Source organism: Clostridium acetireducens DSM 10703 (assembly GCF_001758365.1).
Taxonomy (GTDB): Bacteria; Bacillota; Clostridia; order Clostridiales; family Clostridiaceae; genus Clostridium_C; species Clostridium_C acetireducens.
Genome location: NZ_LZFO01000018.1, coordinates 1 through 42,182 on the forward strand (window position 1 = coordinate 1; position 42,182 = coordinate 42,182).

Here is a 42,182-nt window from a genome sequence, read left to right on the forward strand (position 1 = left end):
CAGGTGATTTTTTTATTAGCTTTGTTCATTGTTTCCTCTCTCCTTTCTGGGAGGTAATATTTTTATGGTAAATCTATTATATTTCATAGGTTGAGGGGAAGCAATGTTCATATAACTTAACAGAACTACTTAAGTATTAAGGAGGTCTATTATGAAAGCAAAACTTATATTAGAAAACGGAACAACATTTCAAGGAAATGCATTTGGCTACCTAAAGGATAGTGTTGGAGAGGTTGTTTTTAACACTGGAATGACAGGTTATCAAGAAGTACTTACAGATCCATCTTATTATGGTCAAATCGTTACAATGACATATCCTCTTGTAGGTAATTATGGTATAAACTTAGAGGATATGGAATCAAAATCATCCTACGTTAAAGGATTTATAGTTAGAGAAAAATGTAATTATTCAAGTAATTTTAGATCTGAATTAGAATTAGAAGATTATCTTAAACAAAATAAAGTTATAGGTTTAGAAGGAATAGATACTAGAGCTTTAACTAAAATTTTAAGAGATAATGGAACTATGAAGGGAATAATTACTTTAGAGGATTTTTCCTATGAGCAAGTAGAAGGAAAAATAAAAGAGTTTACAAATAATGATGCTGTTAAAAATGTTACTGTAAAAGAAAAGTACACAATAGAAGGAAAAGGAAAACATATTGCTATTATGGATTTTGGTATAAAACAAAACATAGTAAGATGTTTTACAAAAAGAAATTGTAAAGTAACAGTTTTCCCAGCAGACGCAAAAGCAGAAGAAGTTTTGGCTGCAAATCCAGATTTAATATTCTTATCAAATGGTCCAGGGAATCCAGAGGATTTAAAAGAATCTATAGAAAATATTAAAAAGTTCATAGGAAAGAAACCAATTGTGGGAATATGCTTAGGACATCAACTTTTAGCTTTAAGCTTAGGAGGAAAAACTTCTAGACTTAAATTTGGTCATAGAGGATGCAACCACCCTGTTAAAGATTTAAAAGAAAATAAAGTTCATATAACTTCACAAAATCATGGATACTATGTAAGTGATTTACCAAAGGAAATAGAAATAACTCATGTAAGTGTAAATGATGGAACAATAGAAGGAATGAAACATAAAAATTTACCTATATTTTCAGTACAATTTCATCCAGAGGCATGTCCAGGTCCAAAAGATACAGAGTATATATTTGATGAATTTATAAAGTATGCACTATAGATTTAATATTAATTTTTTAGCAAATTTATAAAATGTAATTTAGGAGGTAGTCATATGCCATTAAATAAAAATATAAAAAAAGTTTTAGTTATAGGTTCAGGTCCAATAGTTATAGGTCAAGCAGCAGAATTTGATTATTCTGGTACGCAAGCTTGCCAAGCTTTAAAAGAAGAAGGAGTAGAAGTTGTTCTTATAAATAGCAATCCAGCAACTATAATGACAGATAAAGAAGTAGCAGATAAAGTTTATTTAGAACCATTAACACTAGAATTTGTAGAAAAAGTTATAGCTAAAGAAACACCAGATAGTCTTCTTGCAGGAATGGGAGGACAAACAGGACTAAATTTAGCTGTAGAACTTTATGATAAAGGAATATTAGAAAAATATAATATTAATGTAATAGGTACTTCTATAGAATCTATAAAAGAGGGAGAAGATAGAGAGCTATTTAGAAGTATGATGAATAGAATAAATCAACCAAGTATAGAAAGTGAAATAGTAACAGATGTTGAAAGCGGTAAGGCATTTGCAAGTAAAATAGGATATCCTGTTATAGTTAGACCAGCTTATACTCTAGGAGGAACTGGTGGAGGAATAGCAGAAAATGAAGAGGAATTAGAAAGCATATTAGAATCAGGAATTCAATTAAGCTCTATAGGACAAGTACTTCTTGAAAAAAGTGTTAAGGGATGGAAGGAAATAGAGTATGAAGTAATGAGAGATAGCTTTGGAAACTGTATTACAGTGTGCAATATGGAAAACATAGATCCTGTAGGAATACATACAGGGGATAGTATAGTAGTAGCACCAGTTCAAACTTTAGCAGATAAGGAACATCAAATGTTAAGAAGTGCTGCAATAGATATAATAAATGCAGTAGGTATAGAAGGTGGATGTAACGTACAGTTTGCACTAAATCCTAATTCTTTTGAGTATGCTGTTATAGAAATAAATCCAAGAGTTAGTCGTTCATCTGCATTAGCATCAAAAGCAACAGGATATCCAATAGCAAAAGTAGCGGCAAAAATAGCTTTAGGATATGGATTAGATGAAATAAAAAATGCAGTAACTGAAAAAACTTATGCTTGTTTTGAACCAACTTTAGATTATGTAGTAGTTAAAATTCCAAAGTGGCCTTTTGATAAATTCCAAGGAGCTAATAGAGCATTAGGAACAAAAATGATGGCTACAGGAGAAATAATGGCTATAGGAAGTAACTTTGAAGCAGCATTTTTAAAGGGAATTAGATCTTTAGAAATAGGAAAGTATTCTTTAGAATATAAAAAATTTAGAGATTTAAGTATGGAAGAGTTAAAAGAAAGAGTTGTGTCTCCAGATGACGAAAGAATATTTGCCTTAGCTGAAATGATAAGAAGAGATTATAGATTAGATAAAGTATCTCAAATAACAGGTATAGATAAATTCTTTATACACAAATTAAAATGGATAGTAGATGAGGAACAAAGATTAAGACTTAGTAAGGTAGATGATTTAGATAAGGAATGGCTTTATAAATTAAAGAGAAAAGGTTTCTCAGATAAAGGTATAGCAGATATGCTTAAAATATGTCCTGAAGATGTATATAGACTTAGAACTATATGGAGTATAAAGCCTGTATATAAAATGGTAGATACTTGTGGCGGAGAATTTGAGGCATTTTCACCATACTATTATTCAACTTATGAAACTTATGATGAAGTAGAAGTTTCAAACAATAAAAAAGTTATGGTTATAGGTTCAGGACCAATAAGAATAGGACAAGGTATAGAGTTTGATTATGCTTCAGTACACTGTGTAAAAGCGCTTAGAAGACTAGGTATAGAAACAATAATAGTTAATAATAATCCAGAAACAGTTAGTACAGACTTTAATATATCTGATAAATTGTATTTTGAACCTCTTACAGAAGAAGACGTACTAAACATAATAGAAAAAGAAAAACCAAATGGTGTAATACTTCAATTTGGAGGACAAACAGCTATAAAACTTGCTAAATTCTTAAAAGAAAAGAACATAGCAACTTTAGGTACTACTGCAGATCAAATAGATGAAGCGGAAGATAGAGAAAAATTTGATGAGCTATTAGAAAAACTTGAAATAGCAAGACCTAAGGGAAAAGGAATATGGACTATAGAAGAAGGATTAGAAGAAGCTAAAAAGTTAGGTTTCCCTGTACTTGTAAGACCTTCCTATGTACTTGGGGGACAGGGAATGGAAATAACTTATGACGAAAAAGAGTTAGTATACTATTTAACAAATGCATTTAATAAAGATAGTAAAAATCCAATATTAATAGATAAGTATTTAATGGGAAGAGAAATAGAAGTAGATGCTATATCTGATGGAGAAGATATACTAATACCAGGAATAATGGAACATTTAGAAAGAGCAGGAGTTCACTCAGGGGACAGTATAACTATGTATCCAAGCCCAAATGTAAATTCTGATATTAAAGAAAAAATATTAGAATACACTAAAAAGTTTGCTTTAGCAATAGGAATAAAGGGAATGATAAACATTCAGTTTATAGAGTTTGAAGGTAAACTATATGTTATAGAAGTTAATCCAAGAGCTTCAAGAACAGTTCCATATATAAGTAAAGTAAGTAAAGTTCCTATAGTAGATATAGCGACTAGAGTTATGTTAGGTGAAAAACTAAAAGATTTAGGTTATGGTGTAGATATTTATAAAGAACCAGATTTAGTATCAGTAAAAGTACCAGTATTCTCTACACAAAAACTTCCAAGAGTTGAGGTTTCACTAGGACCTGAAATGAGATCTACAGGAGAAGTTTTAGGTGTCGGAAGAACTTTAGAAGAAGCTTTATATAAAGGATTTGTAGCAGCAAATATGTTTACTAAAAAAGATAAAGGAACAATACTTGCTACTATAAATGATCACGATAAAAAAGAATTTTTACCTATAGCTAAGAAGTTAACACAAATAGGATTTGAATTTGTAGCAACTTCAAAAACAGCAGAGCTTTTAGAGAATGCTGGCATGAAAGTTAAAAAAGTTAGAAAGCTTAAAGAAGAACATCCTAATATAATAGATATAATTAAGAATAAAGAAGTAGACTTAGTTGTGAATACTCCAACTAAGGGAAATGATTCAAAAAGAGATGGATTCCATATAAGAAGAGCTGCAGTAGAGAGAAACATAGGAGTAATAACAGCATTAGACACATTAAAGGCTATGGTAGATGTAAAAATTAAGGGAATAAATGAAGAAAATTTAGAAGTTTATGATTTAGTGAAATAATGACTATATATTAAATAGTTCGGAATAATTCGCCAAAATTAAACAAATTCTAAATATTCAGTATTTGAGTTATGGATTTTTTAATGTTAGCATATAATTAAAGAATAATTATCAACATCAAACAGATATAGACTATGCTGCAGCATTTTATATGTTGCAGCCATAGTTTAAAAACTTCAAACATCAAAATAATAAAATTAATCAAAGGAAGGGAGAATGTATATGAAAGACAAAAACATCAAAATTTCAATTATAGGAGCAGGACATGTAGGCTCAACTACTGCATATTCAATTGTAGTACAAAAACTTGCTTCAAAAGTGGTATTACTAGACATTGATAAAGATAAGGCAAAATCTGAAGCTATGGAAATTGGACAAAGTACAGTTTTTAGAAGTTCTATAGACGTTGAAGCTGGTGATTATTCCTGTACAAAAGATTCTGACATAGTTATAATTGCAGCAGGAGTTAAACCTGAAAAAGGTCAATCAAGGTTAGATATCATAGAAGAAGGTTTAGAAATAAACAAAGATGTAATTCCTCAAGTAATTAAGTACAATCCTAATGCTATAATAATCCAAGTGGCAAATCCTTTAGATGTTTTAACATATCAAACTCATAAAATTTCTGGTTTCCCAAAGAATAGAATTATAGGTTCAGGTACAGTTATTGACAGTGCTAGATTAAGACATTTTATATCTAAAAAATATGGTGTAGGTCCACAAGAAGTAAACGCTTGGATATTAGGCGAACATGGAGATTCACAAGTAGTAATGTGGAGTATAGCAACTATAGGTGGAATACCTATTGATAAAACAGGCTTAGAAATAAATGATGACATAAAAGCAGAATTAGCAAATAAGGCTAAAACTGTAGGATACGATGTAGTTAATAAAAAGGGATATACTTCTTATGCAATAGCTTCTTCTGTAACTAGAATAGTAAGAGCTATAGTAAAAGATGAAAAAGCATTCTTAACAGTTTCAGCATTATATTCTGGAGAATACGGAATAGATGATGTTTGCATTGCTGCACCTTGCATAATAGGGGCAAATGGAATAGAAAAAATAGTTAATGCAGAAATTTCAGAAGACGAAAGAAAAGGTTTACACAATTCGGCAAAAATATTAAAGGAATTAAATAAAAAATATATATAAGTATTTCAAAGGGGAAAATGTGCATTGAATAGGGCTTATGTATATATTGTACAATGCAAAGATGGTACACTTTATACAGGATATACCACAGATTTACAAAGAAGAATTAAAGAACACAATGAAGGAAAAGGTGCAAAATACACCCGTTGCAGATGTCCAGTGGAGCTAAAATACTTTGAAGAATTCAAAACAAAAAATGAAGCAATGAAAAGGGAATATGAAATAAAGCAATTATCTAGAAAGGATAAATTAAAATTATTTCAAGTAAAATATTAATATCAATCATCATTTTACTTGCTAAAAGAGATTTATAAAAGTTTTTTCAACTTAAGTTTAATCACCCACAATAATTAGAAAGAACACATAAATTTTATATATTTCTAATTATTGTGGGTAATTTTTAAATATAAATCATTTTTACTGAAATTATATTATCACCACTGTCCTATCTCAAATGTCAACTATCAACTGAACTGCTCTTGTCTAAAACTATATTACTTTAAAAATATGTTCTAGTTCATTGGTTTTATAAATTGTTGTGTCCAGTAGTATACTCCTGAGGAAGATTTATAAACACCTACTCCTATTTCAGTAAAGGAGCTATTTAATATGTTTGCTCTGTGACCTGGTGAGTTCATCCATCCATTCATAACTTCTTGTGCTGTACGTTGACCATAAGCTATGTTTTCACCAGCTGCAGAAAATCTTATTCCGAATTTCTTCATCATATCAAAAGGTGAACCATATGTAGGTGAAGTATGAGAAAAATATTTGTTATCTGCCATGTCTTGAGATTTATATCTTGCTACTCTAGAAAGTTCTGAATTAGCTTTTAATGCTGGAAGACCTGCCTTTTGTCTTTCTACATTTACAAGTCTTATTACTTCGCTTTCAATAGAGCTTATGTCACTATTAGTAGAATTTGCATTAGTAGAGTTTGTATTGTTATTAGGTTTAACATTGTTAGAGCTTGTACTAGTATTAGCAGTGGTATTAGAATTTACGCTAGTATTACAAGTTGTTTTCTTTGCAGTAGGAATATTTATTTTTTGCCCAGGAAATATAATACTAGGATTTTTTATTTGAGGATTAGCTTTGATAAGCTCATTTAGACTTACATGATTTTTAACTGAAATTTTCCACATAGTGTCCCCAAAGGCTACTTTATAATTACCAGATGTAGCTGAAACAACAAATACGCTTGATGCACAAATAAATGTAGTAAACACAGAACCAATTAACAATTTTTTAATAGATTTTTTCATATTAATACCCACTTTCATTTAAATTTAGAATTATTTAGCAATAATGCTTGTACATTGAAACAAAACTATAGTTGAATCGGGTTACAAAGAATAATTGTATCAAGTTACAAGGAAGATAAATATTAGATGAAGATGAGGCTTGCTTTTTATTATATAAAAAAAACTGTTATAAATACAGTAAAAAAGCCATAAAAATATAAATATATAGCCTAGTAATTTTTGTTATAGATACAGTTTACAAAAGTGTTCTATTTTTCAAAGTTATAGTTTATATAAAATAGTTAATAGTGGTATTTTAAAAGGAGTTTAAAGTATAATATGGAAAATAACAAGTATAATTTCAAAAACATGTTAAAGTCAAATTTTTATAAATATTCTAAATTTATAAATAAATATCCTTTAGCTAATGGAACTTTTATTCAAGCAGATATGGTTAAAAAATGGAATGATTCAAAATGGCAAAGTGAGTTTCATTATTTAAAGGAAGCGAAAATGCATTATGTGGTTATGGGAACTTCTATCACAGAAGGCAATGTAACAAAAACTATTTATCCTACAAAAATTCCAGCAGGGAAAATGGAATATCCTAATGTAGATATTGTAGATATGTGCCTTAGAAATGCTGAAAAATCAGGTATTAAAGTTTTTTTAGGCATTAACTTCAATGCTGATTGGTGGAAAAAGGCAGCAAGAGAACCTAATTGGCTTTATGCTCAAATGGAAAGAGGAAATTTAATAGCAGATGAATTGTATACTAAATACCATTTTAAATACCCAAATTCTTTTTATGGATGGTATTGGGTATATGAAGTGGATAATTTAAATTTTAGAACTAAGGAACAGTTTTCAATATTATCTAATGCTATAAATATAAATTTAAAACATTTAAAAGAAAAAAATCATAGATTGCCTTTTATGTTATCACCTTTTATGAATTCTAAATATGGAACACCTAAAGAATATGCAAAAAATTGGGCTTATTTATTTCAAAATACTGATTTAGGTAATGGAGATATATTTTGTCCTCAAGATTCTGTTGGGGGAGGTGGTTTAAATATAAATGAAGTAGCAGATTGGTTTTGTGAACTTAGATCTGCAGTAAATACTAAACCAGGTATTTTATTTTGGGCAAATACAGAAACTTTTAACCATTTTGATTGGTCTAGTGCTACTTTAGATAGATTTATTAAGCAAATGAAAATTGAAAGCAAATATGTAGACGATTTTATAACTTTTGCTTATAGTCATTATTATAGTCCAAATAATATTCACAAAGGTTTTCATAAAACATATTTAGATTACGTAAAAAAGGGTTATTTGGAAAAACAAGCACCTACTAAACCTGCTAAAGTTACAGTTAAAAAAATAGGATTAAATAAATTTTTAATAAATTGGGAAGCTTCAAAAGATAATATGGGAGTATATGAATATATTGTATATAGAAATAAAAAAGTCATTTTTAACACCAAAGTTCAGAGAATATATGGAGGAGTTAATAAGGGAATTACAATGACATTTACGGATAATCCACCATTAAAAGAGAGATTTAAAAAACTAATTTATGGAGTAAGAGCAGTAGATTTTGCTGGAAATGTTTCTTTAGTTAAGAGGGAAGAGAGAAAAGTTAAGAGTTTTGGAGAATTTTTCTCCATTTCATTACGAAAAATTTTTAATTTTGTTAATTTGGATTTATAGAGGTCTGATAAGACCGCATACCGGTAGTTTGGGGAAGAGGATAGTTTTTTTATTCAACAAGCTACTAAAATATGGGCAATTTATTTTTAAAAAATATTGACAAATTGGAATAAAAAGATTAATATACTCATATACTCATATACTCATATGAGTATATGAGTATATTAATCTTTTGAAAGAGGTGAAAAATGTTGTATAAGTTAACGAATTTTTTTAAACTACTTTCTGATGAAACAAGACTAAGAATAATGGTTTTACTTTTTCATGAAAAACTATGTGTATGTGAATTGTGCGGAATTATGGATATATCTCAACCTAAAGTATCAAAACATTTAGCTAAACTTAGGAATATGGCAATAGTAAAGGATGAAAGAAGAGAACAATTTATTTTTTATTATTTAAATATTGAAGATGAAGTTTTAAAAAAATTACTTAAAGATATAGTAGATAACATAGAAGAATATTCAGTGTTAAAAAGCGATGTAGAAAAAATTAAATATGCAGAAAAGTATATTGAAATGAAAAAATGTAATAAATGTAGGAGGTGATTTTTATGAATATATTTAGTTTTTTAAATAACCAATTACTTAAAATGAAATGGCTTTCAGACTTAGTAAAACTTTTAGTAGAAAAGTTATTTGGATTATCTATAGAAGAAAGATTAGGAGGAAGCATACACTTTTTCATATATGATACTATAAAAATATTTATACTTTTATCAGTACTTATATTTGCAATATCTTATATTCAAAGTTATTTTCCGCCAGAGAGAACAAAAAAAATACTTAGAAATTTTAAAGGTATAAAAGGCAATATATTTGGTGCACTTTTAGGAACAATAACACCATTTTGCAGTTGTTCAAGTATTCCTATTTTTATAGGTTTTACATCAGCAGGGTTACCTTTAGGAGTTACATTTTCTTTTTTAATATCTTCTCCTCTAGTAGATTTAGCATCATTTTTAATGCTAACATCTTTCTTTGGAGGAAAGATAGCAACAGCTTATGTAATAGTAGGGCTAGTTCTTGCAGTTGTAGGAGGAACTATAATTGATAAATTAAACATGCAAGAGTACGTTGAAGGATATGTTTTTGGAATAGAAAATGTTGATGTTGATTCATATGAAATGACTAGAAAAGAAAGAATATCTTATTCAAAGAGTCAAGTAAAAGAAATAATACACAAAGTTTGGCTATATGTATTAATAGGAGTAGGCATTGGAGCTGCAATTCACAATTGGATTCCTCAATCCATTATAGAAAAAGTAATAGGAGAAAATAATCCTTTTGCAGTGCTTTTAGCTACTGCTGTAGGAATACCAATGTATGCAGATATATTTGGAACACTTCCAATAGCCGAAGCTTTGTTTGGAAAGGGAGTAGGTGTAGGAACAATATTATCTTTTATGATGGCTGTAACTGCTCTTTCACTTCCGTCTATGATTATGCTTAGCAAGGTTGTAAAACCAAAACTTTTAGGAATATTTATAGCTATAGTGTCTTTGGGAATAATTATAATAGGATACACATTTAATGGATTTTCATATATATTTATGTGATGTTATTTCATTGTTTTTCTATTTTTATGATAATAGGTAGAGAAAATCAATGTTCATATAACTTAACAGAACTATATTACAAAAAAGGAGGATAAACATGAGAATTAAAATTTTAGGTTCAGGTTGTGCAAATTGCAAAAAATTAGAGGAAAACACAAAAAAAGCTATAGAGGAATTAAATATCGATGCTGAAGTTGAGAAGGTAACAGATTTTAAAGATATAGTATCCTATGGAGTAATGAAAACACCAGCTCTTGTAGTAGATGAAAATGTAAAAATAATGGGAAGAGTACCTTCAGTAGAAGAGATAAAGAAATATTTATAGAACACAGTTTAAAGAAATTGCCATGCAATTTCTTTAAAACTTTATAATTACAAAATAGGTGATAAAAGTCTTGTTATGGATTCTAGTATTTTATTTATTTTTGGTCTATTTTTAAATTCTTTTAAGTTAATTTCTCTTGAATTTTTCATATCTATGATAAATTGGTTCTTTAATATGCTTGTAATTTCAGTATTATATATAAAGGCATTTGTTTCAAAGTTTAATTTAAAACTTCTTATATCCATATTGGCAGTGCCAATACTACAAACAGAGTTATCAGACATTATTACTTTGCAGTGAATAAAGCCTTTTTTATATAAAAATACTTTTATTCCTGCATTTAGAAGTTCACTAATATAGGATTGTCCTGCCCAAAATACTATTTTATGATCGGGGTTTCCTGGTATCATAATTCTTACATCCACCCCAGATAAAGAAGACATTTTCAGTGCATCTAACAAAGTTTCATCAGGAACAAAATAAGGACTTTGAATATATAGATAATTTTTAGCATTGTTTATAATTTTTGCATAACCATTTTTTATATACTGTTCTCTGTGGTCAGGACCGCTAGATACTATTTGCATACCAACATTTTTTGTTTTAAAATTTTTAGGTAAAAAGTATTTATAATAATCTTCTATATTTTCTTTAGCTGCATAAATCCAATCTAAAAGAAATCTAGTTTCTAAGTCGTTAACAGCTTCACCAGATATTTTCATATGAGTATCTCTCCAGTGACCTCTTTTTTTACTTTTTCCTAAGTATTCATCTCCTACATTAAAGCCACCTAAAAAAGCAATTTCACTATCTATAACAACTATTTTTCTATGATTTCTATAGTTAATTCTTTTATTTATAAAAGCAAATAAGCTTGGAAAAAATACAGCATAGTTACCACCAGCATCTATTAGAGATTTTAAGGCTTTTTTCCTACGAAAATTTAATCTACGAGAACCCATGGCGTCAAATAGAAGCTTTACTTCTACACCTTCTTTAGCTTTTTCTGTTAGTAAATTTATAAGCTTATTGCCTAAATCATCCCATTGAATTATATAGTATTCCATGTGTATAAATTTTTTAGCTTTTTTTATTTCTTCAAAAAGAGCATTAAATTTCTCTTCACCATTAAAATACAAATTTACTTCGTTGTTTTGAGTATATAAAGCTTTAGCATTTCTATAGTGCATTTTAATAATATCTTTATTTTCTAAAAGGCTTAAGTCACATTTATAGCAGTTTACTACATTTTTTATGCACTCATTTTGCTTTATATCATTAATTATTTTTTTATCGAACATTTTTTGACGGCTTAGGTTTTGTCCTAAAAATAAATAAACTAAGAAACCTAGTATGGGAAATAATGTTAAAATTAATAACCATGCCCAAGTAACAGATGGATTTCTTCTTTCAAAAAATATTAGAAATATAATTAGAACTATGTTTATTATTATTATTAAAGTTGATAAGTTCATTTTAATATTCCTTTCTTATAATTATTTGTAAATACTTTCTTTTGCAATATATACATATATTATTTTCAATTCACTTTCTAAATATAGTATATCATGCTTTTATTGAAAATATATACTAGTAAAACAATAATTAAGCTATATATTATAGTATTACATTCCCCACTTATGTTACTTTAAGAAGTGGGAATATTACGGCTATATGATAAAAGGAAATAAAAAACATTTAGTATATTAATTTTTAAATTATAATAGGCGGTAAATTGGGGTAAGGTTTAGCTAGTAGGAATATATAAAAATTGATGTTTATAAAATACAGGTTTATAATACTGATATAGATATAGTGTAACTAATCCTATGGATTTAATCTAGAGGAGGATGATTATGTTAATAAATGCCAAAAAGGCTTTAAAAAAATACTTTGGATATAGTGAATTTAGGAAAGCACAAGAAGAAGTAATTGAAAGCATTTTAAATAAAAAAGATACTGTGGCAATTATGCCTACAGGAGCAGGAAAATCTATTTGCTATCAAATACCTGCATTGCTTATGGAAGGTGTAACTATTGTAATATCTCCTCTTATTTCACTTATGAAGGATCAAGTGGATTCTTTAATAAGTCAAGGAATAGAAGCTACTTACATAAATAGTTCTTTAACTGGATTAGAAATGAATGAAAGATTATTTAATGCTAGATTAGGATTATATAAGTTGATTTATGTAGCTCCAGAAAGATTAGAAGCAGAAAGTTTTTGTGATAGTTTAAATGATTTAAATATTTCATTAGTAGCAGTAGATGAGGCTCACTGTGTATCTCAGTGGGGACATGATTTTAGAACTAGTTATACCAAAATAAGTGATTTTATTGATAGATTACATAAAAGACCAATAGTAGCAGCTTTCACAGCTACAGCAACAGAATTTGTAAAAAAGGATATTTTAAATCTTTTAGCTCTTAAAAATCCTAATGTATTTGCTACAGGACTTAATAGAGAAAATTTAAGATTTACTGTTATAAAAGGAGAATATAAAGAAAAATTTGTATGCGATTATTTGGAAAATAATAAAGGTAAAATAGGTATAATATATACAGCTACAAGAAAAGAAGCAGAAGGTTTATATGAAAAACTTAGTAATAAAGGATATAGTGTAGGGGTGTATCATGCTGGTTTAAGTGATAAAGAAAGAGAAAAAGTTCAAGAAGATTTTTCTTTTGATAATATAGAAATAATAGTGGCAACCAATGCTTTTGGTATGGGAATAGATAAATCTAATGTAAGATTTGTTATACATTATAATATGCCTAAAAATATAGAAGCCTATTACCAAGAGGCAGGACGTGCAGGAAGAGATGGAGAAGAAAGTGAGTGTGTACTTTTATTTGCCCCTAAAGATATACAAATTCAAAAGTATTTTATAGATGAAAGCTTACTATCTCCTTATAGAAAAAATTATGAGTATGGAAAATTAAGAGCTATGGTAGATTATTGCTATACTTCAAAGTGCTTAAGGTCATATATATTAGAGTATTTTGGAGAAAAAAATTTAGAAGAAAACTGTGGTAATTGTAGTAGTTGTAATGATGATAGAGAAGAAAAGGATATTACAATAGAAGCTCAAAAGATATTTTCCTGTGTTTATAGAATGAGAGAAAGATTTGGAGCCAATATGGTAGCGGATGTACTTAAAGGTTCTAAAAATAAAAGAGTTTTAAGTTTAGGCTTAGATAAGCTTTCAACTCATGGCATAATGAATGATTTTTCTAAAAAGAAAATAGTGGCAGTAATAAACAAATTAATAGCAGATGATTATTTAGTAACCACAGAAGATAAGTATCCAGTGGTAAGGCTAAAACCTAAGGCATATAGCGTTTTAAAAGGCAAAAAATCTGTAGTTATGAAAGTTACTAAAATTAAGAAGTCAGCTAAAGCAGATAATGGATTGTTTGAAATATTAAAGAATTTAAGAAAAGAAATATCTCAAAGAGAAGGTATACCACCTTTTATGGTTTTTCACGATGCTACTTTAAAAGAACTTAGCAAATATATGCCTATAAATAAAGAATCACTGCTTTTAATTAAAGGTGTAGGAGAAAGGAAAGCAGAAGTATATGGAGATAAATTTATAGATGCTATTAATAATTATATTAAAGAAAATAATATAGAAATTAAAAATAAAATAGAAGATTTAAAAAGTGAAACTAAAAATGAAAGTAAAAAAGAAACTAAATTAAAAACCCATGAAATAACTTATAAAATGTATAAGGAAGGAAAAAGTATAAAGGAAATTTCAAAAGATAGGGAATTGACTATTATTACAATACAAAATCATTTATTTAAGTGCTTAGAAGAAAATATGGATATAGATGTAAATGATTTTATTCAAAAGGATTATGAAGAAACCATATTAAATGCAATTAGAAAAATAGGAGGTTCTAAATTAAAACCAATAAAAGAGGTTTTACCAGAAGAAGTGGATTATATGTCTATAAAATCTGTTTGGTATAAGTATAAAAATTCTGTGTAATTCAACTAAAGTAATACATATATTAATTTCTAAGTAAATATATGTATTATTTTGTTAAAATTGCTTTATTTATAATTTTAATATATGTATAATTAAATTGTAGATTAGAATAATTTAATATGATTTTGTGAAAGGTGATAGTGAATGGGTAATAATAAAAAAGTTAAAATTAACGTAAACGATTTAAAGACAGGTATGATTGCTGCAGAAGATATAGTAGTAGATGGTTCCACTTTAGTGATTAAAGGTCTGGAAATAAATGAAAATATAATAAAAAAATTAAAAGAGTTTTATTTTCAAAGGTATCTTCTAGTATACCATGAATTTGAGAATGAATATTATGGAAATAAATCTCATAAAAAAGAAATGGAAGATGTAGAAATTAGTGTAGAAAAATTTACTAAAAGTGTAAAGTGTATATTTGATGCAATCAATAGTAATGGAAAAACAGATATTGAAGAAGTAAGAAATTTTTCTAAGAAAATAATGGATGAAATAAATTCACCAAGTTTAGTAGTAAAAAATATAGTTTTACATGGAAGTGGCAAAGATTCAATATTTAAACATTCTATAAATGTAGCTACTTTAAGTTTTTTATTAGGAAAATGGATTGGATTGGACAAAAGTAATTTGAATTTACTAGTTTATGCTGCAGTTTTACATGACTTTGGAAAATCAAAGATAGATTCTAAAATATTACACAAATCAACTAAACTTACAGAAGAAGAAATTGAAGAAATAAAAAGACATCCAATAATTGGGTATAATATTGTAAAAGATATACCTTATTTAAGTACATCAGTATCCTATGGAATATTAATGCATCATGAAAGATTAGATGGTTCTGGATATCCCTTAGGACTTAAAGATAAAAACATACATGATTTTGCAAAAATAATAGCTATAGCAGATACTTTTGATGCAGTAAATTCAAGTAGAGTTCATAAAAAAAGCATAGATCCTTTTGGTGCATTGGAAATTATACAAAAAAGTAGTTTAGGAAAGTTACATTATATTTATTCTAAAATATTTATTGAACATATAATAAATTATTATATTGGAGAATATGTTATGCTTAATGATAATAGAGTTTGCAAGATAATCCAAGTGGATATTAATAATTTGTCCAAACCCCTTCTTTTATATGATGGAGACTTTATAGATTTAAAAAATAGAAATGATTTATATGTAAAAAAATTAGTTTTAAATAAATAAAACAAAATATATTATTAGTTTGTTAAATAAAAAATCATTGAGATATTTGCAAGTAGAAAATAATTAAAAATAATCTGCATAAAAATAATAATACCAGTAGGTATAAAGAGAGTTTGTAAATAAGTAATTTCATTAAGACACTCTAAGAATAAAAAATAAAAAAATTCCTACCCAATTTATGCCCCGTCCTTGGGGCGGAAATTGGCTCATCACGTCCTGTGATGAATTACGGAGTTTTTTATTTTTTCTTCCAAGAGTGTCTAAAATTCATTCAAATTATTTACAAACTCTCTTTATATCTACTGGTATTATTATTTTTATACAGATTATTTTTAATTATTTTAGAATATATTGTAGATTTAAAATTACTTTGATATTAGAATATAGGTGGATATAAAATATATTTATAATTAAGGAGAGAAAATTATTATGTTTAAGGAATTTATAGCAAGGGATTCTACAAAAAAACTTATTTACTTTAGTGTTTTAGTATTACTTTTATATTCTTTAAGATCTATATTTGATTTAGTTTTATTAACATTTTTATTTTCTTATTTTATAGATAATGTTAAGGAGTTTATTGTAGTTAAACTTAATAAATTTATAAAAATAAGTCCCCAATTAATTACTTTTATTATATACATATTAATAACTTTACTTTTGGTTTTTGTAAGTGTAAAATATATACCTATTGCAATAAATCAAAGTATAACCCTTGTAGAACATGTATCCAATATACAAATTGAAAACTCTAAATACATAGCTCAAATACTAGAACAAATAGATATTGAAAAGTATATACAAATGTCAGTAAATAATATAGTTACTTTAGCAACTCACTTTGGAAAAGGAATATTTAATTTGTTTTTAGCATTAATATTAAGCTTATTTTTTGTGCTTCAAAAAGATCAAATTAAATGTTTTATGAAAAAATTTAGTAAAAGTAAAATATCTCCTTTTTATGAGTATTTATCTTACTTTGGAAAAAGCTTTTTAAATTCCTTTGGAAAAGTAATACAGGCTCAAATAATTATAGCATTAGTAAATACTTTTATTTCACTTATAGGACTTTATTTTATAGGGTTTAAAAGTTTAATTGCATTAGGATTTATGATATTTATATTAAGCTTAATCCCAGTAGCAGGGGTAATAATATCTCTTGTACCCCTTTGTTTAATGGCATTTGAAATGGGAGGTATAGTAAAGGTAATTTATGTACTTGTAATGATAGCTATAATACATTCCTTTGAAAGCTATGTATTAAACCCTAAACTTATGTCAAATAAAACAAATCTTCCAGTATTTTTTACCTTTGTAATACTTATTATTTCAGAACACTTTATGGGAGCTTGGGGACTTTTATTAGGAATCCCAATAGTCATATTCATATTAGATATGTTTGGAGTGGATTTATCTAACAATTCTAAAAGTGTAGGATATTTACATAAAAAAATGAATTAAAAATAATCTATATAAAAATAACAATACAGCCACATAAAGAGAGTTTGTAAATAATTTGAATGAATTTTAAACACTCTTAGAAGAAAAAATAAAAAAAACTCCGTAATTCATCACAGGACGTGATGAGCCAATTTCCGCCCCAAGGACGGGGCATAAATTGGGTAGGAGTTTTTTTATTTTTTATTCTTAGAGTGTCTTAATGAAATGACTTATTTACAAACTCTCTTTATGTGGCTGTATTGTTATTTTTATATAGATTATTTTTAATTCATTTTTTTATGTAAATATCCTACATTTTTAGAATATCATAATATATTGTATTAAGGATAAAACTATAAAGTTAAATTTAAAAAAGTAACATTACATAATTTATCAAATAGTATATAGTAAGGGGATTTATTTAATCACTTGCAAGAAGGTGAAATATTATTAGTAAAAAGTATTTAGGTGTTAATATAAATGAATGTAGGTTTCTAGGAGAAGGACATGAAGGGAAAGTTTATTTAACCCCAGAGGGATATGTATTAAAAGTATTTAAAAATAAAAAAAAGTGCAAATCTGAATACATTATATTAAAAGCTGTAGAAGGAAGTCCAGTTTTTCCTAAAGTTATAAAATACAATAAAAAATATATGTTAAGAGAATATGTATCCGGTGAAAAGATTAAAGACTATATAAAAAGAAAAGGATTATCTAAAAAATTAGCACTAAATTTAATAGAATTAATAGAAGAATTTAAGAGGCTAAAATTCAAAAAATTAGATATGAGGGGAGAACATATATTTATACAAAAGGATGAATCTGTTAAAGTTATAGATCCTAGAAAAAGCTTTAGCAAAAAAGTCCCTATACCTTATAGTCTTATAAAAGCCATAGATAAAGCTGGTGCTTTAGAGGATTTTATTAGAATATTAATTAATTACAGACCAGATTTATTAATAAAATGGAAAAGAGCTTTAACAAGGTGAATCGAGGATTATAATCCTCGATTATTTTTTATGAAATAAATAAATATATTGATAAAAATTAGTTTTAAACAATTCTAAAATAATAAAAAAATGCATTAAAATTTTACATTTTTTTAAATTATTTATCAAATATTGACTTTGTTTTAACAATCCAATAGAATATAATTACAATAAAATACAATATATTTTATTGTAATTTAAATTAAGGAGGAGATATATTATGTCATCAGGGAATGTAAGCAATGAAGTTAAAAATATAAAAATCACAAATTCAGATCCATCAGCTATAGGACTTTTTGGACTAGCTATGGTTACACTTGTAGCCTCATCTCAAAAGCTTGGATTAACAGAAGGAGTAGCTTTTGTAATACCTTGGGCAATATTTTTAGGAGCATTTGCTCAATTGTTTGCTTCTATTGAAGATTCAAAAAGAGGAAATACATTTGGCACTACAGCTTTTGGAGGATATGCTTTCTTTTGGTTTGGAATGGCAATGTCTTGGCTTATCAAATTAGGAACTTTTGGAGAAAAATTAGCTTCAAATGTAGATGGAAAACAATTAGGATTTGCTTTTTTAGGATACTTAATATTTACAATTTTCATGACAATTGGTGCAGCAGAAACTCATAAAGTGTTATTTACTATATTTGTATTAATAGATTTATTGTTTTTAGGATTAACTTTAAATTCTTTTGGAATAATATCAGAATTTTCTCATAAATTAGCTGCTTATTCTGAACTTTTAATATCCTTTTTTTCCTTCTATGGTTCAGCAGCATCTGTATTAAACAATCATTTTGAAAAAGTATTTTTACCTGTAGGAAAACCTTTAGGGATATTTAAAAAGTAATTTTTTTAGTTAAGAGTCAATGAGAATTTCTTTCCTGTATTAAGAAATCTATGATTAATGTTATAAAAAAGTGTTGCATATTACTTATAGCTATGATAAAATAAATAAGTATTATTTGTTTATAATAAGGTTTAATTAGATGACAACATATCCTCTTTTTAGATCTTAATTTTTGAAAAAGGAGGAATGTTGAAATGGCAGATAAGAATATTGTTTGTAAAGATTGTGGTAAAGAATTCGTATTCACTGAAGGCGAGCAAGCTTTCTACAAAGAAAAAGGATTTGAAAATGAACCTCAAAGATGTCCAGCTTGCAGAAAAGCAAGAAAACAACAAAATAACAGAGGATTCAGAAGATAGTAATTGATTACTATAGCCCTATAGATTTTAATCTATAGGGATTTTGTTTTTTGCTTAATATAGAATTATTGCGATGTTAGAGGTAGGATATTATTAGACAAAAATGAATTTCCAATCCATTTTCATCTAATAATATCTCAATTTAAATTATAATAATAAGGACTTATAAAAAAATTTCGTAAGAAAATTTATGCGTTAGCATTTGGGGTTATTGATTTTTTAAAATTTAATAGTAGAAATTTATATTTAAGAAAATACGACATAACTAAAGCTAAAATTATGTTATTTCAACTTTATAAATTGGAATTTGCCAGTTTCTCATTATGTTCATTAAATATATTTCTCTATTTTACATTGCTCATATATATTTTTTCCTAACAGAGTAATTGCTTGTTTAGGGCAATTGCTTATACAACGATAACACATAGTGCATCTTCCATTTTGTACTGCATTACCATTTACAATAGATAAGTTTTTCATCGGGCATAGCTGCGCACACATACCACAGCCGATACATTTTTCAGTATTGATTTTCAGCTTATCTAAATAATTTTTTGTTTTGCCATAGAACCAAAGTCTTTGACCGAAAAGACCTGCAATATGATAGAGAAGACCAATACCCTCTTGTGTTGCATGTCCGTTTTTTAGATTATTTGCAGCCTTTTTTATCTTTACATATGCTTGCTTTACAATAACTTTATTTTGCTCTATTGTTTTCTTTAATGCCTTTACATCACCTATACAATCAGGCATTTTTAAATGAAGCCCGCCAACAATCTCAGCACCACACTTAGCAAGTAACCTTGCACTACAACCTGTGCCATCCCCGCTGAACAAACCCATAGTTGCAATGATAAAAACTTTTTTACCCATGAATTTGGTTTTATTTTGGAAAATAAAATCTCTCACTATTTTAGGTGAATTGCTAAAATATACGGGATACGCTAAAATGATAAAATCATTTTTATGTATTTCATCTAAGACCTTCAAATCTTCAATAGAAATACACTTTGATGCTACATCAAGTTCTTTTACGAACAATTCAATACAATGTTTGGTGTTACCTGTTCCGCTAAAATATATACCTAACATATCTCTACCTCGTTTCTTTCAGCTATTGTAAAACTAATATAAATAATCTCCCAGATAAATTATAGTTTATGTATGCACTAATTATAATTTAAATAATAACAGTTTACAACTAAATGACTATCGTCGTAAATAATTTTAAAATATAAAGTACTGTTATTAATTTTGCTCCTCTAATATCCTACCTCTAACGTCGCAATAATGCTATATTAAGACAAAAAATCAACTTTCCACATTCAATAGTGTGTATATATCTTTTCTTCTATAAATACTCATTATAAAACCTATTATTGCTAGGTTAAAGAATATATTACTGCCACCATAGCTTATAAAAGGTAATCCTATTCCTGTTATTGGACACATATTTAAATTCATCAAAATATTAAAAACAAATTGAGCTGCAAGTAGAGTAGTAAATGCTCTTATTAAAACTTTACCGTAAAGATCTTTAATTTTGTAACTTAATTTATATAATTTTATAATAAATAATGCTATACATAAAGTTAAAATTACAGCGCCAATCCAACCAAAAGTATTAGTTATATATGCAAATATAAAATCTGATTCCCTAGAGGGAAGATATATAATGGTTTCATAGTTTGTTTTACCTTGTCCAAAAAATCCAGCAGAATGAATTGTTTTTTGAAGAACACAATGAATATATCCTATTCCTTCTGGATCACCTTTGTAATTCAGAAAGGAGGTTAATTTTGCTACAAAATATTTACTATCTAAAATAAGTGTAATAAATAGAATTATATTTATTGAAATTACAGGTAGTATATGCCTTAGTTTATAATTACAGTTAAATAATATTACAGCAAAAACTATAGTATAAACTAGCATACCGCCCATGTCAGGAATTAGCATAATAAGTAATGAAGGTAATACAAATAAAATAAAAGAGTAAATAATTTTTTTTCTTTTTGTTAAGTTTTCTTTAGTTAGTATTCCACAAATAGAAAGTATTAATATTGAAATTAGATTAAATGAACTAAAATTATGTCCCATTATATATAAATAGGAACTTCCGTTTACTCTTGAACCAAATATACAAATAAAAACCATAATAAAAATTAAGGCTAAAAAAATTTTAAATGAGTGTTTTTTTAATTTTTTATAGTTAAACATATATAGTACAATTGATACTAGTATTCCAAGAATAAGACTTACAAGTAATTTTTTCAAATCCATGCCTTGTATTTCAGTATATCCGTTGTAACAAATTAAGTAGGATGAGAATATACCAGTAAAGGTTAAGAATAAACTTAATAATATTATTCCTAAGTCAAAACCACCTTTGTGAGCTATATTTAATCTTTTTCCTATAGTTTCTATATCGCCCATGTCTTCAATGGCTTTTTTTATTGCATCATCTTCTTTTAAACCTTTTTCTATGTAATCTAGAGTTTTATCTTCTATATGAGTTTGCAGTTCTAATTTTACTTCTTCATGACATTCTTTAAATTTAATGAAAGCACATATATTATTTAAAAATGTTTCTACATGAGTATTATTTTTTATATCCAAGAAAATCCCTCCCAAATAATAGAATCTACAGAGTTTTTAAATACTTTCCATTCTTCTTTTTTACTTTGTAAGTATTTTTTACCTGTTTCTGTTATTTTGTAGTATTTTCTTTTTCTGCCTTCATTGCTTTTATACCAATAAGATTCAATGATTTTTTATACTTATTTTTCTTTGAAAATACTCATAATGTATTCTACTAAAATAGAAAATGTTTTATAAGGAGAATGCATAACTAATTTTTCATTTAAATAAATTAGATGTAGTTTAAATGTAACATAAAAAAAGTTCATTTCATATAATATGTTTAGAACAATATATAGGAGAAGTTTTATTGTGTGGAGAGAAATTTGTTTAAATAATTTTGTAAAAATGTATTTGCCCTTTACGGCAGAGATTATAGTATTAGAAGAACCTTATAAAAAATTAGCAATATTTTATTGTGATTTAGATAAAGATGGAATAAAAGAAATAGTTGCAGCTTATACATGGCAAGGAGAAAATTATATTATAGTACTTAAAAATCAGTATAATTCTTGGTATATGGTAGAAAATAAAAAAACAAATAATTATAGAGAAATATTATCAAATATAATAAATAAAGAAAATAACTTATATGCTGCATCTATTAAAACTGTAAAAGGAGTGAAATGGGGATATATAAATGATAAAGGAAATTTAGTTATTAAGCCTGAATATGATTTTGCTTTGGATTTCCAAGAAAATGGTCTTGCTATTATTGAAATAGGAGGATTTTATGGAATTATTAATAAAGAAGGCAAATATATAGTAGAACCAAAATACTATTCTATTAGTGAATTTTCTGAAGGAAGAGCATCAGTAATAGATGAAGAAGGATTTAAAGTAATAGATGAAAAGGGTAAAGTAATAACTTCAAAACCCTATAATTATATAGCAATGTATAGAGAAGGAAGAGCTTTATTTGGCAATCCGGATAAAGAAGGAAATTATCTTTATGGATATTTAGATAGACAAGGGAAAGAGGTAATTCCAGCTAAATATGAATTTGCAAATAACTTTAATAAAGGTAAGGCAGTAGTTAAAGTAAAAGAAAAAGAATATGCTCTTATAGGAATTAATGGAGAAGTATTAAATACTTATGCATATTATTATGTAGGAGATTTAAGGGATGGACTTTTACCTTTTCAAGCAAATCCAGAATATAAATATGGATATATTGATGAAAGTGGAAATGTAGTTATAAAGCCTCAATATGTATTAGCTTTGCCTTTTAGTGAAGGAAGAGCAGTAATTAATAATAGTGAAAATTATATAAATAAATATGGTGTTATAGATAAAACTGGTAAGTTTGTAATAGAGCCTAAATATAATTATATAGATTTATTAGGTGAAAATAGAATAACTGTTGGGAAAGCTATTGATGAAGAAAAACCATATATAGGTTCTAAATATGCTATTTTTGATACTGATGGTAATAGTCTTACAGATTTTATTTATTATGGAGTTTCAAATTATAATAAAGGTTTAGCTTCTGCTTTTGATAATAAATATACATTTTTTATAGATTTAAGTGGAAAAAAGGTTAATAGATTGCCTTCAGTACAAGGTGTTGGAATTTTGTATTTGAAAAATAATATAATAAAGTCAGATGTAGATTTTAGAGTGAGTTATTTAGATACTAAGGGAAATATTATATGGCAGCAAAATACAATTATTCCTTTGAATAATAAATATAGTGTTCAGGAGAAAAAATATAGACCTAATAGAGATTATTTAGTGTATTATCCTGAAGTTAAAGGTATGGAAGATAAAAATGTACAGGAAAATGTAAATAAAAAATTAAAGGAATTATCTCAAATTATAGATATTCCAGATAATGTACAAATTGATTATAATTATTTTGGAGATTTTAATATAGAGTTTTTTAAAAACAAATTATTGGTTCTTGAAATTAATGGATACAAGTATTATTTTGGTGCAGCTCATGGCATGCCTACTAAAATATATGCACATATAGATTTAACAACAGGAAAATTTTATGAACTTAAAGATTTGTTTAAAGAAGGTAGTAACTATGTAGAAGTGTTAAATAAAATTATTGATTATGAAATAAAAAACAATGAAGATTATTATTATGTATATCCAGATGGATTTAAGAGTATAAAACCAAATCAACCTTTCTATGTAGATGAGGAAAATCTTTATATTTATTTTTACCCTTACGAAATTGCACCTTATGCAGCAGGGTTCCCTACTTTCAAAATACCTTTTAATTATATTATGAATATAATTAACACCAAAGGTAACTTTTGGAAATCATTTAATAAATCTTAGTTTGTTGAAAAAATATTTTATATAATTTCCACATAAAAAATAATATGTACAAAAATAATAAGACAGCAGCCATAAAGATATTTTGGAAATAATTAGAATGAATTTTAGATACTCTTAGAATAAAAAATAAAAAAACTCCGTAATTCATCACAGGACGTGATGAGCCAATTTCCGCCCCAAGGACGGGGCATAAATTGGGTAGGAGTTTTTTATTTTTTATTTTTAGAGTATCTTAATGAAATGACTTATTTCCAAAATATCTTTATAGCTGCTGTCTTATTATTTTTGTACATATTATTTTTTATGTGGAAATTATATAAAATATTTTTTCAACAAACTAAGATTATTAAATAAAATAAATTGCATATAAATAAAGGTAAATTATAAAATATGTAGAATTAGTGTATATACATATATTTATACAGTAAGTATATTAAAAATTAGTAAAATAGATATACAAAGGAGTTGTTTTTATGAAAGCTTTATTAGTAATTGATATGCTAAAAGATTTCATTGATGAAAAGGGTGTATTATATACAGGAGAAGCAGGTGGAAAAATAATAGACTTTGTAAAAGAAAAAATAAATTCTTATAGAAAACAAGGATACCCTATAATTTTTATATGCGACAACCATGAAAAAGATGATAAAGAATTTAATATGTTTCCACCACATTGCATAGCTGGTGAGGAAGGCAGTAACATAATAGAAGAATTAGAAGTAAAAGAAGAGTATAAAATAATTAAAAAGAGACGTTATAGTGCATTTTTTGGAACAGATTTAGATATTTATTTAAGAGAAAAAGATATAAAAGAAATATCTTTAGTAGGAGTTTGTACAAATATATGTGTACTTTACACAGCAGCAGATGGTAGAAATTTAGATTATAAAGTAAACATATATAAAGAAGGAGTAGCTTCTTTTGACAATGAAGCTCATAAATTTGCATTAAAAGAAGCAGAAAAAACATTAGGCTGCAGTATTTTATAGTATAGTTTAAAAAATAAAATTCAATTAAAATATTTTTATAGTAGATAAAATAAATTAAGAATGTACTGTAGATAGATTTAACTTAGGAAATTTAATTCTTAAAATCTAAACCCTCTAAAAAAACTTTTGCTAAACTTTTAAAACTCACATTCGTTCAAACAGTTAAAAGTTCTTCACGCAAAAGCTTTTTTAGAGGGTAAGATTTTATAGAACAAAATTTAATACAGTTAAAATCTCTCTACAGTACATTCTTAATTTATTTTATCTACTATAAAAATATTTTAATTGAATTTTATTTTTTAAAACTAGGTTTAGCTGTAGTAGTGTTAATTATTTTTCCTTTGTATATTCTCTTTTTTTGAATTTTTATGTTAAATTCTTTTTCGTATTTTTTGATTAGGTGTATTTCTTGTTTTGTTACTATAGATATAGCTGTGCCTGATTTACCGGCTCTTCCAGTTCTGCCTACTCTGTGCAAGTATTCTTTTGGATTTTCTGATAAATCTAAATTAAATATGTGGGTTACACCTTTTACGTCTAAACCTCTGGCAGCTATATCTGAAGCAATTAGAAGTTGAATTTTCCCAGTTCTAAAGCCTTCTAGAGCTTTTTTTCTTTCTTCTTTTATTGCTTTACCGTATATGGCATAAGCTTTGATATGATGATATTGAAGTTTTGATGTAGTTAATTCTATTTCTTCACTTTTATTTATAAATACAATGGCTTTTTTAGGTTTTATAGAAGCTACTAACTTTCTTAAAATTTCTATTTTATCCCTTTGTTCTGAAACAAAAAACATGTGATTGATATTTGGATTAACTAGATTTTTATCTTCAATTTTTATAATTTCAGGCTCTTTCATCAATTCTTTAGCTATGCTAATTGTTTTATGGGTTATAGTAGCAGAGAAAAGCATTAATTGTCTATCTTTCATTGTAGTTTTTATAACTGCTTTTACTGTAGGTAGATTATTTTCATCTAAAAGTCTGTCACCTTCATCTATAACAATAGTTTTAATAGTATGAGCAGTTATTTTTTTCTTTTTTATAAGTTCAAGTATTCTTCCAGCAGAGCCTACAATTATGTGTGGCTTTTCTTTTAGTTTTTCAATTTGTCTTTTTATATTAACTTCTCCTATTATTGAAGCAGAAGTTATAGGAATTTCAGAATTATCTGCTAGAAGTTTTATTTCATTATGTATTTGCATAGCTAACTCGTGAGTTGGTGCTAATATTATAGATTGCATTTCTTTTTTATCTTTATTTATTTTTTCGAAAATTGGCAATAAGTAGGCTAGCGTTTTTCCGCTTCCTGTTTGTGAGCTACCTATAATATCTTTATTTTCTAGAGCTAAAGGTATTACTTTTGATTGGATATCTGTAGGAACAGTTATGTCCTCTTTTTTTAATCCTTTTATTAAATTTGAGTTTAATCCTAATTTATTAAATAGAATTTCCATATTTATCTCCTTTATTATTTAGTTATACTATTTTATACTTAGTATTTGTTTTTGTCAATTTATAGGTTGTAGAATAAAAATCATTGAAATAATTTGCACATAGAAAATAATTAAAAATAATTTGTATAAAAATAATAATACAGTAGGCATAAAGAGAGTTTGGAAATAAGTCATTTCATTAAGAAACTCTAAGAATAAAAAATAAAAAAACTCCTACCCAATTTATGCACCGTCCTTGGTGCGGAAATTGGCTCAACACGTCCTGTGATGAATTACGGAGTTTTTTTATTTTTTCCTCTAAGAGTTTCTAAAATTCATTCTAATTATTTCCAAACTCTCTTTATGCCTACTGTATTATTATTTTTATACAAATTATTTTTAATTATTTTCTATATGCAAATTATTTCAATGATTTTTATTCTGACTTGAAAATATAGATTTATAAATATTTAACTTGCATTTTTGGAATAATAAATATATAATGAATAGGTTAAACAAAAAAAGGAAGGAATTTGATATGGAGAAATTAAAATTTGAAGATATGAATATTTCAGAAGAAGTAAAAAAAGCTATAATTGATATGGGATTTGAAGAAGCATCGCCAATTCAGTCTCAATCTATTCCTCATATAATTGAAGGACTTGACATGATAGGACAGTCACAAACAGGAACAGGAAAAACTGCAGCTTTTGGAATACCTCTTGTAGAGATGAATGAAAGTAAAGCTAAGAATCCTCAATCTATTGTGCTTTGTCCTACTAGAGAATTAGCAATACAAGTAGCAGAGGAAATTAAGAAACTTGCTAAATATAAAAGTGGAATTAGAGTTTTACCTGTATATGGCGGTCAATCTATTGAAAGACAAATACAAGTACTTAAAAAGGGTGTAAATATAGTAATAGGAACACCAGGAAGAGTTATGGATCATATAAGAAGAAAAACTCTAAAATTAGATGGTATAAAAAGAATTGTATTAGATGAAGCAGATGAAATGTTTGATATGGGATTTAGAGAAGACATTGAAGAAGTTATAAATCTTTTACCAGAACATAGGCAATCTATATTTTTCTCAGCAACAATGGATAAAGAAATAATAAAGTTTGCAAAGAAATTTCAGAATAACCCTAAAATTGTGAAGGTGGTACATAAAGAGCTTACTGTTCCAAAAATTGAACAATATTATTTTGAAGTTAAACAAAGTATGAAAACCGAAACTTTATCTAGGTTGATAGATATATATAATCCTAAGCTTTCACTTGTATTTTGTAATACAAAAAGACGTGTAGATGAACTTGTAATACAACTTCAAGCAAGAGGATATTTTGCAGATGCACTTCATGGTGATTTAAAGCAAGCTCAAAGAGATAGAGTTATGGATAAATTTAGAACAGGAACTATAGACATTCTTGTGGCAACAGATGTAGCAGCAAGAGGAATAGATGTAGATGATGTTGATGTAGTATTTAACTATGATATACCACAAGATGAAGAATACTATGTACACAGAATAGGAAGAACTGCAAGAGCAGGAAGATCGGGCAAGGCATTTAGTTTTGCAGTAGGAAAAGATATATATAAGTTAAGAGACATTCAAAGATATACTAAAACAAAAATAATTAGAAAAAACATTCCAACAATAAGTGATGTAGAAGAAAGTAAAACAAATATTTTACTTGAAAAAATAAAATATGAAATGGAAAATGGAGAGCTTTCAAAGTATGAAAAAGTATTGCAAATTCTTGTAGAACAGGAATATAACTCACTTGATATAGCAGCAGCACTTTTAAAACTTTATATAGGTGAAAGTAAAAGAAATGAAAATGAAGAAATAGATGTAGAAGATAATATTCAAGATACTGGTGCAGAATCAGGTATGGCAAGATTATTTATTAACATTGGTAAAAATCAGCATATAAGACCAGGAGATATTGTTGGTGCAATAACAGGGGAAACTAATCTTTCTGGAAAGCTTATAGGAAAGATTGATATGTTTGATAAATATACATTTGTAGAAGTGCCAAGAGAATATGCAAAAGAAGTGCTTTTCTCTTTAAAAGATAATAGAATAAAAGGAAAGAAAATTAATATTGAACCAGCTAATCCTAAGAATAGGTAGTATAAAAAAGTTGCTATGCAATTTTTTTAATTGAGAGTTAAGAGGGAAGAGTTAAGGTAAGATATTTGCATAAAAAAATGAATTAAAAATAATCTGTATAAAAATAATAATACAGTAGTATAAAGAAAGTTTGTAAATAAATCATTTTATTAAGAGGCTCTAAGAATAAAAAATTAAAAAACTCCTACTCAATTTATGCACCGTCCTTGGTGCGGAAATTGGCTCATCACGTCCTGTGATGAATTACGGAGTTTTTTTATTTTTTCTTCTAAGAGTCTCTAAAATTCATTCAAATTATTTACAAACTTTCTTTATACTACTGTATTATTATTTTTATACAGATTATTTTTAATTCATTTTTTTATGCAAATATCTCAATTTAAATTACACAATATATTTACATTTGGCGATTTATTTGATAAAGTTACATTAATAAAATTATCCTTAGAGGGTTTAAAATGGATTTATTTTAAAATTATTAAAAAGTGGGTGATAAAATGAAAAATCTAAATGTAGTGATTGTAGATGATTCTCCTTTTTCAATTAGTATTATTAGAGATATATTAGAGGAGGAAGGTTTATATGTAGTTGGGGAAGCAAGGTCTTTAGAGGAAGTTATTAATGTAGTTAAGGAAAAAAAACCTCAATTAGTAACAATGGATATGACTTTGCCAGGAACAGATGGATTAGAATGTACTAGAGCTATCCATGAAATAGATAAAAATATAAAAATAGTAGTTATAAGTTCTATGATGGATGAAGAAATAATAAAAAAAGCTAAGGAAAATAAAGTAGCAGGATACATTCAAAAACCTATAGATCCAGAAGAACTTATAACAGTAATACAAAGAATAATGGCTGGAGAAGATTTATTTGGTGAACTAGAAAAAATATATTTTGATATATTTAAAGAAGCTTTTGCAGATAGTTTAAATAGATTTATAAAGGATGTACCTAATTTTGGACAGGCTATGAAATCAAAAAAATCTGAAGCGTCTAGAGGAATTTCTATAGTAGTTGGCATTATAGGAAAGTTTTCTGGAAGAATGATTATAGATTTATCTTCTGATACTGCAAGGCATATGTGCCAATATATATTAAAAAGAGAGCCTAAAAATTTAGAAGAGGAATTAAATATGGCAGCAGAAGTTGCTAATATTATAGCAGGAAATGCTTGTTCTATGTTAAATCGTAAAAATAAGATTTTTGGATTAAGAGTAGCACCGCCTACTACTTTTTATGGAAAATCTATTAATATATCTCAAACAAATTTACAAACAATGTCTATAGTATCTAATACTAAATTTGGAGAAGTGTATTTAAATGTTGGATTTAAAAGAGGTGAGGAAGAGTGGATGTAAAATATATAAATCCTTTTATGCAATCTTTTATTAATGTAATGCCTCAAATTGGATTTACAAATGTTAAAAAGGAAGGCATTAGTATGAAGGATAAAAATATTGAAAGTAAAGGTATAGCTATAAATGTGGGAATAGTAGGAGACATTAGAGGAAATATAGTGTATGTAATGGATGAGGAAAGCGGAAAAAAAATTGCTTCAAAAATGATGATGGGATTTCCAGTAGAGGAATTAAATGAAATGGCACAAAGTGCTATTTCAGAGCTTACTAATATGCTTACAGCTAATGCTAGTACTAATTTTTTTAATGAAGGTATAAATATAAATATATCTACTCCAACTTTAATATATGGTGAAGAAATTCAAATTAAAATGAATTCAAATCAAGTGTTGTGTATTCAATTATCTGCAGATGATATACCTATTGAAATTGATATTGCCTTCGATAATATTTCATTATAATAGAGAAAATGTATTAAAATTAAATTTTAATACATTTTCTCTATTAAATAAATTTTTATTTAATGTAATATTCTAATTCATAAAAATTAGATATTCTGTGTTTTATATATTTATATTTATTATATCTATCTAGAATTATAGAATTTAATCCTAGCTTTCTAGGTTGTACATAATCATTAATATAATCATCGCCTACAAATAAAACTTCTTTGGGTTTAAATTTAAAATAGTCTAAAGCTGTTTTGTAAATATTTTCGTTAGGTTTTCTCCAACCTACATTTATAGAAACTACAATATTTTTGAAGTAGTGTGCTATAGAAGTTGAATTTAGCAAATCTTCTACCCCAGATTTAACTTTAAAATTTGAAACTATTCCAAGATCATATTTGTCGGATAATTTATGTAATGTTTTAGATACATCTGATCTTACATAGCATTTATCTTTATAATTTTTCCAATAATTATTCATGAGTTTTTTAAATATATATTCTATAAGAAAATTATCTTTAGTTTTTCTTTTTGCCATTATTTTAAATATTTCTGATAAATCATATTCTTTAGAAGATATAATGAATTTTTCTATAATATCCTTACTATAAATATATTCTTCTAAAAATTCATGAAAGTCTTTCCAATAATCTTCTAATTCAGCACCATGGTAAGCCCATAGAGCATAATCTTCAAACTTAGGAAGTTCAGTCATGTCAATTAATGTTTCCATACAATCAAATAATATACATTTTGTATTCTTCATAAATTCACCCCTAAAATGTTTTAAAGTAATATAGCCTTAATTTTAAATTATATTAATATCCTAGTTTCGGTATTTTTACTATTATAACATAAAAGATTTTAAACTTTATATAATTATTAATGCTAAAATATGAATGGTTCTTTCTACTTCTAATCTTTTGTTTTTTAGCTTTAGGCATTAGGAAATCAAATTACCAATAAAAATTAGAGTTATTATGTTTTACATTTATATTGAAGTATTGATGAAAACTGAATATTTGATTAAGGAAACTTTGAAGGGGCTGAAGAAGTTCCTTTTAAAGTTGAAAGCGAGTATATATGATGGTAATAGATGGATTATAGATGAGTTTTAACTCTATGGATATAATTATTTCCAAAAACAATAAAATAACTAGGTAGTATCATTATTAAATTATTACCTAGTTATTTTTTTACATATTAATTTCAAAATTTTCATATAAAACCCTTCATAGATTCTATTTCCCTAAAATTCAATATAACTTTAAAGCCTTGATTTGGTTTACTATCTATTATCATATATCCATTATGTGCCTCGATAATTTGTTTTACAATTAAAAGACCTAGTCCATGTCGCAAGTCCATACTATCATTGGTACTATTCATATAGTGTGGTATGTTTTCTAGTTTGGCAAGTTCTGTTTGAGAAATTCCTTTACCGTTATCTCCAACCTGAATGTACCATGTTTCTTTATTTCTTCCCATTTTTACTATAATGGAGCATCCTTGTGGATTATGATTTATACTATTATGAATAAGATTATCTATGGCTCTTTTTAGCAAGTTTTCATCACCATTTATTTTTATATTTTGTACGTTTTCTGTGATATTTAATTCAAGTGAGTATTTTTCGGATAAACCATTGTTCAATTGTTCTGTAATAATTTTTCGAAGTAGTTTTGCAGGTATCAATTCTTTTATATGTAGTGGTTGAATATCATATTCTAATTGTGATGTTAAGTTTAAGTCTTGTACTAAATTTTTAATTTTTATGCTTTGATTACGGATAATTTCTGCTTGTTCTTTTATCTTTTGAGAACTTTGTGTATCTGTTGCAATTCTATCAGCATAACCCATTATCATAGATAGCGGGGTGCGAATGTCATGGGAAACTCCGCTAATCCAGTTTGCTCTAGCAGTATCCTTTTTATTTAATATGGCAGCTGTTTCATTTAAACTATTTCCTATTTCAGATAAATCCCCTTTAGTTTTTAATTCTACTGGTTTTCCATGTGATAAATCGTTAATGGCTTCTGCAATAGGAACAATACTTTTTGCAATATGACGTTTGGAAAAAGTATATGCAAGAAATAAAAGTGCCATATCTAAAATAAGCATTCCTAGTATAAAAAAAGGTGTATTGCGAACTATGTTTGTGGGCATATAGTTTGAAGTAATTTTGTAATAGCTTTCTTTTGGATAACCTAATACTAATATTCCATTATCTAAGTTCTGAATAAAAACTGGATAATCACACAAATAGTATTTAGACATAAGAGCCATATCCTTTAAAGAGTATACTTTTGGGACTTCATTTGGTAAAGCATAGTTCCAAATAACTTTTCCATTTTCACCTATTACCATTGCCCATACATTTTGATTTTTTAAAATTGAAATTTGTTCTTTAGAAATAGTATAGCTTCCATTTTTATTTGTTAGGTGTTCTGCAGTTTGTTGAAGAAGTTCTGTGGGTAAGAATTCACCATTTTGACGAAATATTATATTTCGAAATGCAATTCCATACAGTATCACATCTAAAAATATAATTATAAGCATAACTCCAATAAATATGGTGAAATATTTTTTTATATATTTTACAAATGAGTGCACTTACTTACCCCCTATTTTCCACCATTAGCTTGTATCCTAATCCTTTTACAGTTAATAAGGAAGTAGGGTTTGATGGATTGTCCTCAATTTTTTCTCGAATACGGCGAATGTGTGCCATTAAAGAATTTTCATAACCAAAAGGATTATCACCCCATGCAGCTTCACATAAAGCGTCAATAGTAACAATTTTATTTGCATTTCTTACTAATGCTTCTAATAAGTAATATTCTTTTGCCGTTAAAGGAAGAACATCTTGGCCTTTTTTAATCTGAGCTTTACTGAAATCAATTTCGCATGCTGATAGTTTTACGGTAGGGTCTTCTTCTTTATAGCAACGTCTCAAAACAGCACTTATTCTTAAAAGCAATTCTTTTGGGAGAAATGGTTTTACAATGTAATCATCTGCTCCTAATCCTAATCCTGAAAACTTGTCCTCTGCTTGGTCTTTTGCGGTTAAAAATATAATAGGGATATCTGAAAGAGAGAGAATTTTTTTCGCAAGGTCAAATCCATCTCCATCTGGAAGCATAACATCCAAAATTGCTAATTCTGGGTTTTCTTCTTGGAAAACCGATAATGCAGTTTCTACTGATTTTGCTGTAACAATATTTAAAAAGCCATCATCTTTTAAAATAGAAATTAGCATTTTAATAAGTTCTGGCTCATCATCTACAATTAATATTTTCTTTGATTTTAAGTAGTCATAATTCATTAAATTCACCACCTTTTGTATAATTATACCACATAAGCATGTTTAAATGGTTAAGGCTTCCTAAAAGTAAGGTAAATGTAAGGTAGTGAGAATGTAGGTGTAAGGATGGAAAAGTATACTAGTATTAACGCGAAAGGAGTGGTTGTTATGGAAAACATTATATATACAAATAATTTAACAAAGAGATATAAGAAGTTTACTGCTGTAAATAATGTATCTTTGCACATTCGTAAGGGTACTATATATGGGTTTCTTGGTCCAAATGGAGCAGGAAAATCTACTACAATGAAAATGCTACTAGGATTGACAAATCCAACCTCTGGGGATTTTGTTATTGATGGTAAAAAGTTTCCTCGTGATAGTATAGATATTCTAAAAGAAATAGGTTCTTTTATAGAGTCACCCTCTTATTATAGCAATTTAACTGGCAGGGAAAATTTAGATATAATTCGTTGTATTTTAGAGCTTCCAGCTAACACAATAGATGCCGCATTAGAATTGGTGGGATTATCTGAATTCGGAGATCGTCTTGTTAAGAAATATTCCCTTGGTATGAAACAGCGTCTTGGAATTGCTTCTGCATTGATTGGTAAGCCTCCAATTTTAATTTTAGATGAACCAACCAACGGACTTGATCCATCAGGAATCCATGAAATTAGAAATTTAATTAAATCTCTTCCTGAAATTTATGATTGCACTATATTAATTTCTTCCCATATGTTGTCCGAAATTGAGCTTATGGCAGATGACATTGGAATTTTAAATCACGGGAATATGTTATTTGAAGGTAGTATGAATGACTTGCGTAAATCAGCCAAACAAAATGGTTTTGCTACAGATAATTTGGAAGATATGTTCCTTTCTATGATTGAAAAAGATAATGCTAACAGAAAACAGAGGGCAAAACTATGAGAACATTATTAATAGAGTTAAAAAAGTGTAGACGATCTGGTGTTATTTTAACTATGTTATCTGTAGGTATTTTAGGAGCTTTATACGCATTTATCAATTTTATTATACGTAAAAATAGCTTGTTGTCATTACCATTACCCCCAATGGTAATTTTAATGACTCAGCTTTACGGAATGATTATGGTTTTAAACTTATTTGCTATTGTTGTTGCAACTTGTATGATTTACAATATCGAGCATAATGGTGATGCATTGAAAAAGATGTATATGTTACCTGTGAAAGTAACTGGTATTTATTTATGGAAGTTTATTATTATGTTGGTGCTCTTAGCAATTTGTATTGTAATACAAAATATCGCTTTAGCTTGTATTGGATCAACTATGTTACCAAGTGGGGAGTTTGAATTATATACACTTATAAAGTTTACTATGTATTCTTTTTTAACTTCATTACCAGTAATGGCTTTAATGCTTTTAGTATCATCTCGTTTTGAAAATATGTGGATAACATTAGGTATAGGTGTGGCTGGATTTTTTAGTGGTATGATAATGGCTTTTGGAAACAGTAAATTGTTTTTGAGTAATCCATTTGTATTGATTATGAAACCTGCTTTTTCTCCAACTGTTTCTTTAGATTATACAATTATTACAATGTCTATTATTGAAACCATTATTTTTCTTGTAATAGGACTATGGTTAATTAAACATGTCCGCTATGAATAGGGAGGTGTAAATATGAGTTTTATTGATATGGTGAAGATTGAATTTAAAAAGGTTAAACGCTCTTTTATTTTACCTTTAATTTTTATTCCGCCGTTATTAGTGGTGATTTCTGGAGTTTCAAATTTGAGTATGTATTTCACACCTGAATATAAGGGAGCATGGGCTGCTATGTTTGTGCAAAGTGGATTGTTGTTTGGATATTATTTATTACCTTTTAGTATGGTTGTTACATGTGTTATGATTTCAGGACGTGAAACAAAGAATAATGGAATATTAAAAATGTTGGCATTGCCCATTAGTCGCAAAAAAATGGCTGTGGCAAAGTGGGTTGTATTACTGATATTTATTGTTTTAGAAATTACAATATTCTTTATTTCATTTGTAGTAGCTGGATGGGTTGCAACAAAAACAAAAGGTATTTCTGAAACATTACCTGTTTTGTATGTACTAAAGTGGAGTATATATTTATTTTTATCATCTATTCCTGCTGCTTCTTTAATGTGGATGATAACTGTATTCTTTGAAAAACCAATTATCACAATAGGGTTAAACATGTTGTTAGTTATTCCAGCAGTTTTTGTTGCATCTACACCAGCATGGGTGGCTTATCCATACTGTTATAGTGGTAGATTAGTAACCTCTGAACTTCACCGAGTATCTATGGGGGTAGATAAAATGCCTTTTGATTTATTTCCATTGATACCTTGTGCAATTGCTATTTTGATATTATCAATATTTATATCAGCAGTTTCTTTTGGAAAAAAAGAGATGAAGTAGTAATGGTAATACCTTGTATGAAAGTAATTTTATAAAGTTAGGAAATTTTTAAATTATATATTTAAGAATAACTAGGTAGTATTATTCTAATTATATGCTCCCTTTATAATAACAGTTTTATTATTTCAACTGTCACTATAAAGGGAGCATATAATAATCATAAGAAAAATTATTTTATTGACAATAATAATAAATTAATGTACAATACTTAAAACAAAGGGTAGTTTTTAGTAGGATGGTAGTATTTGTGGTAAATTAAATATTGACTTGTAGGATAGTAGTATGGTAGAATAGATAACTCATAAAAAAGTTATCTAGTGTGTTTATGTTATATATTAGTATAAGGCAGATAAAGCTTATACTTTAATTGGTTTAAATAAATTTACTTTTAGTACAAGTCTATCATTCATAAATTTCATTCTACAAAAGATTACTAATTCTAAAATGTGGGAGGATGATTTTATGAATAATCAGAAAAAATCAAATCTATTTTTAGCGTTATTACCTATAATTTCTTTGATTATCATGGCTTTAGCATCAGCAGTAAAATGGAAGGCAGGAATGAATGTTCCACTTATATGTTCTATAGTTGTAAGTTGTTTTGTAGGAAAATACTTAGGTGTATCTTACAGTGATATGGAAAAAGGACTTATAAAAGGTGCTTCTAGAGCAATGCCTGCAGTATTTGTTCTTATGGTAGTAGGAACAATTATTGGCTTATTTATAGCAAGTGGAATTATACCAACATTAACTTACTATGGATTAACTATTATAACGCCTAAATTATTTATACCATCAGCAGCATTGGTAACAGCTATAATAGCCACTGCTACAGGTACTTCTTTTAATTCCATAGCAACAATTGGACTTGCATTAATGGTAGTTGGAACTACTATGGGGTTTCCAGCTCCTATAGTTGCTGGAGCGGTTCTTTCAGGAGCATACTTTGGAGATAAAGTATCCCCATTATCAGATACTACAACTGTAGCGTCGTCTATGTCTGGATGTAACATATTTGAACATGTTTTTCATATGATGGCTAGTTCATTAGTAGCACTAGGCATTTCTATAGCAATTTATTATTTCATAGGCATAAACTATATTTCAAGTGTTAGTACAAATTGGGATACAATAAGAGGATTATCAAATGGATTAATAAATAACTTTAATATAAATCCTATTTTGATGTTAATACCTTTATTAAGCGTAGTTTGTGCTGTAAAGAAAATGCCAACTATTCCTTCTCTTTTAGGTATATCAGTTCTTAGTGGTGTAAGTGCTGTTTTATTTCAAAATATTCCTATAACTAAGTTGTTTAAGATTGCAACTTGTGGTTATAAGAGTAATACAGGAATAAAAATGTTAGATAGTCTCTTATCAAGAGGTGGAATTGAAGCTATGGGTGGAACTATAATACTACTTATTATGGCTTCTGCACTAGGAGGAATATTAGAAGAAATAGGTTCATTAGAAACAATTTTAAATGCTATAAAGAAAGTAGTTCATTCTAATAGAGGAATAATAATGTCTGCTATGTTTAGTGGATTATTTATAAGTTTTGCTACTGGAGCACAAATTTTAGCTATAATGATACCAGCAAGAATGTTTTCACCAGTATTTGCAGAAAGAGGACTGCATGCTAAAAATTTATCAAGAATAGTCGAAACAGTTGGAACAGTTGGAATAATACTGGTTCCTTGGAGTGTTCATGCTATATTTGCATCAAGTATTTTAGGGGTAGATCCTTTGAAATTCATACCATTTGTATTATTTGCATTTATAGATATTTTTATAAATATAGTACTAGGAATTACAGGATTTAATATAGCTAAAGTAAATGTAGAGCAACAAGAAAAGGTAGCAACACAGGCTATATGAGTTTAATATATAAATTTTATATAATTGGAGGAAGTAAACATGAATAATGAAACTAAATTAGTTTTACTTGGAACAGGAACTCCTAATGCTGATCCAGATCGTTCAGGAGCTTCAGTGGCAATAGTTGTAGGAGATAATGCTTATATTGTAGATTTTGGACCAGGAGTTGTAAGACAAGCAGCTAAGGCATATAGAAAAGGAATTTCTGCTCTCATAGCTAAAAATTTAAAGATTGCTTTTTTAACGCATTTACACTCTGATCATACTACAGGATATCCAGATCTTATATTTACTCCATGGGTATTGGAGAGAGAAGAGCCTTTAAAAGTTTTTGGACCTAAAGGACTTAAAGAAATGACTAATCATATATTAGCTGCTTATAAAAGAGATATAGATGAAAGAATTTATGGATTAGAGCCTGCCAATAAAAGTGGATGGCAAGTTGATGTAACAGAAATAGAAACTGGAGTTGTATTTAAAGATGAAAAGGTAACTGTGGAAGCATTTTTGGTGAAACATGGATCCTTTGAGGCTTATACATATAAGTTTCATACACCAGATAAGACAATAGTTATATCTGGAGACACTGCTCCTTTAGATATTATGGTAGATATAGCAAAGGATTGTGATATTTTAGTTCACGAAGCATACTATTATAAAGGATTTCAATCTAGAACAGAGGAGTGGAAAAAGTATCATAGTTCAGTTCATACATCTTCTTATGAATTAGGAGAAATAGCTGAAAAGGCTAAACCTAAATTATTGGTTTTATATCATCAACTTTACATGATGAATATGCAAAGTGAAGATGAAAATTTATTGAAAGAAATAGATTTAAGGGATAAGAAATTAGTAGAGGAAGTTAAAAGTAAATTTTCAGGTAATGTAGTATCAGGTAAAGATTTAGATGTATTTTAATATAATGCAATAAAGATTTAAGCCCTTGATATATTTAATTATATTCTAGGGCTTAAGAATCTTTTTAACACATCTGCGTGTTAATTTACCCGTAGATTGGTGTTTTTTTATACTATATCTACGATTCTACATTGATAAATATGGGATATTATTTGTCCATAATATAGAATAAATAACTTTGACGTATGTGAAAATAATTGATACAATAGTGATGTAAAAAAATGGTGAGAAAACGGAATTAATGTGGATAATGTATTTAAGTTATTAATTCAGTGTAAATTTAAATGATTTTAAAATTCGTCCTAATACAAGGAGGATTTAATTTATATGATATGTAAACTAAAAGGATCTATTCCTATAATATTAATATTTGTTTTGTGGTATTTAGGAGGAGTATACAATTGGTGGAGTGCTTATATATTGCCACCGCCTAAAGTAGTAGTAGTAAGTGCTTATAATCTTATTTTAAGTGGAGTTCTATTTAAACATATATATGATAGTTTAGTAAGAATATTGTGGGGATTTTTTATAACTTTAATTTTAGCAATTCCATTAGGCATATTGTTTGGAATAAATAAAAAAATATATGAATATTTTGAACCTATTTTAGAATTTATAAGACATACTCCACCTTTAGCTTTAATACCTATGCTTATTTTATGGTTTGGAATAGGAGAGAAATCTAAAGTTATAATAATTATATTAGCTTCATTTTTTCCAGTACTTTTAAATACTATGGAAGGTGTGGAAAGCTGTGATAATAAGCTAATAGAAGTGGGAAAAATTTTTAATCTTTCTACAATACAGGTGTTTTTTAAAATAATTATACCATCAGCTCTTCCTAATATACTTTTAGGAATGAAACTTGGCATAGGATATAGCTGGAGAGCTATAATAGGAGCTGAAATGGTGGCAGCTTCTTCAGGATTAGGATATTTAATTTTAGATGGACAGCAGCTTTCAAGATCAGATGTAGTTATGGTAGGAATATTGTTTATAGGATTCCTTGGAATTATAACAGATGCTTTATTTTCTTTTTTTATTAAAAAAATAGATATTTGTAATGTAGAGGTATATAAGGATGAAAGGATATAATATAATAAAATTAATAAAAAATTATAATGTAAATGGACAAGTTCATAGGGTTTTATATAATATAAATACAAATATAGAAAGTGATGTTATAACTATAATATTAGGTAGAAGCGGTTGTGGAAAAACAACTTTTTTAAGACTTTTAGCAGACTTAGAAGAACCTACAGAAGGAAGTATAGTGTTTTATAATAATAATGAAATAGTTAAGCCTAAAATAGGTATGGTATTTCAGGAAAATAGGCTTTTCCCTTGGCTTACTGTAAGAGAAAATTTAACCTTTTATTTAAAAAAAAGAAATAGACAATTAGAGGACAAATATTTAAAATTAATGAAACTAGAAAAATTTGCAGATGCCTATCCAAAACAACTTTCTGGGGGAATGGCACAAAGAGTATCTATAGCTAGAGCTATTGCTTATGAACCTCATATAATGCTTATGGATGAGCCTTTTGCTTCTTTGGATTATTTTACTAGATATAAGCTTCAGGAAGAAATTATAAATTTATATACAAAAACAAAAAAAGGAATTATTTTTGTAACTCACAATGTAGACGAAGCAATTTTATTAGGACATAGAATTATAATTTTGGATAAAGGTAATATTGTAAAAGATTATAAAATTGAATGTGAATATCCAAGGAATGTATCTTCAAATAATTTAGCCTATATTAAAGAGGATATTTTAAAAACTCTTTTTATGGAAGATAAATAAAAAACAGGAGGGATATAAAATGAAAAAGTTAAAGAAATTATTGGCTTTAGCATTAGCTGTTTTCATGGGAGGAAGTTTATTAATGGCTTGTGGAAAACAGGAATCTAAACCAGAAGAAAAGAAAGAAAAAACTAGCACAATAAATGTAACTTATGTAAAAGCTCCTTTAAATGTACCTTCAATAATTGAAAAGGATAAAAAGAGCTTTGATAAGGAGTTTGAAAAAGACAAAATAAATGTAAAGTGGCATGAAATAACTGCAGGACCACAACAAACTCAAGCTCTTGCAGCAGGAGAATTACAGTTTCTTCATGCTTTAGGTGGTACTTCTGCTATTTTAGCAGCATCTAATGGAGTGGATTTAAAAATAATAAATGTATATAGCAGAGCTCCAAAGGCATTTATGATAATTACTAAAAATCCAGATATAAAAACTCCAAAAGATATTAAAGGTAAAAAAATTGGAGGACCAAAAGGAACAGTACTTCATCAACTTTTAGTAGGTTCTTTAGAAAAAGAAGGATTAAAGCAAGAAGATGTTGAGTTTATAAATATGGGAATACCAGAAGCTTTAGCTGCATTAAATGATAAAAGTATAGATGCTGCACTTTTAGCAGGACCAGCAGCATTAAAAGCTATAAAAGGTGGAGCAAAAGTAGTTACTAATGGTGAAGGAATAGTAGAAGGAACTATAGTAACTGCTGTAAGCGGAAAATTCCTAAAAGAAAATCCAGAATTAGTAGAAAGATTTAAAAAAGTTAACAATGATACTATAGATTACATAAAAAATAACTTAGATGAAGCTTTAGAAATAGCTTCTAAAGAAGTAGGCTTAACAAAAGAAGAAACAAAAGAAATGTATTCTTGGTATAATTTTGACACAAAAATAACTGAAAAAGATATAGAAGAATTAAAGAAAACTCAAAGCTTTTTAATGAAAAATAAACTTCAACAAAAGGAAATAAAAATAGAAGATATAATTGCAAAATAGTTATTGCTATGCTTTAGATTATTGAATAAAAAATGCCTAAGATAATTTGCAGATATAAAATAATTAAAAATAATCTATATAAAAATAATAAGGCAGCCTCATAAAGAGAGTTTGTAAATAAGTCATTTCATTAAGACACTCTAAGAATAAAAAATAAAAAAACTCCTACCCAATTTATGCCCCGTCCTTGGGGCGGAAATTGGCTCATCACGTCCTGTGATGAATTACGGAGTTT

The 42,182-nt window shown here is 27.4% G+C and carries 36 protein-coding genes; 27 read left to right on the forward strand and 9 right to left on the reverse strand.

The annotated features are described in order from the left end of the window. The first annotated feature begins 151 nt into the window (after positions 1 to 151). The 4 genes from CLOACE_RS06955 to CLOACE_RS06970 all read left to right on the forward strand — a co-directional run bounded on the left by CLOACE_RS06955 (position 152) and on the right by CLOACE_RS06970 (position 5,893). A complete protein-coding gene (locus tag CLOACE_RS06955; RefSeq protein ID WP_070110383.1) occupies positions 152 to 1,201 on the forward strand; it encodes a carbamoyl phosphate synthase small subunit in 1,050 nt (349 codons plus the stop codon). A gap of 54 nt (positions 1,202 to 1,255) precedes the next feature. Continuing rightward, a complete protein-coding gene (gene carB, locus CLOACE_RS06960) occupies positions 1,256 to 4,462 on the forward strand; it encodes a carbamoyl-phosphate synthase large subunit (protein ID WP_070110384.1) in 3,207 nt (1,068 codons plus the stop codon). Positions 4,463 to 4,684: 222 nt separating this feature from the next. Then, entirely contained in the window at positions 4,685 to 5,617 is a 933-nt protein-coding gene (locus tag CLOACE_RS06965; RefSeq protein ID WP_084027573.1) for an L-lactate dehydrogenase, read from the forward strand. 24 nt (positions 5,618 to 5,641) lie between these two features. Further along, positions 5,642 to 5,893 carry a GIY-YIG nuclease family protein gene (locus tag CLOACE_RS06970; RefSeq protein ID WP_070110386.1) on the forward strand — a complete coding sequence of 84 codons (252 nt, stop codon included), beginning with the start codon at positions 5,642 to 5,644 and terminating at the stop codon, positions 5,891 to 5,893. A 236-nt stretch (positions 5,894 to 6,129) separates the two neighbouring features. Here CLOACE_RS06970 and safA read toward each other — a convergent pair whose 3' ends face one another. Further along, entirely contained in the window at positions 6,130 to 6,882 is a 753-nt protein-coding gene (gene safA / locus CLOACE_RS06975) for a SafA/ExsA family spore coat assembly protein (RefSeq protein ID WP_070110387.1), read from the reverse strand. A 318-nt stretch (positions 6,883 to 7,200) separates the two neighbouring features. Here safA and CLOACE_RS06980 point away from each other — a divergent pair, with 318 nt between their 5' ends. The 4 genes from CLOACE_RS06980 (at position 7,201) to CLOACE_RS06995 (ending at position 10,460) form a co-directional block, all read left to right on the forward strand. Continuing rightward, a complete protein-coding gene (locus tag CLOACE_RS06980) occupies positions 7,201 to 8,577 on the forward strand; it encodes a DUF4434 domain-containing protein (protein ID WP_070110388.1) in 1,377 nt (458 codons plus the stop codon). 188 nt (positions 8,578 to 8,765) lie between these two features. Then, positions 8,766 to 9,125 carry an ArsR/SmtB family transcription factor gene (locus tag CLOACE_RS06985; protein WP_070110389.1) on the forward strand — a complete coding sequence of 120 codons (360 nt, stop codon included), beginning with the start codon at positions 8,766 to 8,768 and terminating at the stop codon, positions 9,123 to 9,125. Positions 9,126 to 9,130: 5 nt separating this feature from the next. Next, positions 9,131 to 10,135, forward strand: a complete 1,005-nt coding sequence (locus CLOACE_RS06990) for a permease (protein WP_070110390.1) — start codon at positions 9,131 to 9,133, stop codon at positions 10,133 to 10,135. Between the two features lie 97 nt (positions 10,136 to 10,232). Further along, complete coding sequence (locus tag CLOACE_RS06995) at positions 10,233 to 10,460, forward strand: thioredoxin family protein (RefSeq protein WP_070110391.1); 228 nt, start codon at positions 10,233 to 10,235, stop codon at positions 10,458 to 10,460. 47 nt (positions 10,461 to 10,507) lie between these two features. Here the strand turns inward: CLOACE_RS06995 and cls are convergent, their stop codons facing one another. Continuing rightward, complete coding sequence (gene cls, locus CLOACE_RS07000) at positions 10,508 to 11,935, reverse strand: cardiolipin synthase (RefSeq protein WP_070110392.1); 1,428 nt, start codon at positions 11,933 to 11,935, stop codon at positions 10,508 to 10,510. 381 nt (positions 11,936 to 12,316) lie between these two features. Between cls and recQ the strand changes: the two genes are divergently transcribed. The 6 genes from recQ to CLOACE_RS07030 all read left to right on the forward strand — a co-directional run bounded on the left by recQ (position 12,317) and on the right by CLOACE_RS07030 (position 19,311). Then, entirely contained in the window at positions 12,317 to 14,458 is a 2,142-nt protein-coding gene (gene recQ, locus CLOACE_RS07005) for a DNA helicase RecQ (RefSeq protein WP_070110393.1), read from the forward strand. 144 nt (positions 14,459 to 14,602) lie between these two features. Beyond that, the gene (locus CLOACE_RS07010) at positions 14,603 to 15,673 is read left to right on the forward strand and encodes an HD-GYP domain-containing protein (RefSeq protein WP_070110394.1); all 1,071 of its coding nucleotides are present in this window, start codon (positions 14,603 to 14,605) and stop codon (positions 15,671 to 15,673) included. Positions 15,674 to 16,102: 429 nt separating this feature from the next. Further along, positions 16,103 to 17,134 carry an AI-2E family transporter gene (locus CLOACE_RS07015; RefSeq protein ID WP_070110395.1) on the forward strand — a complete coding sequence of 344 codons (1,032 nt, stop codon included), beginning with the start codon at positions 16,103 to 16,105 and terminating at the stop codon, positions 17,132 to 17,134. Positions 17,135 to 17,766: 632 nt separating this feature from the next. After that, positions 17,767 to 18,102: an RIO2 family protein gene (locus CLOACE_RS11980; protein WP_242866419.1), complete on the forward strand. Its 336-nt coding sequence runs from the start codon at positions 17,767 to 17,769 to the stop codon at positions 18,100 to 18,102. Positions 18,103 to 18,322: 220 nt separating this feature from the next. After that, positions 18,323 to 18,952 (forward strand): acetate uptake transporter, encoded by a 630-nt coding sequence (locus tag CLOACE_RS07025; protein ID WP_070110397.1) that lies wholly within the window; start codon positions 18,323 to 18,325, stop codon positions 18,950 to 18,952. A gap of 194 nt (positions 18,953 to 19,146) precedes the next feature. Next, a complete protein-coding gene (locus CLOACE_RS07030; protein WP_070110398.1) occupies positions 19,147 to 19,311 on the forward strand; it encodes a zinc-ribbon domain-containing protein in 165 nt (54 codons plus the stop codon). A gap of 330 nt (positions 19,312 to 19,641) precedes the next feature. Here CLOACE_RS07030 and CLOACE_RS07035 read toward each other — a convergent pair whose 3' ends face one another. From CLOACE_RS07035 to CLOACE_RS12115, 3 genes are all read right to left on the reverse strand, one after another. After that, the gene (locus CLOACE_RS07035) at positions 19,642 to 20,403 is read right to left on the reverse strand and encodes an EFR1 family ferrodoxin (protein WP_070110399.1); all 762 of its coding nucleotides are present in this window, start codon (positions 20,401 to 20,403) and stop codon (positions 19,642 to 19,644) included. 219 nt (positions 20,404 to 20,622) lie between these two features. Further along, complete coding sequence (locus CLOACE_RS07040) at positions 20,623 to 21,930, reverse strand: FtsW/RodA/SpoVE family cell cycle protein (RefSeq protein WP_070110400.1); 1,308 nt, start codon at positions 21,928 to 21,930, stop codon at positions 20,623 to 20,625. After that, positions 21,921 to 22,082, reverse strand: coding sequence for a PadR family transcriptional regulator (locus CLOACE_RS12115; RefSeq protein ID WP_084027575.1), 162 nt, complete (start codon positions 22,080 to 22,082; stop codon positions 21,921 to 21,923). The genes CLOACE_RS07040 and CLOACE_RS12115 overlap by 10 nt, the downstream gene beginning before the upstream one ends. Positions 22,083 to 22,230: 148 nt before the next feature. Here CLOACE_RS12115 and CLOACE_RS07050 point away from each other — a divergent pair, with 148 nt between their 5' ends. Together CLOACE_RS07050 and CLOACE_RS07055 are read left to right on the forward strand one after the other, a co-directional pair. Then, positions 22,231 to 24,243, forward strand: a complete 2,013-nt coding sequence (locus CLOACE_RS07050; protein ID WP_070110401.1) for a WG repeat-containing protein — start codon at positions 22,231 to 22,233, stop codon at positions 24,241 to 24,243. Positions 24,244 to 24,716: 473 nt separating this feature from the next. Further along, complete coding sequence (locus CLOACE_RS07055; protein ID WP_070110402.1) at positions 24,717 to 25,232, forward strand: cysteine hydrolase family protein; 516 nt, start codon at positions 24,717 to 24,719, stop codon at positions 25,230 to 25,232. A 292-nt stretch (positions 25,233 to 25,524) separates the two neighbouring features. Here the strand turns inward: CLOACE_RS07055 and CLOACE_RS07060 are convergent, their stop codons facing one another. Next, complete coding sequence (locus tag CLOACE_RS07060) at positions 25,525 to 26,691, reverse strand: DEAD/DEAH box helicase (protein WP_070110403.1); 1,167 nt, start codon at positions 26,689 to 26,691, stop codon at positions 25,525 to 25,527. A 517-nt stretch (positions 26,692 to 27,208) separates the two neighbouring features. On the opposite strand from CLOACE_RS07060, the gene CLOACE_RS07065 reads away from it, so the two are divergent. From CLOACE_RS07065 to CLOACE_RS07075, 3 genes are all read left to right on the forward strand, one after another. Continuing rightward, on the forward strand, positions 27,209 to 28,807 hold the full coding sequence (locus CLOACE_RS07065; RefSeq protein ID WP_070110404.1) for a DEAD/DEAH box helicase: 1,599 nt from the start codon (positions 27,209 to 27,211) through the stop codon (positions 28,805 to 28,807). A 497-nt stretch (positions 28,808 to 29,304) separates the two neighbouring features. Then, positions 29,305 to 30,168 (forward strand): response regulator, encoded by an 864-nt coding sequence (locus tag CLOACE_RS07070; protein ID WP_070110405.1) that lies wholly within the window; start codon positions 29,305 to 29,307, stop codon positions 30,166 to 30,168. After that, entirely contained in the window at positions 30,159 to 30,629 is a 471-nt protein-coding gene (locus tag CLOACE_RS07075) for a chemotaxis protein CheX (RefSeq protein WP_070110406.1), read from the forward strand. The genes CLOACE_RS07070 and CLOACE_RS07075 overlap by 10 nt, the downstream gene beginning before the upstream one ends. A 55-nt stretch (positions 30,630 to 30,684) precedes the next feature. Here the strand turns inward: CLOACE_RS07075 and CLOACE_RS07080 are convergent, their stop codons facing one another. The 3 genes from CLOACE_RS07080 to CLOACE_RS07090 form a co-directional block, all read right to left on the reverse strand. Next, on the reverse strand, positions 30,685 to 31,383 hold the full coding sequence (locus CLOACE_RS07080; protein WP_070110407.1) for an HAD family hydrolase: 699 nt from the start codon (positions 31,381 to 31,383) through the stop codon (positions 30,685 to 30,687). Positions 31,384 to 31,835: 452 nt separating this feature from the next. Then, positions 31,836 to 33,230: a sensor histidine kinase gene (locus CLOACE_RS07085; RefSeq protein WP_070110408.1), complete on the reverse strand. Its 1,395-nt coding sequence runs from the start codon at positions 33,228 to 33,230 to the stop codon at positions 31,836 to 31,838. Between the two features lie 4 nt (positions 33,231 to 33,234). Next, positions 33,235 to 33,942 (reverse strand): response regulator transcription factor, encoded by a 708-nt coding sequence (locus CLOACE_RS07090; RefSeq protein WP_070110409.1) that lies wholly within the window; start codon positions 33,940 to 33,942, stop codon positions 33,235 to 33,237. Positions 33,943 to 34,089: 147 nt separating this feature from the next. Here CLOACE_RS07090 and CLOACE_RS07095 point away from each other — a divergent pair, with 147 nt between their 5' ends. The 8 genes from CLOACE_RS07095 (at position 34,090) to CLOACE_RS07130 (ending at position 41,947) form a co-directional block, all read left to right on the forward strand. Further along, positions 34,090 to 34,854, forward strand: a complete 765-nt coding sequence (locus CLOACE_RS07095) for an ABC transporter ATP-binding protein (protein WP_070110417.1) — start codon at positions 34,090 to 34,092, stop codon at positions 34,852 to 34,854. Next, positions 34,851 to 35,576, forward strand: coding sequence for an ABC transporter permease (locus tag CLOACE_RS07100; protein WP_070110410.1), 726 nt, complete (start codon positions 34,851 to 34,853; stop codon positions 35,574 to 35,576). The genes CLOACE_RS07095 and CLOACE_RS07100 overlap by 4 nt, the downstream gene beginning before the upstream one ends. 12 nt (positions 35,577 to 35,588) lie before the next feature. Beyond that, positions 35,589 to 36,353 (forward strand): ABC transporter permease, encoded by a 765-nt coding sequence (locus tag CLOACE_RS07105; RefSeq protein WP_070110411.1) that lies wholly within the window; start codon positions 35,589 to 35,591, stop codon positions 36,351 to 36,353. A 462-nt stretch (positions 36,354 to 36,815) separates the two neighbouring features. Continuing rightward, positions 36,816 to 38,231 carry a Na+/H+ antiporter NhaC gene (gene nhaC, locus CLOACE_RS07110; RefSeq protein ID WP_070110412.1) on the forward strand — a complete coding sequence of 472 codons (1,416 nt, stop codon included), beginning with the start codon at positions 36,816 to 36,818 and terminating at the stop codon, positions 38,229 to 38,231. Positions 38,232 to 38,270: 39 nt separating this feature from the next. After that, positions 38,271 to 39,149, forward strand: a complete 879-nt coding sequence (locus CLOACE_RS07115; protein WP_070110413.1) for an MBL fold metallo-hydrolase — start codon at positions 38,271 to 38,273, stop codon at positions 39,147 to 39,149. Between the two features lie 327 nt (positions 39,150 to 39,476). Beyond that, the gene (locus CLOACE_RS07120; RefSeq protein ID WP_070110414.1) at positions 39,477 to 40,244 is read left to right on the forward strand and encodes an ABC transporter permease; all 768 of its coding nucleotides are present in this window, start codon (positions 39,477 to 39,479) and stop codon (positions 40,242 to 40,244) included. After that, positions 40,231 to 40,956 (forward strand): ABC transporter ATP-binding protein, encoded by a 726-nt coding sequence (locus CLOACE_RS07125; protein ID WP_070110415.1) that lies wholly within the window; start codon positions 40,231 to 40,233, stop codon positions 40,954 to 40,956. Before CLOACE_RS07120 ends, CLOACE_RS07125 begins: the two co-directional genes overlap by 14 nt. Positions 40,957 to 40,975: 19 nt before the next feature. Further along, entirely contained in the window at positions 40,976 to 41,947 is a 972-nt protein-coding gene (locus tag CLOACE_RS07130; protein WP_070110416.1) for an NrtA/SsuA/CpmA family ABC transporter substrate-binding protein, read from the forward strand. The last annotated feature ends 235 nt before the right edge of the window (positions 41,948 to 42,182 follow it).

What these genes read in the sequence shown, in the direction of transcription:
- CLOACE_RS06965 (WP_084027573.1), top strand. Translation starts at nt 4,685, where the DNA reads ATGAAAGACAAAAACATCAAAATTTCAATTATAGGAGCAGGACATGTA.
- nhaC (WP_070110412.1), top strand. Translation starts at nt 36,816, where the DNA reads ATGAATAATCAGAAAAAATCAAATCTATTTTTAGCGTTATTACCTATA.
- CLOACE_RS06955 (WP_070110383.1), top strand. Translation starts at nt 152, where the DNA reads ATGAAAGCAAAACTTATATTAGAAAACGGAACAACATTTCAAGGAAAT.
- safA (WP_070110387.1), bottom strand. Translation starts at nt 6,882, where the DNA reads ATGAAAAAATCTATTAAAAAATTGTTAATTGGTTCTGTGTTTACTACA.
- CLOACE_RS07125 (WP_070110415.1), top strand. Translation starts at nt 40,231, where the DNA reads ATGAAAGGATATAATATAATAAAATTAATAAAAAATTATAATGTAAAT.
- CLOACE_RS07130 (WP_070110416.1), top strand. Translation starts at nt 40,976, where the DNA reads ATGAAAAAGTTAAAGAAATTATTGGCTTTAGCATTAGCTGTTTTCATG.
- CLOACE_RS07060 (WP_070110403.1), bottom strand. Translation starts at nt 26,691, where the DNA reads ATGGAAATTCTATTTAATAAATTAGGATTAAACTCAAATTTAATAAAA.
- CLOACE_RS07120 (WP_070110414.1), top strand. Translation starts at nt 39,477, where the DNA reads ATGATATGTAAACTAAAAGGATCTATTCCTATAATATTAATATTTGTT.
- CLOACE_RS06990 (WP_070110390.1), top strand. Translation starts at nt 9,131, where the DNA reads ATGAATATATTTAGTTTTTTAAATAACCAATTACTTAAAATGAAATGG.
- CLOACE_RS07095 (WP_070110417.1), top strand. Translation starts at nt 34,090, where the DNA reads ATGGAAAACATTATATATACAAATAATTTAACAAAGAGATATAAGAAG.
- CLOACE_RS07015 (WP_070110395.1), top strand. Translation starts at nt 16,103, where the DNA reads ATGTTTAAGGAATTTATAGCAAGGGATTCTACAAAAAAACTTATTTAC.
- CLOACE_RS07105 (WP_070110411.1), top strand. Translation starts at nt 35,589, where the DNA reads ATGAGTTTTATTGATATGGTGAAGATTGAATTTAAAAAGGTTAAACGC.
- CLOACE_RS06985 (WP_070110389.1), top strand. Translation starts at nt 8,766, where the DNA reads ATGTTGTATAAGTTAACGAATTTTTTTAAACTACTTTCTGATGAAACA.
- CLOACE_RS07100 (WP_070110410.1), top strand. Translation starts at nt 34,851, where the DNA reads ATGAGAACATTATTAATAGAGTTAAAAAAGTGTAGACGATCTGGTGTT.
- CLOACE_RS07010 (WP_070110394.1), top strand. Translation starts at nt 14,603, where the DNA reads ATGGGTAATAATAAAAAAGTTAAAATTAACGTAAACGATTTAAAGACA.
- CLOACE_RS07115 (WP_070110413.1), top strand. Translation starts at nt 38,271, where the DNA reads ATGAATAATGAAACTAAATTAGTTTTACTTGGAACAGGAACTCCTAAT.
- CLOACE_RS07055 (WP_070110402.1), top strand. Translation starts at nt 24,717, where the DNA reads ATGAAAGCTTTATTAGTAATTGATATGCTAAAAGATTTCATTGATGAA.
- CLOACE_RS07030 (WP_070110398.1), top strand. Translation starts at nt 19,147, where the DNA reads ATGGCAGATAAGAATATTGTTTGTAAAGATTGTGGTAAAGAATTCGTA.
- CLOACE_RS07035 (WP_070110399.1), bottom strand. Translation starts at nt 20,403, where the DNA reads ATGTTAGGTATATATTTTAGCGGAACAGGTAACACCAAACATTGTATT.
- CLOACE_RS11980 (WP_242866419.1), top strand. Translation starts at nt 17,767, where the DNA reads ATGTTAAGAGAATATGTATCCGGTGAAAAGATTAAAGACTATATAAAA.
- recQ (WP_070110393.1), top strand. Translation starts at nt 12,317, where the DNA reads ATGTTAATAAATGCCAAAAAGGCTTTAAAAAAATACTTTGGATATAGT.
- cls (WP_070110392.1), bottom strand. Translation starts at nt 11,935, where the DNA reads ATGAACTTATCAACTTTAATAATAATAATAAACATAGTTCTAATTATA.
- CLOACE_RS07090 (WP_070110409.1), bottom strand. Translation starts at nt 33,942, where the DNA reads ATGAATTATGACTACTTAAAATCAAAGAAAATATTAATTGTAGATGAT.
- CLOACE_RS07080 (WP_070110407.1), bottom strand. Translation starts at nt 31,383, where the DNA reads ATGAAGAATACAAAATGTATATTATTTGATTGTATGGAAACATTAATT.
- carB (WP_070110384.1), top strand. Translation starts at nt 1,256, where the DNA reads ATGCCATTAAATAAAAATATAAAAAAAGTTTTAGTTATAGGTTCAGGT.
- CLOACE_RS07065 (WP_070110404.1), top strand. Translation starts at nt 27,209, where the DNA reads ATGGAGAAATTAAAATTTGAAGATATGAATATTTCAGAAGAAGTAAAA.
- CLOACE_RS07070 (WP_070110405.1), top strand. Translation starts at nt 29,305, where the DNA reads ATGAAAAATCTAAATGTAGTGATTGTAGATGATTCTCCTTTTTCAATT.
- CLOACE_RS07025 (WP_070110397.1), top strand. Translation starts at nt 18,323, where the DNA reads ATGTCATCAGGGAATGTAAGCAATGAAGTTAAAAATATAAAAATCACA.
- CLOACE_RS06995 (WP_070110391.1), top strand. Translation starts at nt 10,233, where the DNA reads ATGAGAATTAAAATTTTAGGTTCAGGTTGTGCAAATTGCAAAAAATTA.
- CLOACE_RS07050 (WP_070110401.1), top strand. Translation starts at nt 22,231, where the DNA reads ATGTTTAGAACAATATATAGGAGAAGTTTTATTGTGTGGAGAGAAATT.
- CLOACE_RS06980 (WP_070110388.1), top strand. Translation starts at nt 7,201, where the DNA reads ATGGAAAATAACAAGTATAATTTCAAAAACATGTTAAAGTCAAATTTT.